The sequence below is a fragment of the Streptomyces sp. DS1-CR2 genome (assembly GCF_055760475.1).
On the sequence record NZ_CM147085.1, the window covers coordinates 8,415,379 to 8,473,049 of the forward strand.

Annotated in this window: 48 protein-coding genes and 2 pseudogenes (2 of these 50 only partly in view); 29 read left to right on the forward strand and 21 right to left on the reverse strand. The window is 70.8% G+C overall.

Annotated features, from left to right (window positions below):
* The 19 genes in view from ACY0PA_RS39325 to ACY0PA_RS39415 are tightly spaced (at most 28 nt apart) and all read left to right on the forward strand, a layout consistent with a single transcriptional unit that may run on beyond the window.
* Positions 1-94 carry the final stretch of a glycosyltransferase family 4 protein gene (locus tag ACY0PA_RS39325; protein ID WP_473082126.1) on the forward strand. 1,172 nt of this gene lie to the left of the window's left edge, so 94 of the gene's 1,266 nt are visible here — the last part of the coding sequence; its start codon lies beyond the left edge, outside the window; the stop codon is at positions 92-94.
* Entirely contained in the window at positions 91-1,461 is a 1,371-nt protein-coding gene (locus tag ACY0PA_RS39330) for a Wzz/FepE/Etk N-terminal domain-containing protein (RefSeq protein WP_473082127.1), read from the forward strand. The genes ACY0PA_RS39325 and ACY0PA_RS39330 overlap by 4 nt, the downstream gene beginning before the upstream one ends.
* Positions 1,458-2,984: a Wzz/FepE/Etk N-terminal domain-containing protein gene (locus ACY0PA_RS39335; RefSeq protein ID WP_473082128.1), complete on the forward strand. Its 1,527-nt coding sequence runs from the start codon at positions 1,458-1,460 to the stop codon at positions 2,982-2,984. Before ACY0PA_RS39330 ends, ACY0PA_RS39335 begins: the two co-directional genes overlap by 4 nt.
* Before the next feature lie 4 nt (positions 2,985-2,988).
* Positions 2,989-4,923 carry an asparagine synthase (glutamine-hydrolyzing) gene (gene asnB / locus ACY0PA_RS39340; protein WP_473082129.1) on the forward strand — a complete coding sequence of 645 codons (1,935 nt, stop codon included), beginning with the start codon at positions 2,989-2,991 and terminating at the stop codon, positions 4,921-4,923.
* Between the two features lie 28 nt (positions 4,924-4,951).
* Positions 4,952-7,156, forward strand: coding sequence for a bi-domain-containing oxidoreductase (locus ACY0PA_RS39345; protein ID WP_473082130.1), 2,205 nt, complete (start codon positions 4,952-4,954; stop codon positions 7,154-7,156).
* Complete coding sequence (locus ACY0PA_RS39350) at positions 7,153-9,129, forward strand: heparinase II/III family protein (protein ID WP_473082131.1); 1,977 nt, start codon at positions 7,153-7,155, stop codon at positions 9,127-9,129. Before ACY0PA_RS39345 ends, ACY0PA_RS39350 begins: the two co-directional genes overlap by 4 nt.
* 8 nt (positions 9,130-9,137) lie before the next feature.
* On the forward strand, positions 9,138-10,700 hold the full coding sequence (locus ACY0PA_RS39355) for a right-handed parallel beta-helix repeat-containing protein (RefSeq protein ID WP_473082132.1): 1,563 nt from the start codon (positions 9,138-9,140) through the stop codon (positions 10,698-10,700).
* Position 10,701: 1 nt separating this feature from the next.
* Complete coding sequence (locus ACY0PA_RS39360; RefSeq protein ID WP_473082133.1) at positions 10,702-12,006, forward strand: O-antigen ligase domain-containing protein; 1,305 nt, start codon at positions 10,702-10,704, stop codon at positions 12,004-12,006.
* A gap of 2 nt (positions 12,007-12,008) precedes the next feature.
* Entirely contained in the window at positions 12,009-13,250 is a 1,242-nt protein-coding gene (locus tag ACY0PA_RS39365) for a glycosyltransferase (protein ID WP_473082134.1), read from the forward strand.
* A complete protein-coding gene (locus tag ACY0PA_RS39370; RefSeq protein WP_473082135.1) occupies positions 13,247-14,482 on the forward strand; it encodes a class I SAM-dependent methyltransferase in 1,236 nt (411 codons plus the stop codon). Before ACY0PA_RS39365 ends, ACY0PA_RS39370 begins: the two co-directional genes overlap by 4 nt.
* A complete protein-coding gene (locus ACY0PA_RS39375) occupies positions 14,479-15,279 on the forward strand; it encodes a glycosyltransferase family protein (RefSeq protein ID WP_473082136.1) in 801 nt (266 codons plus the stop codon). The genes ACY0PA_RS39370 and ACY0PA_RS39375 overlap by 4 nt, the downstream gene beginning before the upstream one ends.
* Entirely contained in the window at positions 15,276-15,923 is a 648-nt protein-coding gene (locus ACY0PA_RS39380; protein WP_473082137.1) for a PIG-L deacetylase family protein, read from the forward strand. The genes ACY0PA_RS39375 and ACY0PA_RS39380 overlap by 4 nt, the downstream gene beginning before the upstream one ends.
* A gap of 3 nt (positions 15,924-15,926) precedes the next feature.
* Complete coding sequence (locus tag ACY0PA_RS39385; RefSeq protein ID WP_473082138.1) at positions 15,927-16,952, forward strand: NAD-dependent epimerase/dehydratase family protein; 1,026 nt, start codon at positions 15,927-15,929, stop codon at positions 16,950-16,952.
* On the forward strand, positions 16,949-18,223 hold the full coding sequence (locus ACY0PA_RS39390; RefSeq protein ID WP_473082139.1) for a DUF4910 domain-containing protein: 1,275 nt from the start codon (positions 16,949-16,951) through the stop codon (positions 18,221-18,223). Before ACY0PA_RS39385 ends, ACY0PA_RS39390 begins: the two co-directional genes overlap by 4 nt.
* 5 nt (positions 18,224-18,228) lie before the next feature.
* On the forward strand, positions 18,229-19,527 hold the full coding sequence (locus tag ACY0PA_RS39395; RefSeq protein WP_473082140.1) for a hypothetical protein: 1,299 nt from the start codon (positions 18,229-18,231) through the stop codon (positions 19,525-19,527).
* Entirely contained in the window at positions 19,524-20,471 is a 948-nt protein-coding gene (locus tag ACY0PA_RS39400; RefSeq protein ID WP_473082141.1) for a glycosyltransferase family 2 protein, read from the forward strand. The genes ACY0PA_RS39395 and ACY0PA_RS39400 overlap by 4 nt, the downstream gene beginning before the upstream one ends.
* Positions 20,468-21,706 (forward strand): polysaccharide pyruvyl transferase family protein, encoded by a 1,239-nt coding sequence (locus tag ACY0PA_RS39405; protein WP_473082142.1) that lies wholly within the window; start codon positions 20,468-20,470, stop codon positions 21,704-21,706. Before ACY0PA_RS39400 ends, ACY0PA_RS39405 begins: the two co-directional genes overlap by 4 nt.
* Positions 21,703-22,254 carry a dTDP-4-dehydrorhamnose 3,5-epimerase family protein gene (locus ACY0PA_RS39410; protein WP_473082143.1) on the forward strand — a complete coding sequence of 184 codons (552 nt, stop codon included), beginning with the start codon at positions 21,703-21,705 and terminating at the stop codon, positions 22,252-22,254. The genes ACY0PA_RS39405 and ACY0PA_RS39410 overlap by 4 nt, the downstream gene beginning before the upstream one ends.
* Positions 22,255-22,261: 7 nt before the next feature.
* Complete coding sequence (locus tag ACY0PA_RS39415) at positions 22,262-23,626, forward strand: glutamate-1-semialdehyde 2,1-aminomutase (RefSeq protein WP_473082144.1); 1,365 nt, start codon at positions 22,262-22,264, stop codon at positions 23,624-23,626.
* Between the two features lie 26 nt (positions 23,627-23,652).
* Here ACY0PA_RS39415 and ACY0PA_RS39420 read toward each other — a convergent pair whose 3' ends face one another.
* Both ACY0PA_RS39420 and ACY0PA_RS39425 read right to left on the reverse strand, forming a co-directional pair.
* Positions 23,653-24,336 carry a phosphatase PAP2 family protein gene (locus ACY0PA_RS39420; RefSeq protein ID WP_473082145.1) on the reverse strand — a complete coding sequence of 228 codons (684 nt, stop codon included), beginning with the start codon at positions 24,334-24,336 and terminating at the stop codon, positions 23,653-23,655.
* Positions 24,337-25,395: 1,059 nt separating this feature from the next.
* Positions 25,396-25,869: a winged helix-turn-helix transcriptional regulator gene (locus tag ACY0PA_RS39425; protein ID WP_473082146.1), complete on the reverse strand. Its 474-nt coding sequence runs from the start codon at positions 25,867-25,869 to the stop codon at positions 25,396-25,398.
* 101 nt (positions 25,870-25,970) lie between these two features.
* On the opposite strand from ACY0PA_RS39425, the gene ACY0PA_RS39430 reads away from it, so the two are divergent.
* Entirely contained in the window at positions 25,971-26,462 is a 492-nt protein-coding gene (locus ACY0PA_RS39430; RefSeq protein ID WP_331750379.1) for a PaaI family thioesterase, read from the forward strand.
* 108 nt (positions 26,463-26,570) lie between these two features.
* Here the strand turns inward: ACY0PA_RS39430 and ACY0PA_RS39435 are convergent, their stop codons facing one another.
* The 3 genes from ACY0PA_RS39435 to ACY0PA_RS39445 all read right to left on the reverse strand — a co-directional run bounded on the left by ACY0PA_RS39435 (position 26,571) and on the right by ACY0PA_RS39445 (position 30,145).
* Positions 26,571-27,482, reverse strand: coding sequence for an alpha/beta hydrolase fold domain-containing protein (locus ACY0PA_RS39435; protein ID WP_473082147.1), 912 nt, complete (start codon positions 27,480-27,482; stop codon positions 26,571-26,573).
* A gap of 56 nt (positions 27,483-27,538) precedes the next feature.
* Complete coding sequence (gene lpdA, locus ACY0PA_RS39440) at positions 27,539-28,942, reverse strand: dihydrolipoyl dehydrogenase (RefSeq protein ID WP_473082148.1); 1,404 nt, start codon at positions 28,940-28,942, stop codon at positions 27,539-27,541.
* Between the two features lie 123 nt (positions 28,943-29,065).
* On the reverse strand, positions 29,066-30,145 hold the full coding sequence (locus ACY0PA_RS39445) for an alkene reductase (protein WP_473082149.1): 1,080 nt from the start codon (positions 30,143-30,145) through the stop codon (positions 29,066-29,068).
* A 184-nt stretch (positions 30,146-30,329) separates the two neighbouring features.
* Here ACY0PA_RS39445 and ACY0PA_RS39450 point away from each other — a divergent pair, with 184 nt between their 5' ends.
* Entirely contained in the window at positions 30,330-30,932 is a 603-nt protein-coding gene (locus ACY0PA_RS39450; RefSeq protein ID WP_473082150.1) for a TetR/AcrR family transcriptional regulator, read from the forward strand.
* A gap of 167 nt (positions 30,933-31,099) precedes the next feature.
* On the opposite strand, the gene ACY0PA_RS39455 is transcribed toward ACY0PA_RS39450, so the two are convergent.
* Entirely contained in the window at positions 31,100-31,660 is a 561-nt protein-coding gene (locus ACY0PA_RS39455) for a TetR/AcrR family transcriptional regulator (protein WP_473082151.1), read from the reverse strand.
* A 114-nt stretch (positions 31,661-31,774) separates the two neighbouring features.
* On the opposite strand from ACY0PA_RS39455, the gene ACY0PA_RS39460 reads away from it, so the two are divergent.
* From ACY0PA_RS39460 to ACY0PA_RS39475, 4 genes are all read left to right on the forward strand, one after another.
* Positions 31,775-32,467, forward strand: a complete 693-nt coding sequence (locus tag ACY0PA_RS39460) for an SDR family oxidoreductase (RefSeq protein ID WP_473082152.1) — start codon at positions 31,775-31,777, stop codon at positions 32,465-32,467.
* A gap of 57 nt (positions 32,468-32,524) precedes the next feature.
* A complete protein-coding gene (locus ACY0PA_RS39465; protein WP_473082153.1) occupies positions 32,525-33,580 on the forward strand; it encodes an aldo/keto reductase in 1,056 nt (351 codons plus the stop codon).
* Positions 33,581-33,714: 134 nt separating this feature from the next.
* Positions 33,715-34,740 carry an NADP-dependent oxidoreductase gene (locus ACY0PA_RS39470; protein WP_473082154.1) on the forward strand — a complete coding sequence of 342 codons (1,026 nt, stop codon included), beginning with the start codon at positions 33,715-33,717 and terminating at the stop codon, positions 34,738-34,740.
* The gene (locus ACY0PA_RS39475) at positions 34,733-35,275 is read left to right on the forward strand and encodes a hypothetical protein (protein ID WP_473082155.1); all 543 of its coding nucleotides are present in this window, start codon (positions 34,733-34,735) and stop codon (positions 35,273-35,275) included. Before ACY0PA_RS39470 ends, ACY0PA_RS39475 begins: the two co-directional genes overlap by 8 nt.
* A gap of 89 nt (positions 35,276-35,364) precedes the next feature.
* Here the strand turns inward: ACY0PA_RS39475 and ACY0PA_RS39480 are convergent, their stop codons facing one another.
* Positions 35,365-39,027, reverse strand: coding sequence for a LamG-like jellyroll fold domain-containing protein (locus ACY0PA_RS39480; RefSeq protein WP_473082156.1), 3,663 nt, complete (start codon positions 39,025-39,027; stop codon positions 35,365-35,367).
* 405 nt (positions 39,028-39,432) lie between these two features.
* Between ACY0PA_RS39480 and ACY0PA_RS39485 the strand changes: the two are divergent.
* Positions 39,433-39,621, forward strand: a pseudogene (locus tag ACY0PA_RS39485) (LacI family DNA-binding transcriptional regulator); the annotation flags it as partial.
* A 116-nt stretch (positions 39,622-39,737) separates the two neighbouring features.
* On the opposite strand, the gene ACY0PA_RS39490 reads toward ACY0PA_RS39485, so the two are convergent.
* The 5 genes and pseudogenes from ACY0PA_RS39490 to ACY0PA_RS39510 form a co-directional block, all read right to left on the reverse strand.
* Positions 39,738-41,390, reverse strand: coding sequence for an amidohydrolase (locus ACY0PA_RS39490; RefSeq protein ID WP_473082157.1), 1,653 nt, complete (start codon positions 41,388-41,390; stop codon positions 39,738-39,740).
* Between the two features lie 8 nt (positions 41,391-41,398).
* On the reverse strand, positions 41,399-42,670 hold the full coding sequence (locus tag ACY0PA_RS39495; protein ID WP_473082158.1) for an amidohydrolase: 1,272 nt from the start codon (positions 42,668-42,670) through the stop codon (positions 41,399-41,401).
* On the reverse strand, positions 42,667-43,728 hold the full coding sequence (locus ACY0PA_RS39500) for an MFS transporter (RefSeq protein WP_473086576.1): 1,062 nt from the start codon (positions 43,726-43,728) through the stop codon (positions 42,667-42,669). The genes ACY0PA_RS39495 and ACY0PA_RS39500 overlap by 4 nt, the downstream gene beginning before the upstream one ends.
* 3 nt (positions 43,729-43,731) lie before the next feature.
* Positions 43,732-43,947: a hypothetical protein gene (locus tag ACY0PA_RS39505; protein WP_473082159.1), complete on the reverse strand. Its 216-nt coding sequence runs from the start codon at positions 43,945-43,947 to the stop codon at positions 43,732-43,734.
* Positions 43,948-44,007: 60 nt separating this feature from the next.
* Positions 44,008-44,814, reverse strand: a pseudogene (locus ACY0PA_RS39510) (class II aldolase/adducin family protein).
* A 120-nt stretch (positions 44,815-44,934) separates the two neighbouring features.
* Here ACY0PA_RS39510 and ACY0PA_RS39515 point away from each other — a divergent pair.
* The gene (locus tag ACY0PA_RS39515) at positions 44,935-45,555 is read left to right on the forward strand and encodes a TetR/AcrR family transcriptional regulator (RefSeq protein WP_473082160.1); all 621 of its coding nucleotides are present in this window, start codon (positions 44,935-44,937) and stop codon (positions 45,553-45,555) included.
* A gap of 105 nt (positions 45,556-45,660) precedes the next feature.
* On the opposite strand, the gene ACY0PA_RS39520 is transcribed toward ACY0PA_RS39515, so the two are convergent.
* Complete coding sequence (locus tag ACY0PA_RS39520; protein ID WP_473082161.1) at positions 45,661-45,789, reverse strand: hypothetical protein; 129 nt, start codon at positions 45,787-45,789, stop codon at positions 45,661-45,663.
* Between ACY0PA_RS39520 and ACY0PA_RS39525 the strand changes: the two genes are divergently transcribed.
* The gene (locus ACY0PA_RS39525; protein WP_473082162.1) at positions 45,788-46,045 is read left to right on the forward strand and encodes a hypothetical protein; all 258 of its coding nucleotides are present in this window, start codon (positions 45,788-45,790) and stop codon (positions 46,043-46,045) included. The genes ACY0PA_RS39520 and ACY0PA_RS39525 overlap by 2 nt on opposite strands.
* 172 nt (positions 46,046-46,217) lie before the next feature.
* Here the strand turns inward: ACY0PA_RS39525 and exaC are convergent, their stop codons facing one another.
* The 8 genes from exaC to xylB form a co-directional block, all read right to left on the reverse strand.
* Complete coding sequence (gene exaC / locus ACY0PA_RS39530; protein WP_473082163.1) at positions 46,218-47,741, reverse strand: acetaldehyde dehydrogenase ExaC; 1,524 nt, start codon at positions 47,739-47,741, stop codon at positions 46,218-46,220.
* 54 nt (positions 47,742-47,795) lie between these two features.
* The gene (locus ACY0PA_RS39535; protein WP_473082164.1) at positions 47,796-49,094 is read right to left on the reverse strand and encodes a GAF domain-containing protein; all 1,299 of its coding nucleotides are present in this window, start codon (positions 49,092-49,094) and stop codon (positions 47,796-47,798) included.
* 157 nt (positions 49,095-49,251) lie between these two features.
* The gene (locus ACY0PA_RS39540) at positions 49,252-49,848 is read right to left on the reverse strand and encodes an N-acetylmuramoyl-L-alanine amidase (protein ID WP_473082165.1); all 597 of its coding nucleotides are present in this window, start codon (positions 49,846-49,848) and stop codon (positions 49,252-49,254) included.
* A gap of 68 nt (positions 49,849-49,916) precedes the next feature.
* On the reverse strand, positions 49,917-50,948 hold the full coding sequence (locus ACY0PA_RS39545; protein ID WP_473082166.1) for an acetamidase/formamidase family protein: 1,032 nt from the start codon (positions 50,946-50,948) through the stop codon (positions 49,917-49,919).
* A complete protein-coding gene (locus ACY0PA_RS39550) occupies positions 50,945-52,456 on the reverse strand; it encodes an APC family permease (protein WP_473082167.1) in 1,512 nt (503 codons plus the stop codon). The genes ACY0PA_RS39545 and ACY0PA_RS39550 overlap by 4 nt, the downstream gene beginning before the upstream one ends.
* A gap of 256 nt (positions 52,457-52,712) precedes the next feature.
* Positions 52,713-53,873, reverse strand: coding sequence for an RNA-guided endonuclease InsQ/TnpB family protein (locus ACY0PA_RS39555; RefSeq protein ID WP_473082168.1), 1,161 nt, complete (start codon positions 53,871-53,873; stop codon positions 52,713-52,715).
* A gap of 306 nt (positions 53,874-54,179) precedes the next feature.
* Positions 54,180-55,385 (reverse strand): ROK family protein, encoded by a 1,206-nt coding sequence (locus ACY0PA_RS39560; protein WP_473082169.1) that lies wholly within the window; start codon positions 55,383-55,385, stop codon positions 54,180-54,182.
* Positions 55,386-55,461: 76 nt separating this feature from the next.
* Complete coding sequence (gene xylB, locus ACY0PA_RS39565; protein WP_473082170.1) at positions 55,462-56,901, reverse strand: xylulokinase; 1,440 nt, start codon at positions 56,899-56,901, stop codon at positions 55,462-55,464.
* Between the two features lie 165 nt (positions 56,902-57,066).
* Between xylB and xylA the strand changes: the two genes are divergently transcribed.
* A protein-coding gene (gene xylA / locus ACY0PA_RS39570) for a xylose isomerase (protein WP_473082171.1) crosses the window boundary here: on the forward strand, positions 57,067-57,671 show its 5' portion. Its footprint extends 562 nt past the window's final position; only the first 605 of its 1,167 coding nucleotides appear in the window; its start codon is at positions 57,067-57,069; the stop codon falls past the right edge of the window.

A 57,671-nucleotide genomic window follows, 5' to 3' on the forward strand; every position in this document is an offset into this window, starting at 1 on the left:
GTCGCTGCTCGCCGCCTACGCCGCCGCGTGCCGTGACCGATCTCCGGTGCCGGCGGGCGACCCGGTCCGGGCACGGGGGAGGCAGCACCCTTGAGCGAAGACACGATACGTCTGGTCACGATCGGACGGATTCTCCGACGGCGCTGGCGGCTTCTCGCCGTCCTCACCGTGGTGGGCGCGCTCGTCGGCTACGGCACCTCGGTGGTGCTGTTTCCGCCGCGCTACACGGCGTCGTCATCGGTACTGCTGCCGGGGCAGTGGGAAGAGCGCGAACTACTGACCCAGGTGGACATCGCGATCAGTTCGTCGGTGGTCGACCCCGTGGCCGTCCAGCTCGGCTGGCGGGGCGTCAGCGCCGCCGAGCTGCGGGACCGAGTGAGCGCCAAGGCCGCCGACGGGAACATCATCAAGATCTCGGGAACGGCCGACACACCGAAGCGCGCGCAGCAGCTCTCCGGCCGGGTGGCCCAGGAATTCGTCGGATTCGCCGCGCGGCTCGCAGGCGGCAGCGCCGACTCCGACGCGGCTACCGGGCCCGAGGCGCTGCGGCAGCAGGTGGTGGAGACCAACCGTCGCATCACCGACCTGGCCAATGCGGCCGATCCGGGCAAGACCGTGGAGAGCGTGCAGGCCCGCACCGAGCTCGAGAAGCTGCGCACCTCGCTGGAGGAGGCCATGACGAAGCTGGACCAGGCCGACCCGGCGTCCGACAAGGCCGGCCCGGTCGTCATGGGGCCGGCGGCCCGGCCGACCGGCGAGGCGCCGCCGACAAGAATGCAACTCATCGTCGCTGGGGCGCTGCTGTTCTTCCTGCTCGCGGTCATCGGCCATCTCGCCGCCGCACGGGTGAACCGCCGACTGCGTACCGAACCGGAGATCGCCGCCGCGCTGGGCGCGGCGCTTATCGGCACCGTCGACGTGCCTGGTGAACGGCCCGCGGACCGGCCCCAAGGCCGTGGCACGCGAGCCAGGATCCGCCGACTCCTCGGCGTCGACACCCGGTGGGACATACCGACCCCGCAGAGGTCCGGCGACGAGGCCGGCAGGCGGATCCGCTACCGGCGGGTGTGCGCTCGCCTCCGGGACCAACTACCAGCCCCCCGGCGGCTGCTGGTTGTCGTACCGAACGGCGACGAGACCGCCCGCCGGGCCGCCGGGCAGCTCGTGGCCGAGGCCAAGGGCGATCCGCTGCTGCGGGTGGTCGAAGTTTCGGTGGACCGGCCGATGGTGCCGGACCGCGCCACCGAGTCCGGCGCCCTGGTCGTACTCAGCGCGGGCAACTGGACCGCAGGGCAGCTCGCCGGCATCGCCGAGGCCTGCGCGGACGGCAGACATGAAGTCGTCGGCATCGTCGTCGCCGGCACGGTCCTGGACCGTCCGACGCGATCCGCCGGCCATCCTCCGCACGACGCCACTTTGGCGCTCGCGGTTCCCGGCCACTCGACGGGAGGTTCCGCGTGACCACGAGCACGACTTCCCAGTCGTCGGCACCAACTCACCTGCTGGACCTGCAGGCACTGGTGGTGGCGGTGCGCAGGCGCCGTCGCCTCTGGTGCTCCCTGGCGCTACTGGGACTGCTGGTCGGCGCCGCGCTGGCGGTCCTGCGGCCGCCGCCTCCGGCCGCGGTGACCAAGGTGCTGGTCGCGCATCAGGCGGACCAGCCGAACGACCCCGGAACGCTGATCCGCACCGACGTGGAGCTGCTGCGGACCACGCGGATCGCCGACAAGGCCCTGCAGTCCCTCAACTCCTCGGAACGCACGGAAGACTTCATGCGGGACTACCGGGGCACCGGCTTGACCAACAACCTGCTGCAGATCGAGGTGACAGGTGACAGCGACGCGGACGCGGTGGCCCGGGCCAAGGCGTTGGCGGATGCGTTCGTCGCGGACCATGTGAGGCGGATGCAGGCAGCCGCGAAGGCCGAGACCAAGGCCCTGCGCGACCAGGGTGACCGCATGCGGGGCGAACTCGCCCAGGTCAACAAGGCGATCGGGGACAGAACGCCGGAGAGCGACCCGAAGGCGTCGGCGAGCATCGAGTCACTCTTCGCCCGCCGGGCGGAACTCAACTCGCGGATCGCCGATTTCGACCAGCGCGCCGAGGAGGCGCGCATGGGAACGCCCCAGATCGTCGCCGGCACTCAGATCGTGGACGCCCCGCGAGCGGTGCGGCACTCCCTGCCCAGGACCGCTGCCACCAACGCCGCGATCGGGCTCGTCCTCGGGCTCGTCCTCGGGCTCGCGGTGGCCGCGGTCGGCACCGTGGTGGCCGACCGCCCCGTGCTGCGCCGGGAGATCGCGGCGAACCTGGGCGCCTCGGTCATCGCGGAACTGCGCCGCGCGCCCCGCCGGCCGGCCAGGCCGTGGCAGCGCCGACGGACCCGGGCGGCACGCGAACGGCTCACCGCGACCCTGGCCCGCACCGTGCGTGGCTCCGCGGAACCGGTGTCACTGCTGGAACTGGGCTGTGCGCGCAGCACGAGCGTGATCGCCCTGGACCTCGCCAGGGCGCTGGCGGCGGAGGGGCCGACGGTCATCATCGACGATCTGCCGGCCCTGCGGCGCGCCCACCGCGGCCAGAAGCCAGGAGGCCCGGACGTGGTCGGCGTCGAGGGTGCCGCGGCCGTGCCGCATGAGGTGCGCCGGCTCGGCGTCGGCTCGGTCGCGCCCGGCACGGCGTGGACCGGCCTCCCGGACCTCGGTACCCGGACCGTGCTCGTCGTGCGTGCCGGGCACGGCAGCGCCGCATGGCTGCACACCGTGGCGCGGCAGCTCGCCGACCTGCTCATTCCGGTGATCGGCGTGGTGCTGATCGACCCCGATCCGCGGGACCGGACCGACGGCACCCTGTGGGACGGGCTGCACACCGCGCTGCGCGGCCACAACGAGCGGCTGGCACGGGAGAACGTGACGGGCCGGGTGCGGACGGACCGGCCGTCATGGGCAGTACGAGTCCCGGACAGCGACCAGGAGGCGCGGTAAGCACATGTGTGGCATCGCAGGCACCTATCGATGGCCGGACGGGAAGGCCGTGACCGACCGGCTCACCGACACCCTCGCCCACCGCGGCCCGGACGGGGCGGGCCGGTACAGCCACCCCGTCAGTGACGGCGAGGTGCACCTCGGGCACCGCCGGCTGGCCATCATCGACCTGTCCGAGACCGGCGCCCAGCCGATGGTCTCGGGCGGCCTCGTCCTGACGTACAACGGCGAGCTGTACAACGCGCCCGAGCTCCGTACCGAACTGGCAGCCGTCGGGGTGCGCTTTCGCGGTACCTCCGACACCGAGGTGCTCCTTGAGGCCTGGCGGCGCTGGGGCACCGACTGCCTGCCCCGGCTGCGCGGCATGTTCGCGTTCGGGATCTTCGACGAGCGCACCGGTGAACTGGTCCTCGCCCGCGACCAGTTGGGCATCAAGCCGCTGTTCCTGCTCCGGCGCGGTGCGGGCCTGGTGTTCGCCTCCGAGCTCAAGGCGCTCGCCGCCGTGACCGACGGGTCGCTGCAGGTGGACCATGCGGCGCTGGTGGCCTCGCTGCTGTACTACTGGGTGCCGGACTCGCGCTGTGCGTTCCGCGAAGCGGAGAAACTGCCGCCGGGGAGCTGGCTGCGGTGCCGGCCCGACGGCCGGGTGGAGCGCGGCCGGTACTGGAACCTGAAGGACGTCGCCGCCGAGGGCCGGGAGCGGGCCCGCGGCGGTGACCTGCCGGACCTGGCCGCCATCGTCGAGGAGTCGACCCGGCAGCACCTGCTCTCCGACGTCCCCGTGGCGACCTTCCTCTCCGGCGGTCTCGACTCCAGCTACCTGACCGCCCTTGCGGCCCGTCACCAGCCCGGGATCTCCGCCTACACGATCGGATTCCGCGCCGAGGACGCCAAGTTCGAGGCGATGCCGGACGACCTTCGCTACGCCCGGAAGGTGGCCGAGCAGTTCGGCGTCGAGCTGCACGAGATCGAGATCGCCCCGAACGTGCTCGACCTGCTGCCGCAGATGACGTACCACCTGGACGAGCCGATCGGCGACCCCGCCGCGATCAACACGTTCCTGATCTGCTCGGCCGCCCGAGAGGCCGGGGTCAAGGTGATGCTCTCGGGGATGGGTGCCGACGAGCTGTTCGCCGGATATCGCAAACACCTGGCCAACCTGCTCGCACTGCGCTACCAGCGCGTCCCGCGGCCCCTGCGGCGCGGGGTGTTCAAGGCCGTGGACCGGCTGCCGGTCGCCACGGCCCGCAGGGGGTACCGGTCGGTGCGCTTCGCGAAGCGGTTCCTCTCCTTCGCCGACCTGCCCGAGGAGACCGCGTTCCGGCGCAGCTACACCATGTACGACCAGGACGAGCTGCTCGCCCTGGTCAATCCGGACCTGGCCGGGACGGTCGACGACGTGCTGACCGAGCATGCGGACATCTACCAGGACAACGAGCTCGACGACTTCGTCAACCGCATGTGCCTGGGCGACACCCGGATGTTCCTGCCGGGCCTGAACCTCGCCTACACAGACCGGTCGAGCATGGCCGCCTCGACCGAGGTGCGGGTGCCGTACGTGGACGTCGAGGTGGTCAAGGCCGCGTTCGCCGTGCCCGGCGACCGCAAGATCGTCGGACGTCAGGGCAAGGCCGTCCTCAAGGAGGCGGCCACCTCGATCCTGCCCCGGGAGATCGTGTACCGGCCCAAGGGCCTGTTCAGCGCCCCGCTGCGGGCCTGGATGAGCCGGGATCTGGCACCGCTGGTGCGCGAGGTGGTCAACGACGGCGTGCTCGTCAGCTCCGGGCTCCTGCGCCGCGACGCGCTGGCGCGCATGGTCGCCGAGGACGCCTCCGGGCAGCGGGACTTCTCCAAGCATCTGTGGCATGTGCTGACCCTCGAGTACTGGTACCGCGACGCGACCTCCGGGTCCGCCCGGAGCACTCGCTCGGCAGCGTAGAAGACGGCTAGGAACAAGGGGACTTCGGGTGAAGCAGGTTGTTCAGAACTACAAGAGCGGCGAGCTCGCGGTGCTCGACGTGCCGGTGCCGGGATGCAAGCCGGGCGGTGTGCTGGTCCGCACCGCCTACTCGCTGATATCCACCGGGACCGAGCTCATGAAGGTGTCCGAGGCCGGCATGTCGATGCTGGGCAAGGCCCGCTCCCGTCCTGACCAGGTGGCCAAGGTCATGCAGAGCGTGGCCACCAACGGGGTGCCCGCCACGTACCGCAAGGTGATGGGCAAGCTGGACTCCTACACGCCGCTGGGCTACTCCCTGTGCGGGGTGGTCGAGCAGGTCGGCCCTGGGATCGACGACGTGAAGGTCGGCGACCTCGTGGCCTGCGCCGGCAACGAGCACGCGCTGCACGCCGAGTTGAACTGGGTGCCGAAGAACCTCTACGCCCCGGTGCCGGACGGCCTCGCGCCGCGGCACGCGGCCTTCGGCACCGTCGGGTCGATCGCGATGCAGGGCGTGCGCCGAGGCGAGTCCCGGCTCGGCGAGGTGGCACTGGTCATCGGCCTCGGGCTGATCGGGCAGCTGGTGGTGCAGCTCCTCGCCGCCTCGGGTGTCCGCGTCGTCGGGGTCGACCCCGACCCGTCACGCTGCGAGCTCGCCGAACGCATCGGCGCCGCGGCCTGCGGCGATCCCGAGTCCGCGGCCGTGGAGGCCGCCGTCGCCGAACTCACCGACGGGCACGGCGTGGACCAGGTGTATCTGGCCGCCGGCGGCGGCAGCAACCAGCCCGTCGAGCTGGCCGCCCGGCTCTGCCGGGACCGCGGCCGGGTCGTCGACATCGGCAAGTGCCGCCTGGACCTGCCGTGGAACTCGTACTACGAGAAGGAGCTCGACGTCCGGTTCTCGCGCAGTTACGGCCCCGGGCGTTACGACCCGGAGTACGAGCTCGAGGGGCGGGACTACCCGGTCGGCTACGTGCGCTGGACCGAGCGCCGAAACCTGGCGTGCTTCCTCGATCTCCTCGCCCGCGGCAGCGTCGACGTGGAGCCGTTGGTCTCCCACATCGCCGAGTTCGACGACGCCGTCGAGACGTACCAGCGTTTGAAGGACGGCGACCTCAAGGCCGTGGCTGTGCTGTTCCGCTACCCCGGCCGCCCCGAGCAAGCCGCGGAAGCGGAGGCCCCGGCGGTGGCAGTGCCCGCGGTGCGACGCAGGGGCGGAGCGTCCACTCCGGCCCGGTCCGCCAAGGCGCCGGTGCGCCTCGCGTTCGTCGGCGCGGGCAACTACGCGACGTCGATGCTGCTGCCGCACCTGGCACAGCGCGACGGCGTCGAGTTGTCCACGGTCGTCACCACGACGGCGCTGTCCGCCGCCAACGCGAAGCGGAAGTTCGGCTTCGCCGAGGCGACCACCGACCTCGACGCCGTGCTCGGCGATAAGTCCATCGACGCGGTGTTCGTGGTCACCCGGCACAGCTCGCACGCCGAACTGACCCGAAGCGCGCTGCTTGCCGGCAAGGCGGTGTTCGTGGAGAAGCCCCTGGCCCTCACGGAGGACGAGCTGGCCGGCGTGCTCGCGGCGGTGGAGGAGTCCGGCAACGACCGGCTGCAGGTGGGCTTCAACCGCCGGTTCGCGCCCCTGTTGCAGGAGGCCAGGAAGCGGTTCGGCGCCCGCACCGGTCCGGCGAGCCTGCGCTACCTGGTCAACGCGGGCCGCCTCGGACACGGCAGCTGGTACCTCCGACAGGGCACCGAGGGCTCGCGGTTCGCCGGCGAGGGCGGACACTTCATCGACACGGCGAGCTGGCTGCTCGAGGCCGACCCGGTCTCGGTGTACGCGGTCGCCACGTCCGGCAACGAGGACCTGCAAGTCGTACTGCGCTACCCGGACGGGTCCACCGCCACCATCAGCTACGTCACCACCGGCGCGGCCGGCTTCCCCAAGGAGACGCTGGACCTTGTCGCGGACGGCAAGGTGCTGCGGCTCGACGACTTCGTCCGTGCCTCGGTGTTTTCAGATGGCACAGCCGGCCCCAAGAAGTGGGTCAGTTCGCGACTGCCCAAGGCCCGCGACAAGGGACAGAACGCCGAACTGGCCGCGTTCGTCAAGGCCGTGCGGACCGGCGGGCCGATGCCGGTGCCGCTGGAGTCGCTGGTCGCCACCACGTCGGCCACCCTCGCCGTACAGGCAGGCCTGGTCGGCGGCGCGCCGGTGACGCTGGCGAGGGCGCGATGACTGTGAGCTCGGGGAGCGCGGGCTGGTACTTGCGACGCCTTTCCCGGATGGGACCGCGGGAGGTCGGCGGCCGGGTGGGCGACGCGGCGCGCAGGCGGCGGTGGCGGTCGGCGCCGCCCGACTGCCCGAGCGTGACCGGCGCCCGGTTCACCGCGGTCCTGCCCGCCGGGACGATCGCGGCGATACCTCCGGACGCCGCGAAACGTCTCATCGCCGAGGCGGATCGGCTGATGTACGGGCACGTCGAGCATTTCGGGGTGGTCCGAGACGACCTCGAGGACCCGGACTGGTGGTGCGACCCGAAGACGGGGCGCCGGGCTCCCTGGGGCTACGCCTTCGACGTGCCGTACCGGAACGAGGACGCGGTCGGGGACATCAAGCAGATCTGGGAGCTGTCCCGGCATCAGTACCTCACCGTGCTCGCCGCCGCCTACGCGATCACCGGGAACGAGCGCTACGCCGAGAGAGTCGCCGAGCACCTGCGGTCGTGGTGGAAGGCCAACCCACCGCTGCGCGGCGTGCACTGGATCAGCGGCATCGAGCTGGGGATCCGGCTCCTCTCCTGGGTGTGGATCCGCCGGCTGCTCGACGGCTGGCCGGGCGCGCCGGAGCTGTTCGAGGGCAACCCGGTGGCGCTGAACCAGATCTGGCACCACCAGCGCTGGCTGGCAGCCTTCCCCAGCCGGGGGTCCTCGGCGAACAACCACGTCATCGCCGAGGCCGGCGGGCAGTTGGCTGCAGCCTGCGCGTTCGGGTGGTTCCCCTCTTCGGCGCGTTGGCGGGCCAGTGCGCTGCGGTCCCTCGAGCGGCATCTGCGCGGCAACACCTTCGGCTCCGGCCTCAACCGCGAGCTGGCCACCGAATATCACGGACTTGTCCTTGAGCTCGGCCTGGCCGCGGTGGCCGAGGCGGATGCCGCAGGCGTGCCGGTCCCCGCGTCGATCCGGCTGGTACTGCTGCGGATGACCGACGCGCTCGCGGCCATCGTGGACAACCGGCTGCGTCCGCCCCGCCAGGGGGACGCGGACGACGGGCACGGTCTGGTCGTGGACGGCGCGGGCACCGACCGCTGGGCCTCGCTCCTTGCCACCGGAGAGGCCGTGTTCGGCCGGCTCGGCTGGTGGCCGGCGGTGACCGGCACCGATGTGCGCACCCCGCTCCTTGCCGCGCTGATCCGGCCGTACTCGAAAGACGAAACCGCACCGGCCGTGATCCGCCCGGCAAGCCGACCGGCCCACTTCGCCGACGCGGGGCTCACCATCCTGCGCGGTCCGCAGGAGATCTGGGTCCGCTGCGACGGCGGTCCGCACGGCTTCCTGTCCATCGCCGCGCATGCCCACGCGGACGCGCTGTCCGTGGAGGTCCGGCACGACGGGGTCGACGTGCTCGCCGACCCGGGAACGTTCTGCTACCACGGGCAACCCGAGTGGCGGCAGTACTTCCGCTCGACCCTCGGCCACAACACCCTGCAACTGGACGGCGGTGACCAGTCCGTCTCCGGCGGCCCGTTCCTGTGGACCCGGCATGCCCGCAGTCGCGTCCTGGCCACGGACACATCGGGCGCCTCCGACGGGGGGACGGCCCGCTGGTGCGCCGAACATGACGGTTACCAGCGCTCCGTGCACCGCCGCCGGGTGGAACTGACCGCCGCGAGCCAGGAGTTGCGGGTGGTCGACGAGGTGCTCGGCCCGCGCCGGGACATGCGCCTGGCATTCCACCTTGGCCCGGCGATCGCCGCGGACCTGGCGGGCAACCGGGCAGCGCTCACCTGGACCCGGGACGGCGAGGCCCGCTCCGCGGTGCTCGACCTGCCCGGGCAGCTGAGCTGGCGGGCGCATCGCGGAGAGAGCGACCCGCCGCTGGGCTGGTACTCCGCCGGCTTCGGCCGCAAGGAACCCACCACAACGCTGGTCGGCACCGGCTTCGCCGACAGCGCTGAGGGGTTCACCACCGTACTCAGGTTCCGCGGTTAGGGGGGCGTGTGGGGATCAAGGGGCGGCACTGGGCGTTGGCGGCGGCACCGCTGGCGCTGGCCCTGCTGGCGGCGACCGGCTGTGAGAGCACGTCGGGCGCCGAGGCAAACAAGCCGGGCGCACAGGCAAACAAGCCGGGCGACCGGGCAAAACCGACCGCCGCGCCGTCCACGCCTGTGGCGCGGGTGTGCGCCAAGCCCGCGGCCGGGCCGGCGAAGGCGCCCGCGGGCGCGGTGACGGTCGACCCCGCGGTGGTCGGTGACCTGGCAGCGAAGACCAAGAGCAGCCCCCCGAACACCACGTTCTGGCTTCGCCCGGGCAAGCACAGGCTCGACCCGGACCGCTACGCCCAGGTCATCCCCAAGGAGGGGAACCGCTACCTCGGTGCGCCGGGCGCGGTGCTCGACGGCGGGAAGAAGAACCAGTACGCGTTCGGCGGGAGTGCCCGCAATGTCACCATCCGCTATCTGACCGTGCAGCGTTTCGTTGCGCCGCGGGACGAGGGTGTGGTCAACCATGACTCGGCCGACGGGTGGGTGATCGAGCACGCGACGATCCAGCACAACTCCGGTGCCGGACTGATGGCCGGTGCCCGCCAGAAGGTCCGCGCCAACTGCTTGCGCGAAAACGGTCAGTACGGAATGAACGCGTACAAGGCCACCGGCCGTATCAGTGGCCTGGTGGTCGAGGGCAACGAGATCGTGGGCAACAACACCGGCGACTGGGAGCGGCGGCGGAAGGGCTGCGGCTGCACCGGAGGCATCAAGTTCTGGGCCGTCAACGGCGCCGACGTACGCGGCAACTGGGTGCACGACAACCGCGGAACCGGGCTGTGGGCCGACACCAACAACAACGACTTCCGCATCGAGAAGAACGTGCTCGAGGACAACGACGGTGCCGCGCTGATCTACGAGACCAGCTACAACGCGGTCGTCCGGAACAACACGATCCGGCGGAACAACTGGGTCGAGGGCCGCGGGGAAGCCGAACGCGGCGACACCTTCCCGTTCGCGACCGTCTACCTGTCCGAGTCCGGCGGCGAACCACGGATCCGGGCCCGCACCAACAAGATCGAGATCTACCGGAACGTGCTGGAGAACAACTGGTCCGGGATCACCCTGTGGGAAAACGCCGACCGGTTCTGCAACAGCCCGGCCAACACCTCGTCCGGTGACTGCACCTTGCTGGTGAAGAACACCGGCCGCTGCGCGAAGCCGGCGATCGCCACCGCACCGCTCTACGCCGACTGCCGGTGGAAGACGCAGCGGGTGGACATCCACGACAACCGCTTCGTCCTCGACAAGTCCGTCGTCAAATGCACGGTGAAGTGCGACCGGATGGCGGTGCTTGCCAACTACGGCACCTATCCGGACTGGTCGCCGTACAAGGGCGAGCGGGTGGCTGAGGCAATCACCCATAAGCAACACAACGGCTGGCACGACAACGTCTACCTCGGGCCATGGAAATTCGTCGCCCAGGACCAGAGCCGGGTGCTCGACTTCGGCCAGTGGCAGGGCGCGCCGTACCAGCAGGACGCGGGCAGCACCCTCGACTCACGGGCGGGTGGTTGAGATGGGCGGGGCCTTGCGAAGCGGTGGGCTGCCGGGCGGACCGGCTACGGCGGGCACGCAGCCCAGCGCGGAATCGCGCCCTGCCGGCACAGCGAAGATCGTCGGGATCGTCTGGGGGTTGCTGGTCCTCAACACGCTCGGCTCCGCCGGGGCGAAGACGATCATCCCGCTGCCCCGTTCCCTCATCCAGATGGTCACCATGGGCGCGCTGGTCGCCGCGTTCGCGCTGGCGCTCGCGGTCAATCTCCGCCTGCGTATCCGAGCCGGCGCCTTCGTCTTCCTGCTCACCCTGCTCCTTGTGCCGAGCGTGATCTCCAGCGCGAACCTGGAGGCCGGGTTCGGCGCACTGTTCCGCTGCGCCAGGCTGGCTCTCTTCATCGGCACGCTGTGGCTGCTCAGCCGCTGGTGGGACGGCGGCCTGACGTTCGTCCGGCACCACATCCGGATGTACTTCGCGGTGCTCGGGTCGGTGGCGGCGGGCCTGGTCATCTCACCGGGCGCGGCCCTGCCCGATCTCTACGGCGGACGCCTTGTCGGCGCGTTGTGGCCGCTCACCCCGCCACAGATCGGACAGTACGCCGCGGTGATCATCGGGCTCACCGTGCTGCTCGTACTGGGGCGCCGGACCGACAGGGCAAGCGCGGCGGTCATCATCGTGCCGTCACTCGTCCTGCTCGCGCTGACCCATACCCGGACGGCCACGCTCGGCCTGTTCATCGGCCTTGTGCTGGCGATCGGCTCACTCATCCTGACCAGCGCCGCCGCCCGCCGGTTCTTCACCTGGGCAGTGCTGTGCGCCGCCGTGGCCGCGGTGGGGTTCGGCTCCGCGCTGCAGGCCTGGTTCCTGCGCGGACAGAGCCAGGAGAACTTCGCCAGCCTCACGGGTCGGGCCAAGGTCTGGGACGCCCTGCTGGCAGCGCCCCGGACGACCTCGGAGCAGCTGTTCGGCATGGGCCTGGGCGACAAGTCGTTCGGCGGGCTGCCGATCGACAACAGCTGGCTGGCCGTTTACCAGGAGCAGGGTCTGACCGGCGTCACCCTGGTGGCGGTGATCATCATCGTCCTTGGCGGCGTCGCGTTGCTGCGGCCACCGTCGCTGTCGAGGGCCTGCGCGATCTTCCTGATCAGCTACTGCGCGATCGCGTCGTACACCGAGGCAGGCCTTGGCGACGCCTCGCCGTATCTGCTGCATCTGGCCGTGGCCGCCTCGCTGTTGGCGGCACCCGCCGCGGCCACGCCCCTCCCGGCGCCCGCAGCCCCTCGACGGCACATCCCGCGCTGGGCCCGGAGATCGGAGATGACCTGAGCATGCACGTCCTCGTAGTGCACAACCGCTACGCCTCGGCGCAGCCGAGCGGGGAGAACAAGGTCGTCGACCAGGAGGTGGAGCTGCTGCGCGCGGCCGGCCACCGGGTCGAGGTGTTCGAGCGGCGCAGCGACACCATCGCCGCGCGGTCCCTGCCGGGCAAGGTCGCGGTGCCGCTCCTTGTGCCGTGGAACCCGGCGGTCCGCGCGGAACTCGCCGCCCGGCTGCGCACCGAGCGGCCGGACGTGGTCCACGTCCACAACGTCTTCCCGCTCCTGTCGCCCGCGGTCCTTGCCGCCTGCGCCGACGCGGGCGTCCCCGCCGTCGCCACGCTGCACAACTACACCCAGGTCTGCCTGCCCGGCACGCTCCAGCGGGACGGCCGACCGTGCACCGAGTGCGTCGGGTCGGCGCCGCTGCCCGCCGTCCGGCACGGCTGCTACCGGAACTCCCGGCTTGCGACGGTGCCGCTCGCGGTCAGCCTGTCGGTCAACCGGAGGCGGTGGCGGTCCGGCGTGGAGCGGTTCTTCTGCATCTCCGCGGCGCAGCGCGACGTTCTGGTGCGGGCCGGCATGCCACCGGAGCGGCTGGCGGTGAAGCACAACTTCGTGCCGGAGCCGGGCACTTGCCGAACGGGCACGGGCGAGCATCTGCTCTATCTCGGCCGCCTCGCGGAGGCCAAGGGCGTGCCGCTGCTCATGGCCGCGTGGGACCGGATCGCCGCGGACGGGGGTGTGGGCGTACCACTCGTGATCGCCGGCACGGGACCGCTGGAGCGCGAGGTCACCGCCTGGGCGGCGGGCCGGGACGACGTCCGGTACGTCGGCCTGTACGACACCGCCCAGTGCCGGGAGGCCATCGCGCGGTCGGTCGCCGTGGTGGCCCCCTCCACGTGGCTGGAGGCGTTCGGCCTGGTGGTCGTGGAGGCGATGGCGGCCGGGGTCCCGACCGTCGCCGCCGGTCACGGCGCCTTCGTCGAACTCGTCGAGGACGGGGTGACCGGGCTGCTGCACCGGCCGGGCGAGGTTGCCTCGCTCGCGGACTGCATGCGCCGGATCACGGCCGGGACGGCACGCAACCAGGAGATGGGCCAGGCGGCCCGGCGCCGTTACGAGCAGGGTTTCAGCCCGGCCGTCGGCCTTGAGCGCCTGGTGGAGGAGTACCGCACCGCGATCGCGGGTCGGTCAGCACTGGCTCGCGGCGGGGACACCCGCGCGAGCAAGGGGGATGGGGACAGTAGATGACACGATGCCGACTCTGCGGCTCGGCGACGCTGGCGAGCGTCGTCGATCTGGGGGCGACCCCGCCGTGTGAGAGCTTTCTCGCCGCGGACCAACTGGACAAGCCGGAGCCGGCGTACCCGCTGCACCTGCGGGTCTGCACCGACTGCTGGCTCGCGCAGATCCCGCCCCTGATCACGCCGGAGGAGACGTTCAGCGAGTATGCGTACTTCTCCTCCTTCTCGACCTCCTGGGTGGAGCACGCGCGCAAGTTCACCGCCGACGCCGTACAGCGCCTTGATCTCGGAGCCGACGCCTTCGTGGTCGAGGTCGCGAGCAACGACGGCTATCTGCTCCGGCACATGGTGGACCAGGGGATCCGCTGCCTCGGCATCGAGCCCTCGGTGAACGTCGGCGCCGCGGCGCGGGACGCGGGTGTGCCCACGCTCACGGAGTTCCTGGACCCGGCCACCGGCTCGGCCGTCCGCGCCGAGCACGGCCCGGCCGACCTGGTCGTGGCCAACAACGTGTACGCGCACATCCCCGACGTGGTCGGGTTCACCCAGGGGCTGCGCGCCCTGGTCGCCGACGATGGCTGGGTCTCCATCGAGGTGCAGCACCTGCTGACCCTGATCGAGGAGAACCAGTACGACACGATCTACCACGAGCACTTCCAGTACTACACGGTCGCGTCCGCGATGCGGGCCCTTGCGAGCGGCGGACTCGCGCTCGTGGACATCGAGTTGCTGCCCACGCACGGCGGATCCATCCGGATGTGGGCCCGGCCGGCCGACGTGGCCGGCGAGCCGACCCGGCAGGTGGCCGATGTGCTCGACCGGGAGAAGGCCGCCGGTCTGCAGGAGCTGTCCGGGTACACCGAGTTCTCCGCTCGGGTGGCCAAGGTGCGCCGGGACCTCCTGAAGTTCCTCATCGAGGCGGCCGAGCGCGGCGAGACGGTCGTCGGCTACGGCGCCCCTGGCAAGGGCAACACCCTGCTCAACCACTGCGGCATCCGGCCCGACCTGCTCCCGTACACGGTCGACCGCAACCCCTACAAGCACGGCAGGTACACCCCGGGCACCCGCATCCCGATCCTGCCGCCCGAGCAGATAGCCGCCGACAAGCCCGACTACGTCCTCGTCCTCCCGTGGAACCTGCGGGACGAGCTGGTCGGGCAACTGTCCTTCATCCACGACTGGGGCGGCCGCATCGTCTTCCCCATACCGGAACTGAGCATTGTCGAGGTCAAGGCATGAAGGTCGTACTGTTCTGCGGCGGTTACGGGATGCGGATGCGCAGCGGAGCCGGCGTTTACGACGAAGCGCCCAAGCCGATGGCGATGGTCGGCCCGCGACCGCTGATCTGGCACGTCATGCGCTACTACGCGCACTTCGGCCACACGGAGTTCATCCTGTGCCTCGGGTACGGGGCCCACCACATCAAGGACTTCTTCCTCAACTACGAGGAGACGACGTCCAACGACTTCGTGCTGCGGGGCGGGCGGACCGAACTCCTTTCCACCGACATCGCCGACTGGACGATCACCTTCGCGCAGACCGGCATCGAGTCGCCGATCGGGGAGCGGCTGCGCCGGGTGCGGCACCACCTGGACGGCGACGAGATGTTCCTCGCCAACTACGCCGACGTGCTCACTGATGCCCCGCTGCCTCAGATGATCGACCGGTTCGCCCGGCGCGACGCCGGTGCGTCGATGATGGTGGTGCCGCCGCAGTCCTCGTTCCACTGCGTGGACCTGGGCGAGGACGGCCTGGTGGGGGGCATCACCGCGGTGAGCGACATGCCGCTGTGGGAGAACGGCGGCTACTTCGTGCTCCGCCAGGAGGTCTTCGACCACATACCGGAGAACGGGGACCTGGTCGCCGACGGATGTGCCCAACTGGCCAAACAGGGCCGCCTTGTGGCACATCAGCACCGCGGCTTCTGGAAGCCGACCGACACGGTGAAGGAGCGGGCCGCGCTCGACGAGGCCTACGCCCGCGGCGACCGCCCGTGGGCCGTATGGGAACGGGACGGCGCGGGGGTGAGCGCGTGATCCGGCTCGGGGCGGGGCGCCTGGACCGGATCGTCGCGGTGGGCGCGCACTGCGACGACATCGCCATCGGCGCGGGCGGCACACTCCTGACACTGTGCCGCGCGCACCCGGGCATCCGCGTCGACGCTCTGGTGCTCTCCGGCGGTGGCAGCGAGCGCGAGCAGGAGGAGCAGGCCGCGCTCGCCGCGTTCTGCCCGGGCGCCGAACTGCACCTGACCGTCCTCAAGTTGCCCGACGGCCGGATGCCCGCGCACTGGGAGGAAGCCAAAGCCGCGGTCGAGGAGCTGCGCGGGCAGACCGAGCCGGACCTGGTCCTTGCCCCGCGTACCGACGACGCGCACCAGGATCACCGCGGCCTTGCGAAGCTGATGACCACCGCATTCCGCGACCACCTCGTGCTCGGCTACGAGATCGTCAAGTGGGACGGCGATCTCGGCCGTCCGGCGGCGTACCAGCCGCTGGCGCCCGAGATCGCCGAACAGAAGGTGCGGCTGCTGCAGGAGCACTACCCCTCGCAACGGCACCGGCCCTGGTACGACCGGGAGGCCTTCCTCGGTCTCGCACGGATCCGCGGCATCGAATGCCACGCGCGCTACGCCGAGGCGTTCGCCGTCACCAAACTCACGCTCGACCTGGGGGAATGAACCTTGCGCGTACTACTGACCGGACACCAGGGCTACTTGGGCACCGTGATGGCCCCCGTCCTCGCGGCCGCCGGGCACGAGGTCGTCGGCCTCGACGCCGGCCTGTTCGCCGATTGCGTCCTCGGCCCGCCGCCCGCGGACCCTGCGGGGCATCGGGTGGACCTGCGCGACGTCACGGCCGACCACGTGGCCGGAGTGGACGCCGTGATCCACCTGGCCGCGCTGTCCAACGACCCGCTGGGATCGCTGGCGCCGGACCTCACCTACGACATCAATCACCACGCGTCCGTACGCCTTGCCCGGCTGGCCCGCGACGCCGGAGTGCGGCGCTTCCTGTACGCGTCCACCTGCTCGGTCTACGGCGCCGCCGGCGGAGACGACCTGGTGGCCGAGGACGCCCCGCTGCGCCCGGTGACGCCGTACGCGGAGTCCAAGGTGCGGGTCGAGGACGACCTGCACGCGCTCGCCGACGGCGACTTCAGCCCCGTGTACATGCGCAACGCCACCGCCTTCGGCTACTCACCCCGGCTGCGCGCCGACATCGTGCTGAACAACCTGGTGGGCCACGCGCTCCTGTCCGGCGAGGTACTTGTACTGTCCGACGGCACTCCGTGGCGCCCGCTCGTGCACGCCGCCGACATCGCACATGCCTTCACGGCCGCGCTGAGCGCGCCACGCGAAGCGGTCCACGACCGGGCGTTCAACATCGGCAGCGAGATCAACAACGTCACGGTCGCCGAGATCGCCGAGCAGGTCGCCGAGGCGGTGTCCGGCTCGAAGGTGGTGATCACCGGGGAGACCGGTGCCGATCCACGGTCCTACAGGGTGGACTTCTCCCGGGTGCGCGCCGCGATCCCCGGCTTCGACTGCGAGTGGACGGTGAAGCGGGGAGCGCTCGAACTCGCCGACGCCTACCGGAAGTTCGGGCTGACCCGGGAGGACTTCGAGCGACGCTTCACCCGCCTTGCCGTGCTGCGCGCGGCGTCCGAAGCCGGCGCGGTCGACGACACCCTGCGGTGGCGCCGATGACAGCGGTCGGCGAAGAGATGCATGCACTGGTGGAGCGGTTGTACCCGCTCTGCCGGAGCATCACCGGCGACGGTGTGCGTGCCACCCTGGACATCGTCGGCGAGTACGTCCCGCTCCAGGTGCACGAGGTGCCGACCGGGACGCGAGTGCTCGACTGGACTGTGCCGCAGGAGTGGAACATCCGGGACGCGTACATCGCCGACACCGCCGGCAACCGGGTCGTCGACTTCGCCGCGTCCAGCCTGCACGTGCTCGGCTACAGCGTGCCGGTGTCGGCGACCATGCCGCTGGCCGAGCTGCGGGAACACCTGCACACTCTGCCGGACCACCCGGCCTGGGTCCCGTACCGCACCAGTTACTACCAGTCGGCATGGGGGTTCTGCCTGGCCCAGGAGACCTTGGACGCGCTACCGGACGGCGAGTACGAGGTGCGCATCGACTCCACGCTCGCGGACGGCCACCTCACCTACGCCGAGCATGTGATTCCCGGACAGGTCCCCGACGAGGTGATCGTCTCCTGCCACGTGTGCCACCCGTCGCTGGCCAACGACAACCTGGCCGGCATCGCGGTGGCGACATACCTGGCCCGCGCCCTTGCACAGGAGACGCCGCACTACACGTACCGGTTCATCTACGCGCCCGGCACCATCGGGGCGATCACGTGGCTGGCCCGCAACGCGGAGCGGATCGAGCGGGTCAGGCACGGGCTCGTGCTGGCCTGCGCCGGTGACTCGGGCCGGCTGACGTACAAGCAGAGCAGGCGCGGCGACGCGGAGATCGACCGGGTGATGCGGCATGTCCTTTCCGCCTCCGAACGTCCGCACCACGTCACCGAGTTCACTCCGTACGGCTACGACGAGCGGCAGTTCTGCTCGCCCGGGTTCGATCTCGGCGTGGGCTCGCTCAGCCGGACCCCGTACGCCGGGTACCCCGAGTACCACACCTCGGCCGACAACCCGGACTTCGTCTCCCCGGAGGCGATGGCGGACACGCTCGCCGTCTGCCGCGAGGCATTCGCCGTCCTCGACCACAACCGGCGGTACCTCAACCTCAGCCCCTACGGCGAACCACAGCTGGGCCGACGCGGGTTGTACGACTCGCTCGGCGGCCGCAGCGACGCGAAGCAGGCCCAGATGGCCATGCTCTGGGTGCTCAGCCTCTCCGACGGCGAGCACAGTCTGCTGGACGTCGCCGAGCGGTCCGGGCTGCCGTTCAGCGCCGTAGCCGGCGCGGCCGACGCCCTGGGCGCCGCCGGGCTGATCAAGGCATGACGCCGATGACCACCGAGGGGGAGGATCCACCGGCAACGGCGCCACCGGGCGGATCCGCCCGGCGGGCCCTCGTCGGCCGGCTGTCCTGGGGACTGGCAGACCAGGCTGCCTCCAGCCTGAGCAACTTCGTGGTGGGGATCTACGTGGCCCGCTCGCTGGGGGTGACCGCGTTCGGCGTGTTCAGCCTGGCCTGGGTGACCTACGGCGTGGTGCTCAACGTCTCCCGCGGCCTTGCCACCGACCCTCTCGTGGTGCGCTTCAGCGGTGTGCCGGACGCGTCCTGGCGCGGGGCGGTGGCCCGGTCGTCGGGTACCGCGCTCGGCGTCGGTGCCGCCATCGGCGTGGCGTGTCTGGTGGTCGGGCTCGGTCTCGGCGGCAGCGTGGGGCCCGCCTTCGCCTGCCTCGGCGTCATGCTGCCGGGGCTGCTGCTGCAGGACGCCTGGCGGTTCTCGTTCTTCGCCGCCGGCACCGGGCGGAAGGCGTTCGTCAACGACCTCGTGTGGGGCGTCGCACTCGTCCCGGCCCTGGTCGTGGCGGCCCGCGTGGGCACCGTGGCCGCATTCGTGCTCGCCTGGGGCGCGTCCGCCACGGTGGCGGCGGGGTACGGCTGCCTCCAGTCCGGTATCCGGCCCCAGTTGACCGGAGCGCGCGGGTGGCTCCGTGAGCAGCGCGATCTCGGCTACCGGTACCTGGTCGAGAACGTCAGCCTCAGCGGCGCCAGCCAGCTCCGGGCGTACGGGCTCGGCGCGATCGTCGGAGTCGGCGCGGTGGGTGCCGTCCGGGGTGCCGAGTTGCTGCTCGGCCCGTTCCTCGCCGTACTGATGGGTCTTTCGCTGGTCACCGTCCCGGAGGCGGCACGGGTGCTGCGGCGGGCCCCGCACCGCCTCGGCCACTTCTGCCTCCTCCTTGGCGGCGGGCAGGCCGCCGCCGCGCTGCTCTGGGGCGGGGCGCTGCTGCTGATGCCGGACCGGCTCGGCGAGCTCGTGCTCGGCGGCGTCTGGCATTCCGCCGCGGAGCTCATCGTGCCGGTCACGCTCAGCGTCGCGGGCGCCGGCCTCGGCACCGGCGCGGCGGCGGGACTGCGCGCGCTCGGCGCGGCCCGGCGCAGCCTGCGCAGCCAGTTGTTCGCCTCCGCCTGCTACGTCAGCGGCGGGCTCGGCGGGGCAGCCGCCGCCGGCACGGTCGGCTCGGCCTGGGGCGTCGCCGCGGCGACCGTCAGCGGCTCGGCCGTGTGGTGGCTGCACCTGCGGTCCGCTCTGCGCGAGCGTCACCACAACCCCATCCCCGAAGTGAGGACTTCATGACCCCCCACCCCAGGCTGAGCATCGGCCTGCCCGTGTACAACGGCGAGGAGTACCTGGCCGAGTCGCTCGACGCCCTGCTCGGCCAGACCTACGAGGACTTCGAGCTGGTCATCTCCGACAACGCCTCGACCGACGCCACCCAGGACATCTGCCGACGGTACGCCGCACAGGACTCGCGCATCCGGTACCTCCGGCTGCCCCGGAACATCGGCGCCACCCCGAACCACAACCGTGTGTTCACCGAGTGCCGAGGCGAGCTGTTCAAGTGGGCCTCGCACGACGACCTGTACGGCCGGGATCTGCTGCGGCGCTGCGTTCAGACGCTGGACGAGCGGCCGGACGTGATCCTCGCGCACAGCGGCCAGGCGGTCATCGACGGCGACGGTCAGGTGAAGGTCCCGTACGAATACGGGCTCGCCACCGACTCGCCGTCCCCGCCCGAGCGCTTCCGCAGTCTGCTCTTCGAGCCCGGTGGCGACGACTTCTACGGGGTGATGCGGGCCGACGTGCTGCGCCGGGTGAAGCCGCTCGACAGCTACCACCACGCGGACCGCACATTCGTCGCCGAGATCACCCTGCACGGACCCTTCCACCAGGTGCCGGAGCTGCTGTACTTCCGCCGGGACCACCCCACCCGCGCCGAGCGGGCGAACCCGTCCAAGCGCGCCCGGTCCGTCAACCTGGACCCACGCCGGGCAGGCCCGCTGCACCCGACGCCCCGGCTGCTCGCCGAGTACGTCTGGGGCTTCGTCGCGGCGATCCGGCGGGCACCGCTGTCCCCGGCCGACCGGCGCGCGTGCTACAGCCACCTGGCCGCATGGATGTCCAGCCGGGTCCGGCCCGGCGCCGGCGAGCGGGTCGAGGACCGCGCCCCGGTCGACCCGAGCGGGCTCACTGTCTCCGTCGACGCCCTCGTCGCCGGCCGTGAGGGGAGGCAGGCATGACGCCGGAGAACGAAACCCCGGTGCGCGTCGGAGTGTTCGGACTGCTCGGCTCCGGCAACCTCGGCAACGACGGGTCGCTCGAGGCCGTGCTCGGCTACCTCCGCGCCCAGCACCCGGAGGCGGCCGTGGACGCGCTGTGCGGCGGACCCGAGGCCGTCGCGGCACGGTACGGGATCCCCGCGACGCGGCTGCACTGGTACCGCGGGGAGTACCGGACGGCATCGCGTGCGGGCGCGATCGCGGCGAAGGGTCTGGGCAAACTCGTCGACGCCGTCCGCACCGCCGCCTGGGTGCGCCGGCACGACGTGGTGATCGTGCCAGGCATGGGCGTCCTTGAGGCCACGCTGCCGCTGCGGCCGTGGGGCTTCCCGTACGCGCTGTTCCTGCTCTGCGCATCCGGCCGGCTGTTCGGCACCCGGGTCGCGCTGGTCGGCGTCGGCGCCGCCCCGATCGGCAACCGGCCCACCCGGGCCCTGGTGCGCTGGTCGGCGCGGCTGGCCGCGTACCGGTCGTACCGGGACACCCCGTCCCGCGACGCGATGCGGGCGATGGGCGTGGACACCTCCCGCGACGAGGTCTACCCAGACCTCACCTTCTCCCTGCCGACGCTGCGGGCGAGCGCGCCCTCGGGCCCGCCGGGCCCGGTCGGCGTAGGCGTCATGGCCTTCCACGGCGGCAACGACGACCGCGCCCGGGCCGAGGAGATCCACCGGCGCTACCTCGTCGGGACGATCGGGTTCGTCCGCGCCCTGGTCGAGGACGGCAGGCCGGTCCGGCTGCTGTCCGGCGACGAGGTCGACGCGCCGGTGGTCGCCGCGATCCTCGACGCGGTGGACTCGCCGCTGGTCACCAGCGCCGAGGCGGCCTCGCTGGCCGACCTGATGAAGGAGATGGCGGCGGTCGACACCGTGGTGGCGACCCGCTACCACAACCTCATCTGCGCGCTGAAGGTCGGCACGCCGACGCTCGCCCTCACCTATGCGGCGAAGAGCGACGCGCTCATGGCCCAGATGGGCCTCGGCACGTACTGTCACTCGGCTCGCGAGGTCGACGCCGACCGGCTGCTCGAGCAGTTCCGGGCGCTGGAGCAGCGATCGCCGGAGCTGCGGCGGACCCTCACCGAGCGGAACCTGGTCGCTGCTGAGCAACTTGAGTACCAGTTCAGCGCCTTGGACGCGGCCCTGTTTCCGGCGGCCGGCCACGCCCACACCCACGTCATGCGGGAGGCCCCATGAAAGCGATCGAAGTCCCGGCGATCGACGGCGCGTACTTGTTCGAGCCGACGCCGTACGCAGACGAACGCGGCTTCTTCTGCCGCACCTTCGACGCCGAGGTGGTCCGCTCGGTGGGCCTCGACCCGGACGCCTTCGTCCAGGACAGCCTGTCCCGCTCGGTCCGGGGCGTGCTGCGCGGCCTGCACCTGCGCTCCGGCGCAGGCGAGGCCAAGCTGGTGCGGTGCTCGTACGGGAGCATCTTCGACGTCGTCGTGGACCTGCGGCCCGACTCGCCGACCTACCTGGGCCGGGCCTTCTTCGAACTGTCCGGCGAGACGCAGGTGACCCTGTACATCCCGGCGGGGTGCGCGCACGGCTTCCAGGCACTGACCGAAACCGCCGACACCTCGTACCGGATCGACCGCCCGCACGATCCGGCCGAGGACGTGACGATCGCCTTCGACGACCCGGAGCTCGCCATCCCCTGGCCGCTGCCGGTCATATCGATGTCCCAGCGGGACCGGGAGGCGCCGGGACTCGCCGAGGCACTGAAGCAAAGGGAGACGTGAAGTCAGCGTGGATGCCGAAGAGTTCCTCCTGCCCCGGTCGCAGCTGGCGAACGAGCGGCTGCACGCCATGATCCCCGGGGGCGCGCACACCTACGCCAAGGGCGACGACCAGTACCCCGAGAACCTGGCCCCGGTCATCAGCCACGGCCGCGGTGCCCATGTGTGGGACATCGACGACAACCGCTACATCGAGTACGGGTCCGGCCTGCGGTCGGTCAGCCTCGGCCACGCCCACCCGCGCGTGCTCAAGGCGGTGCGACGGGAACTCGACCGCGGCAGCAACTTCGTCCGGCCGTCCATCGTGGAGGCCGACGCCGCGGAACGCTTCCTGGCCACGGTGCCGACCGCCGACATGGTCAAGTTCGCGAAGAACGGCTCCGACGTCACCACCGCCGCGGTGCGCCTGGCCCGCGCCGCCACCGGGCGCACGCGGGTGGCCATCTGCGGCGACCATCCGTTCTTCTCCGTCGACGACTGGTTCATCGGCACATCGCCGATGTCCGCCGGGGTTCCGGAGGCGACCACCGAGCTCACCGTGGCGTTCCCCTACGGCGACCTGGCCGCCACGGAGGAGCTGCTCACCCGGTACCAGGACGAGGTCGCCTGCCTGATCCTCGAACCTGTCGGTCACACCGAGTCTTCCCCCAGCTCTCAACTCCGTTCGAGCAGGGGAGACCCCACTCCCGGGTACCTCGCCGGCCTGCGCGAGCTGGCCGACCGGCACGGCTGCATACTGATCTTCGACGAGATGATCACCGGCCTGCGCTGGTCCGAGGCGGGCGCCCAGGGTCTGTACGGCGTTGTCCCCGACCTCTCCACGTTCGGCAAGGCGCTGGGCAACGGGTTCGCCGTCTCCGCGCTGGCCGGGCGCCGCGATCTGATGGAGCGGGGCGGCCTTCGTCACTCCGGCGAGCGGGTGTTCCTGCTGTCCACCACACACGGTGCGGAAACACACTCGCTGGCCGCCGCGATGGCCGTGCTCACCACGTACGTCGAGGAGGGCATCACCGCACAACTGCACGCCCTCGGCGAGCGGTTGGCCTCCGGTGTCCGCGAGGCCGCGGTCGGCATGGGCGTCGGCGACCACCTCGTCGTCCGGGGCCGGGCCAGCAACCTGGTCTTCGCCACCCTCGACGAGAACGGGCAGCCGTCGCAGCAGTACCGCACCTTGTTCCTGCGCCGGCTCCTCGCGGGCGGAGTCCTTGCCCCGTCGTTCGTGGTGAGCAGCGCGCTCGACGACGCCGACATCGACCGCACGGTCGACGTGGTGGCCCAGGCATGTGCGGTGTACCGGAAGGCACTGGACGCCGCTGACCCCACCCCATGGTTGGCCGGGCGGCCGGTGAAGCCCGTATTCCGCCGCTTGGCGTGACGTGACGTGAGTGGCGTGGCGTGACGTCAGCGACGCGCCCGCCGACCGGTGATGGCCGTCCGATCGCCCAGCCCGTCAGCCGTCCGGTCGACCAGCCACGCGGTCGCCGGTACCACCACCAGCGCGGTGCACCAGCCGCCGAAGACGTCGGTCGGGTAGTGCGCGCCCAGGACGACCTGCGCCCAGCCCATGGCGGCGCCGGCGACCAGCGCCGCGGCGAGTACGAGTGAAGTGCCGGCCGTCCTGCCGAGGCCGAACCGGCCGGTCGCGAGCAGCGCCACCACGAGGCCGAGCGCAGTGGCGAACGCGGTGTGCCCGCTCGGGTAGGACAGGTTCTCGTCGCCGTGGATGGTGCGTCCCACCAGGTGCTTGAGCAGCGTCGTCGTCCCCACCGTGATGCCGGTGCCGGCAACGACGAGCACCGCTGCACGAGGACGCCGAAGCAGCACGCAGCCCGTCACGGTGGCCGCTACCAGCATCGCCGCTCCCACGGGATCGCCCAAGAAGTCCGTGGCCAGAGCGACGTGCCGCCGCAGCGGCCCCACACCCTCCACCGCTGCCCGGATCCGCGCGTCCACCCTGCCAGGCTGGCCCACCCCGGCATACCGGACCCCGAGCACGACGACCACCAGCGCGGCGAGGGCCGCCACCAGCCCCAGCCGCACCCGCAGCGACGGGGGCAGCACCACGGGCGCCGGCCGACCGGTCACAGGCCCACCGCGTCCGGTCGACCTGCGGTGGTGACCTTCTTGTCCAACGTGCACAGCGTCGGGCGTTGCGGAATTACGTCGCCGCCCTGCCGGCGCCCCACGACGGAGGGGCGTTGCTTCCGGGCGATTCCGGTGACCGTAGGTCCGGACACGCCACGGCCCATGTGTCCCGTCAAGTCCGCGCCTCCCACGAGCAGGTCGGGAACGGCATCGTCGCGGCCACTACCGGCCGGGCCCGTGCCAAGAGCATCGCGTTTCGGACGCTGGTCGCCGACTGCTTCTCCGGCCCCGATGACAAACCCGTCAAGCACGAACTGGACTCGACCGACCTCCAGGTCCGCTCGGGCCAGACGATCCAATGCGAACCCTCCCGTCGTGTCCGACTATCCTCCAGCGTCCACAACTGCCCTGCGGACACCGGCTCCTGGCCCGTACGACTCCGCCGGAGCCGTAAGCCTGTGCAGCCTCGAACTTACCGGCCTGGCCTACGAGCAGTACCACACAACGAAGGTCGAGTACCTGAGGGTCAACGTACCCTTCAGGTACCCGACTCGAGGCACGCCGCGCCTTCGCGGCCTTGCTGGGCTTCACTCGTCCCGCCCGGCCGGTCCCTGCACACCGCCAGGCGCGGCTCGGCCCGGGGAGGAGGCCGGCCTTCGCTGCCCCGCGAGGTGCTGGGCCGCCACTGCGGTGGCACTCCACGGCGAGCACCGATGGGAGGCCGAGGCGTCGCCGGCGAGAGCCGGCCCGTCCGATCCGAGCACCTGGTCGGCCGGACGGGCCGGCTACCGCGTTTCGCACTGTCGGAGTTACGCAGTGCGACCGCCCCCCGGGTGCCCAGGACGGGCGGGGGAGAGGGCGATCAATGGCTGTGGGGCCGGGGCTGTGCCCGCCGGGGCGGGGGATGGACCGGCGGGCACAGCGGCTTCGCAGGCGTGTTCGGAAGCGCGGTCGCCCGTTCGGCGAACTTACCGTCGCGATCACCCTCTTGAAAGCGGCCGGCGTCTCCAGTACCAGGACATTCCGCCATCACCCGGCTGCCCACCCGGGGCTAACGGCTCACGAGAGACGTCGCGCACCTGACCCCAGCCGGACGGTGACGTCCTCGGGAGTCAGGGGGGTGTGCTCCGCGGAGCACTGGACGGTGACGTGGACCGGGGCGCCGCAGTCAGTGTGGGTCACGTCCAGGACGGGGCTCGGGCTCTCGGGGCCGACGGCGTACGTCTCGCCCCACTGGCTGAGCGCTACCAGGACGGGCCACAGGTCCCATCCTTTACGGGTCAGGTGGTACTCGTTACGGGAGCGGCGGCCTGGCTCCTGGTAGGCGACAGCCTTCAACACGTCGGCTGCGGTCAGCTTCCGCAGGCGGTCGCTGAGGACGGCCTCCGAGAGGCCGATGTGACGGTGGAAGCTGTCGAAGCGGCGCACCCCGTTGACGGCGTCGCGCAGGATCAGCAGCGTCCATTTCTCCCCGACTACATCCAGCGCACGCTGGACTGGGCAGTTCTCCGTGCTCACCTCAAGCCACTCCATCCGGTCATCGTAGAGCCCCTGGCTTCGTAATTGACAGTCAGATGAAGGCGCAGCTAGCTTCACTTGGGAAAGCCAGATGATCAGAAGGAAGGCGCTAGGCTGTGGGGCGAACACGTACGTACAGCTGGGACGATCCGGCGATCCCGGCGCAGGCCGCTGCGGGCATGGCCGGTCTCGACTTCCTGCGCGAGGTGCAGGCGGGGCGGCTTGCCGCGGCGCCGGTCGGCCGGACCCTCGACTTCGCCCTGGACGAGGTGGAGCACGGCAGGGCGGTCTTCTCCCTGGTGCCGGGCGAGGAGCACTACAACCCGATCGGCAGCATGCACGGCGGCGTCTTCGCCACGCTGCTCGACTCCGCGGCGGGCTGCGCCGTCCAGTCCACGCTCCCGCAGGGGATGGCGTACACCTCGCTCGATCTGACGGTGAAGTTCCTGCGGCCGGTCACCGTGGACACCGGCCGGGTGCGCGCCGTCGGCACGGTGGTCAGCGGTGGTCGCCGAACCGCGCTCGCCCAGGCCCAGTTGGTCGACGCGGCGGACCGCCTGCTCGCGCACGCCACCAGTAGCTGCCTGCTCTTCCCGGTGCCCGTGTGACGTTCTGAGACAGCGAGGCACCGCGATGCCGGCGACCGATGAACCGGTCACCGGCATCGCGGTGTCTCGCTGTCGCGGCCGTCTTTCGAGCCTGCTCTGCTGCTGGGTTCAGGCACCGAGGTGCTGGCGTAGCCACTGGCCCATCTGCTGGATGGCCTGGTCGGTCTCGGGTACGCGTCCGGCGCTGAGGATGAAGGAGTGCTGGCCTTCGGGCAGCGGGTGGACCTCGGAGGCGATCTTGAAGTCGGCGAGGCGGCGGCCGAGCGCGGCGCCGTCGTCGGCGAGGGTCTCGTACTCGCCGAAGTGAACGGTGGTGGGCGGCAGGCCGGTCAGGTCGGTGTTCACGAGGCTGATCTGCGGGTCGGCGAAGTCCACGGCGGGGTCCTGCAGCCAGGCTGACCGGAAGAGTTCGAGCGTGGCCCTGCTGAGCATTTTGTCGTTGTCTTCGTTCTCGTCGACCGAAGGGTTTTGGATGGTGAGGTCGGTCCACGGCGAGATGCTGACGATCGCGCCCGGGGTCGCCTCACCCTTCGCGAGCAGGCGCAGCGGGAGCAGCACCGCGAGGGTGCCGCCGATGGAGTGGCCGGTGCTGCCGATGTTCTTCGGCTCGTAGCCCTGGGAGAGCAGCCAGCGGTAGGCGGTCTCGGCGTCGTCGAGCTGGGCAGGGTAGGGGTGCTCGGGGGCCAGGCGGAAGTCCACGACCAGTGAGCGCACGCCGGCGGCCTTGGCGATGTGACCGGCCGCCTTGCGGTCGGAGTACATGGAGGCGGTGACGGATCCGCCGAAGTGGAAGTGGAGCAGCGCCTTGTTGGGGTCGGCGCCCTCGGGGATGGCCCACAGGGCGGGGACGCCGCCCGCGTTGACCTCGGCGTAGCTGACGCCTTCGGGTTCGGTCGAGGCCCGCTGGTAGGAGTCGATGATGTCGCGGACCACGGCCAGGTCGAGGCCGGGTACGCCCGACTTCGCGCTCGTACGGGCCTGGAACTCCGCGAACTCGTGCTGCTGCTGGCTGATTCCCATGGTGGTGCTCCTTGCATGGATTGGGTGGCGCTCGGCTGACCGGCCGCCGCCCGGAGTCAGAGGTTGATCATGTGGCCGGTGAGGCCGTGGAACGTTTCCTGGAGTGCTTCGCCGAGGGTGGGGTGGGTGTGAACGTTGCGGGCGAGTTCGGTGGCGGTCAGGTCCCACTTCTGCGCGAGGGTGAGCTCGGGGAGGAGTTCGGCGACGTCGGCGCCGATCATGTGCCCGCCGAGGAGCTCGCCGTGCTTCGCGTCGGCGACGAGCTTGACGAAGCCGCCTGGTTCGCCAAGGCCATGGGCCTTGCCGTTGGCGGTGAAGGGGAACTTGGCGACCAGTACGTCGTGGCCTTCGTCGCGGGCTTGCTGCTCGGTCAGCCCGAACGAGGCGACCTGCGGCTGGCTGAAGGTCGCGCGCGGCATCATCCGGTAGTCCCCGAGCGGCATGGTCTCGGCCCCGGCGAGGGTCTCGGCGGCGACGACGCCCTGCGCTTCGGCGACGTGGGCGAGTTGGAGTTTGGCGGTGACGTCGCCGATCGCGTACAGGTGCGGTACCGAGGTCCGCATGTGCTCGTCGATCGCGATGGCGCCCCGGTCGGTGAGGGCGACGCCGGTGTTCTCCAAACCGTAGCCGGTGGTGCGCGGTGCGAAACCGACGGACATGAGGACCTTGTCGGTACGAATCTCCGACCGCTTACCGTCGGCCGTGGTGTAGGTAACCGTGACGGACGTTCCCTCGTCCTTGACGGTCTCGACCTTGGTGGAGGTCAGGAGGGTGACGCCGAGCTTCTTGTACTGGCGCGTGATCTCCTTCGACACCTCGGCGTCCTCGTTGGGCAGCGCGCGGTCGAGAAATTCGAGGATCGTGACCTCGACACCGTAGTTGCGCAGTACATAGGCGAACTCCATGCCGATCGCTCCGGCGCCGACGATGACGATCGAGGTGGGCAGCTCGCGCTGCAGGATCTGGGTCTCGTAGGTGACGACGTTCTCGCTGAGCTCGACGCCGGGCAGCAGCTTCACGGTGGAGCCGGTGGCGATGATGGCGTCGTCGAAGGTAACGCTCTGCGTGCCGCCGGCGGTGAGGGCGACGTCGAGGCTGCGGGCGTCGGTGAAGGTGCCGTGGCCGTCGATCTCGGTGATGGCGTTCTTCTTCATGAGGAAGTGCACGCCTTTGACCCGGCCGTCGGCGACCTGGCGGCTGCGGTCGTAGGCGGCGCCGAAGTCGAAGCTCACTTCGCCCGAGATGCCGAACTGCTTGGCCTGGTGATGGAAGGTGTGGGCGAGTTCGGCGTTACGCAACAGCGCCTTGGAGGGGATGCAGCCGACGTTCAGGCAGATGCCTCCCCAGTACTGCTCTTCGATGACGGCGACACTCTTGCCCAGCTGGGCGGCGCGGATCGCGGCGACGTAGCCGCCGGGCCCGGCACCGAGGACAGCGACGTCGAAGTGTGTGCTGTTCATGGAGGTTCCCTTTCTTGCTTCTGCCCTGGTCATCGTCATGTCGGGAGCAGGCTGTCGCACGGCTGGACGACGAGCTGCCCACCCGCCGCGGTCTGGTGGATGGGCGGCTCGTGGATGCTGGTGTCAGGCGTGGGCCAGGGTCGGGTAGTCGGTGTATCCGGCCTCGCCGCCGCCGTAGAGGGTGGCCGGGTCGATCTCGTTGAGCGGGGCATCGGTGCGCAGACGCTTGACGATGTCGGGGTTGGCCAGTGCGAAGCGGCCCAGCGGGGCGATGTCGGCCAGGCCCGCGTCGATGTCGTCGGCGATCTGCTCACGGGTTCGGCCGTAGCGGACCACGAGCAGGGCGGTCGGCCACACCTCGCGGAAGGAGCGCAGCAGGTCGTCGTCGCCAACGTGATGGACGTGCAAATAGGCGAGGTTCAGTACCGCCAGCTCGCCCACCAGGTGGCGGTACTGGGCGCGCACGGCGTCGGTGTCGCCCTCGTTGATCCCGCCCAGCGGCATGGAGGGGGACAGGCGGATGCCGACCCGGTCCGCGCCGATCTCCTCGGCCACCGCCCGGGCGACCTCGACGACGAGGCGGGAGCGGTTGTCGACCGAGCCGCCGTAGGTGTCGGTGCGATGGTTGGCGTTCGGGGAGAGGAACTGGTGGAGCAGGTAGCCGTTCGCTCCGTGGATCTCCACCCCGTCCGCGCCGGCGGCTATCGCGGAGGCGGCGGCATGCCGGAAGTCCGCGATGGTGGCCTGGATGTCCTGAATGCTCAGCTCACGCGGGACCGGGGTCTTCTTCGGGCCGGTGGCGGTGAATATGTCCTGGTCGGCGGAGATCGCGGAGGGGGCGACCGGCTGGCGGTGGTGCGGGGTGTTGTCCGGGTGGGACATGCGCCCGACGTGCATCAGCTGGATGAACAGCGCACCGCCGCCCGCGTGTACCGCGTCGGCGACCTCGCGCCAGCCCGCGATCTGCTCGGGAGTGTGGATGCCCGGCGTGTTCGGGTAGCCCTGTCCGTCGGCCGAGGGCTGCGTGCCCTCGGTGATGATCAGCCCGAGGGAGGCGCGCTGACCGTAGTACGTGGCCGCCAGCGGGCCGGGCGTGCCGTCGGCGTTCGCCCGGCTGCGGGTCAGCGGCGCCATGGCGAGGCGGTGCGGGAGCTCGACGCGGCCGAGCTTGAAGGGCTCCCAGAGGGAGGAAGGCGAAGTCATGGGATGCGTGGTCCTTGATGTCGATGTCGAGCGTGGATCGGTCGCCGGTGTCCGCTGTGGATCAAGGGGGACCGGGCGGGCGTCGTCGTGGAACGATGACGGAAGACCGCCTCTGATTCTCATCAGTAACGACTATACTCATAACTGAGTGCAGTCAGAATAAATTCCCCGAAAGGTGCCCCGCATGCCAGGCGCTTCCCAGCCGGTTGGTCGGCGCGAGCGGAACAAGCAGCTCAAACTCGACCGCATCACCGCCGCAGCCCGCGAACTGTTCGCCGAACGCGGTATCGACGAGGTCACCACCCAGCAGATCGCCGACAAGGCCGACATCGGCACCGGCACGCTCTTCCTCTACGCCAAGACCAAGGGTGAGCTCCTCCTGCTCGTCCAGAACTCCCTCTACGCCGAAGCCCTCGAACGAGGCAGGGCGGACGCCGAGAACACCCCGGACGCCCTGGACGCCGTGATGGCGATCGTCCGGCCGGTCGTCGAATGCAACCGGACCCAGGTCGACAACGGGCGCGTCTACCTGCGCGAGATGGTCTTCGGCGACCCCGCCGAGCCCCACCACCACGAGGCCCTCGCCATCACCGGGCAGACCGAGGGGGTAGTGGCCGCCGTGCTATGCCGGGACGCCCAGGTCAGCGAGGCGGACGCGGCGACAACGGCGCGCGTCGTGTCAGCCGTGATGTTCCTCGCGATGGCGGCCAGCGTGAACGTCGCCGCGAGCGTCGACGAGATCGTGCGCGACATCCGGGAGCAGATCGCAGTCCTGCTGACACGTTGACGTCGGCTGCGCAACTTCCACTTCCCGGGCATGCGGCCCGGAACTGACTCGCGCACGGTGGGGTCGGTGCGCCAGGCGCCGGCGGCCTTCTCTCACCGCCTCCGCCTGGCCGTGGACGCCTCGTCGCCCACGAGCGCGGTCGATGTGCGCCCGCACCGTGCCCTTGATCAGCCTGCTTCCGTCAAGGCTGCGTGCGCGGCGGCGAGGATCTCCCCGGAGAGCGGGGAGCCCTTGGTGGCCCGGGACAGGACCAGCGCGCCGAACAGGGTGCAGAGGCGGGCGATGCCGTCCTGGTCGTCACTGGCGAGGAAATCGGCGAAGTCGGCCACCCCCTCGGCGTAGACGCGACGGGCCTCGCTCCCCCCGCCGTCGCGCGCGATGTCGGCAGCGAGCGCCGCGACCGGGCATCCGTCCGCCGGGTCGTCACGGTGCTCGACGGAGAGGTAGGTGTCGATCAGCGCCTGCTGGGCGACGTCGCGCTGCCCGTCGTGCCGCTCCAGCCCGGCGCTGTAGCGCTGGGTGAGCTCGGCGAAGGCGTGGGCGGTGGCCTCGTCGACCAGCGCCTCCTTGGAGGCGAACTGCTTGTAGAACGCGCCGTGGGTCAGACCGGCCGCCTTCATCAGGTCGGTGACGCTGACCTGCGTGCCCTGCTCCCGAAACAGCCGAGATGCGGTGTCCACCACCCGCCTGCGATTTTCCTCCGCCTGTGCCTGCGATACGCGGCCCATGACCACCTCCCACTTGGATGTCGACTGGCATCTATCGTAGACCCATGTTTAGATTGAATACATAATCTAATTCGTTGCGGGTGGCCGACGGCGCCCGCCAGGACAGGAGCGAGCATGGAACTGAAGAACACGGTCGCGGTCGTCACCGGCGCCAACCGAGGGCTCGGGCGACACCTGGCCGCCCAGCTCGTCGAGCGCGGCGCGAAGGTGTACGGCGCGGCCCGACGCCCCGAGACGGTCGACGTGCCGGGCGTCATCCCGCTGCGGCTGGACGTCACGGACGAGGCGTCGATACAGGAGGCCACCCACGTGGCGTGCGACGCGACACTGCTGATCAACAACGCGGGCATCTCCACCGGCGCGTCGCTGATCGGAGGCGACGTGGCTGAGGTGCGCAGGGAGATGGAGACCAACTTCTTCGGCCCGCTCGCCGTGACCCGGTCCTTCGCCCCGGTCATCGAGGGCAACGGTGGCGGGGCCGTACTGAACGTCCTGTCCGCCCTGTCCTGGTTCCACCCGGCCGGCCTCGGCTCCTACGCGGCCTCCAAGGCCGCCGCTTGGGCGCTGAGCGACGCGACCCGTGAGGAGCTGGCACCGCGCGGGATCACCGTCTCGGCGCTGCACGTCGGTTACATGGACACCGACATGGCCGCCGGCGTGCCTGCCGATCAGAAGGTCGCCGCCGCCGACGTCGCGGCCCAGGCCCTGTACGGCATCGAGACCGGCCTGCCGGAGATCCTCGCCGACGAGACCAGCCGGTATGTCAAGCAGAACCTGTCCGCAGCACCCCAGCCGAACGCGGACTGACGCTCACCCCTCCACCCCGCCGCGGCCCCCTTCTCACCCCTCAGGCAAGGACATCTCATGCGTTACACGACCTTCGGACACCGGACCGGACTGCGCGTGTCCGAGTACGCGCTCGGCACCGCGAACTTCGGCACGGGCTGGGGTGCCGGCGCCGAGCCGGACGAGGCACGCCGGATATTCGACCGGTTCGCCGAGGCCGGCGGCACCTTTCTCGACAGCGCGGACGGCTACCAGTTCGGCGAGTCGGAGGAACTGACCGGAAAGCTGATCTCCGCCGACCGCGACCACTTCGTCCTGGCCACGAAGTTCACCCTCGGCGCCGCCCCGCAGCCGGACATCTCCAAGACCGGCAACAGCCGTAAGAACATGGTCGCCTCGGTGGAGGCCAGCCTGAAGCGCCTGGGCACCGACTACATCGACCTGCTGTGGGTGCACTTCCCCGACGAGCTCACTCCGATGGAGGAACTCCTGCGCGGACTCGACGACCTGGTGAGCGCCGGCAAGATCCACCATGCCGCGCTGTCCAACTTCCCCGCCTGGCGTGTCTCGCGCGCGGTAACCCTCGCCGACCTGAAGAACTGGGCCCCGATCGTGGGCATCCAGCACGAGTACAGCCTCGTCGAGCGCACCGCCGACCGTGAGCTCCTGCCCATGGCCGAGAGCCTCGGGCTCGGCGCCGCCCTGTGGTCCCCGCTCGGCGGCGGACTACTCACCGGCAAGTACCGCAGCTCCGCCGAAGGGCGCCTGAGCGACCTGGGCATGGTCATCCACACCGAGAGCACCGGCCAGAAGACCGCAGTCGTCGACACCGTCCTGGCGATCGCCGAGGAGACCGGCGTGACGCCCGCCCAGGTGGCGGTGGCCTGGGTGCGCGAGCGCGCCGCCCGCTCCGTGGCCACGCTCGTCCCGATCATCGGCCCGCGCAACCTCTCCCAGCTCGACAGCTACCTCGGCGCCCTCGACGTCCACCTGACCGATGATCAGTACACCCGCCTGACCGAGGTCAGCGCGGTGCCGCTCGGCGTGCCCCACGAGGGGATCGCCGCCTCCCTGGACCGCCTCCAGGGAGGCGCCGCCGACCGCGTCATCGCCCCGGTCGTGCCGGTGGCCTGATGGGTGAACGCGACTGAGGACACCGTGCGCCCGCGCCGCAGCCAACACAGACCAGTTCGAGAAGTACGGCGGCCATCCGGGATGCGCGCCGCCGAGATACCCGACCCCCAGAAACGCTTTGCTAGGAGTGGTCCGTGAAGGCCTTCGTCCTCGAGAAGTACGGCTCCCCCTTGGGGCAGGTCGAGATGCCCGTACCGGTCACCGCCCCCCATGAGGTGCTCGTGCGCATGGTCGCGTCGGGCGTCAACCATGCCGACGAGCGGGTCCGTTCCGGCGAGTTCAAGGCAATCTTCCCGTTCCGGCTACCCAAGGTCATGGGCGGTGAGCTCTCCGGCGAGGTCGTCGAGGCCGGCTCCGCGGTACGCGACGTCGCCGTGGGTGACCACGTGTACGGCTATGTCGACTTGGCGGCCACGGGCACCTTCTCCGAGTTCGTCGCGGTCGACGCCGCCACGATGGCACCCGTGCCCCGGTCGGTGAGTCTGGTCGAGGCCGCGGGGCTTCCAGTCGTCGCGCTCACGGCCTGGCAGGCCCTCGTCGAGATGGGCAAGGTGAAGAAGGGCCAGACCGTCCTCATCCATGGCGGGACCGGTGGCGTGGGATCGGTCGCGATCCAGCTCGCCCGGCACCTGGGCTGCACCGTCGCCACCACTGTCTCGACGGCGAACATCGCAGCCGCCCGAGAGCTTGGTGCCGACATTGTCATCGACTACCGCCACGACGACCTCGCGCAGAGCCTCGCCGGCAAGCCCGTCGACCTCGTCCTCGACACCCAGGGCGGAGCCACGCTGCAGGCTTCCCTCGGTGTGTTGCGCCCCGGCGGCACCGTCATCGGCATCACGGGCCCGCCCGACCCGGTCTTCGCGCGGCGCGCCGGCGTCAACCCAGTCGTCCGGCTCGCCATCCGGGCCCTGAGTGCCCGTACCCGCCGCCGGGCACGCGCGCTCGGGGTCACCTACCGCTTCCTGTTCATCACACCCGATAGCGCCGCGCTGCGCCAGGTCGCCGGGCTGGTCGACGACGGGGTGCTGCGCCCGGTCATCGACCGGGTGCTCCCATTCGACCAGACCCCGCGGGCTCTCGACGAGGCGCTCGCCGGCGGCACACGCGGCAAGGTCCTGGTCACCACCGACCCGAAGGCGGTGACCAACCGTGGCTGAGTCCAACGTCCGTCCCCGCCCGACCACGTGGGCCACGGCGCCCAACCGCCGCATCGTTGTAGGTTCGAACACGCTCGTATACCGCGACCTCGGCCCCGAGAACGGCGTCCCGCTGGTCCTGCTCACTCACCTGGGCGCCTACACCGCCGAGCCGGGGACGGCTCCCCACGACAACCTGTGCCTCCTCGCGTCCTGGGCAACGAGCCAAGAAGGCGAACCCGGCCGCGACCTGTTCGGAGGCGTCGAGGCGCAGCGCGCGGGCGATGGCGTTCAGGACACTGTCGGAGGCGTTGGTGAGCGCGCCACGCTCCAGGCGGATGTAGTAGTCGATGCTGGGCCCGGCCAGGGCGGCCACCTCTTCGCGGCGCAGCCCCGTTACCCGTCGCTTGCGTCCGGCCAGGGGCATCCCGACCGACTCGGGGCTGATCCGGTCCCGGCGGGAGGCCAGGAACTCCTGGGTTTCGCGGCGTGCGCTTCCTCGAGTACAGCGACGGCGTCGCGTCGTTCCGGCTGCCGTCCGGCCAGTACAGGCTGAGCGCCGGACTGCGCTGACGGCCACCCCGCCACTCCGCTTGTGGCCCGGCGCAGGATGCGTGTCCTGGGCCGGTCCACAAGCGGAGCACCCTAGTGCACCTCGCGCGCGTACGGCGCGACGGTGATCCGGTCGATCAGCGGCGCGTAGCGGGAGCGGAGCAGCACTCCTGGGAAGGTGTCCGAGGCGTACGTGCTGCCGTCGAAGTTGGGCAGTTCCTCGGAGCGGAAGGCGATCGTGTTCTGTCCCTTCTTCAGGTGGACCGGGACGGTCAGCTCCCAGAAGTTGTTCTGGTGGAAGGTGTGCGGGAACCCGACCCGCTGTACCTCGTCGTTGTTGACGCTGATGTCGGCGTGGCGGGCGAGCGGGTCCGGGTTGTAGTGGGTGGCTTCGGACTGCTCGGGGTTGGAGTAGCGGATGCGCAGCGCGTACGGGCCTGCTCGGTCCGCGGCGACAGTGAAGGTCGCGGTGTTGTCGTTGCCCGGGGCGCCTCCGATACCGGTGATCGCCGTGCCGTCGGTGGCCAGGGAGAGCGGGGTGAGTGTGGCCGAGCCCGCGAGCTTGGCGACCTGAGCCTCGTACGAACGCGCCGTGAGTGTGCCCTCGGTGGGTGTGACCGTGAGGCGGTCGACGAGGGTGGCCGACGAACTTCCGGTCAGCGTCACCTTGTTGACGCCGCCGGAGAGGGAGACCGCGACGCTGCTTCGGCCCTTGGCCAGGCGCAGGACGTCGTGTCCGTTGACGGCGAGCCCGGCTCCCGAGCCGCCGAGGGTGTCGACCTTGAGGGTGGCCTCGCGGTCGGTCGGCGAGTAGACCCAGAACGTGGCGGTCTGGTTCTTCGCGAGCTTGGCCGCGCCCGAGCCGGTGGCGGGAGTTCCGGTCTGCTTCGGCAGGGTGTACACGGGCTGTGCTCCGCCGCCCAGCCAGGCCAGTTCACCCTCGTACACCTGAGTACCGGCCGATGCCTCGGGGAGGGAGAGGGCGAGGCGGTCGACAATGGCGTCGCCCTTCGTGACGCGCTTGCCGTCGAGGCTCTTCGCGGCGAGCGTCAGGGTGTGTCTGCCCTTGGTGAGGTGGACCCTGGTGTCGGTGTGGTCCCAGACCACCCACTTGTAGCCGAGCGGCAGGTGCAGTTCCTGCTCGCTGTCCGCCTTGCCGTCCACATTCAGGAAGACGTTGGTGGGGCCCTGTTCCTTCACCTTGTCGAAGGTGTTGAGGGAGTTGGCGAAGACGCTCAGGTCGTACGTGCCGTCCTCGGGCACGTCCACGGTGGTGGCGAGTGTGACGTCCGAACCGGTGCGCAGGCCGCCCACGTCGTAGCCGCCGGAGGTGTAGAACTTCGACACGTCGCTGGTCGAGCCCTCGGGACCGTTCTTCGTGTAGCCGGATCCGGTGTGGGCGGCGTCCTCCGCTTCGTACGACGCCCTCCAGCGCACGGGCGGGGACTGTGTGCTCTTCGCTTGACCGGCCGGGCTGAGGACGATTTCGTAGGCCGAGGAGTCCTTCAGCTTGGCCAGGTCGCCGTCGCCGAAGTCGACCACGACCGTACCGTCGTCGCCGACCTTCAGGTCCTTCTCGGTGAGCAGCTTCGGTCCGGAGGAGTCGCCCACCTGCCCGCTCCACTCGATCTCGCGCACCCAGGCGTGCACCCGGTTCCCGAAGATGTCCTTCGGGACGCCCGCGAAGGTGATGTTGCCCTTGCCGGTGGATCCGCCGAAGAGCAGTCGGGCCTGCTTCTTCTTCTCGTCGAGCGTGGCGACACCCTGCATCGTGTAGTTCCCGCCGGGGAACGGCGGGGTCACCTCCACGGTGTGCCCGCTCATCGAGGCGTACGAGTTCAGGAGCCACCACTGGCCGTTGCCGCGGTTGGACTGCACCGCGGAGTCGGAGAGGTTGCCGTCGATGTTCCAGTACGCGATGTCCGCGTCGACCTTCGATTCCTCGATCGCGGACACCCACTGGATCATCTGGCCGGGGACCGAGGTGTGGTAGTTGAAGGCGTATTCGTTGATGTTGACCGGGAGTTGGGTGCCTTCACGGTCGGTGCCCTTGAACAGATCCTTCTCCCAGGACCTGTATGTGGCGACGCTCTCGCGTACCGCCTCCGGGTGGCTCAGCTCGTGCCAGGTGATCACGTCCGGGAGGGTGCCGGCGGCCAGGGCGTGCGTGAGGAAGCCCTTGACCTGGGAGTACAGGACGCTGGTGTTGGGGCCGGCGATCCGGGCGCCGGGCATCTTGTCCTTGATGAGTTTGTAGGCGTCGTCCCAAGCGGCGAAGTAGTCAGCCGGGTCGGTGAGCCAGCTGACCTTGTTGTAGCTCCACTGGCCGGTGCCGAACATGTTGCCCTCGGGCTCGTTGAACGGCACGAAGACGATGTTGTCCTGGTACTGCTCGGGCAGTTGAAGGACCTGGTCGACCTGCTTGGCGATCTTCTCCTTGTAGAGCTTGAGCTTCTCCGCGGGCGTGTCGCCCGGCCACTCGTACGGGAAACCGCGGTGGATGTCGGTCATGTAGATATAGACGTCACCGTCGGTGGTATCGGCCAGCGGCCCGACCACGTCCAGTGCGTCGGCACCGGGGTGCTGTGGGCCGTCCTGAGCCTTCGTGGAGACCGTGCGCAGGCCCATGCCCTCGATGAGGTTGTTGGTGGGGACGTCCGGTCCGTACACGCCGTAGAGGGTGCCGGAGGCGCCGCCGTGGAACGCCCCGGTGTCCGAGCCGAGGTCGACGGTGAGCTGTCCCTCGCGGACCACGGTCACGGTCGCCTTCACGGCGCGCCCGGCCGCTGTTCCGGAGGCGGTGAACGTCCCCGGCCGGGCGTACTGCTCGGGCGGTACGGCGTCCCAGGTGACCGGTGTGTCGCGGTCGTAGCCGTCGGAGAAGGAGGAGCGGACGTCGGCGGGCAGGGACGGGGCTGTCCCCGCCGTCGTACGGACCTCGAAGGACGTCTTCGAGAGCTCCTGGAGCGTGGGCACGTCCCCGACCGTGCCGGCCACCTGCTCGGGGCTGAGAGCCGCGTGCCACACGGTGAAGTCGTCGATCGTGCCCTTGAGTAGCGGATCCGGGTAGAGGGACTTGCCGATGTAGCCGGCGGCCGTGGCCGAACTGTCCAGCAGGTCCTTGGCCTTGACGCTGGTCGGGGCCGAGGAGACCGCCGCGCCGTCGAGGTAGGTGGTCAGCCGGCCGGCCCTGGCGTCGAGCGTGACCGTGACCGTCTGCCACGCATCAGCGGGAAGCATCGCGTAGCCGCGGACCTGTGCCTCCGCTCCACCCCCGCCGGTGGTCACGGATGTCTGCAGCAGTCCGTTGCTGTTGGCCGGGGTGGCGAAGAGGTACTTGGTGGTGTCGGTGCCCAGGTCGAAGATCCGTTGCCAGGGCGATGTGTCGCCGCTCCACTTCACCCGGGCGGAGACCGTCAAGTCGCTTGTGTCGCCGATTACTTCACGGGGCAGGCGGACGTAGGCGCCGTCGGAGGTGGCCGCCCCGCCGGGCAGGGCCAGCGCATTGCCTCCGTCCGTGCCCGCCACGGACTGGGCGGTGGAGCCGTTCACCAGGCTCGCGTCGAGGCCGTTGCCGGAACTGTCGGTGATTCGGCCGGAGGTGAGATCGTCCTGGTCGAAGGTGTAGCGGGCGGCGGGCCGGGGTGTCTCGGCCGCCTGCGCGGGGCCGGCGGGCGCGGCCAGCATCCCCGCGCCGAGGGCCAGCGCCACGGCGGCCGGGGCCCGGCGCCGGGCGGATCTGTCAGCGTATGGCATGGATTGCGTCCTCAATCCTTGAGTAAGGGGATCCGGTCGAACCGGTTCGGCCACACGCGCCACAACGGCTGGAGGCTCTTTGGGGGGCGTGAGGGTGGAGGGCTCCGCTCAAGGGTGGGTTCACGGCCGTCGGAGGGATCACTTCATCGAACCGGTTCGGGGAAGCTAGCACCGGGGAGCCGGGCCAACAATCCCTCCGGCGCGGGGAATTGTAGGTTTCCTGCCGGATCGCAGAAGTGTGGTCAGGGGTGTTGACAGGCGTTCCGGCGCTTCCTACCTTCTTCACGCGAACCGGTTCGACGACGACCCGCGCCCCTTCTCACATCCCCACCCTCACAACCGGCGGACCGGACGCCTCCTCCCTGGCGGTACGGAACCGGTTCGAGCTTCGAGCAACGAGTCGCCGTGAACATCGGTGAGATCGCCCGGCGGGCCGGTGTTTCGCGGAGCACGGTCTCCTACGCGCTGAGCGGCAAGCGCCCCGTCTCCGACGACACGCGGCGGAAGATCCAGGAGGTGGTCGACGAGTTGGGCTACCGGCCCAGCGCCAGTGCCCGCGCCCTGGCCAATGGGCGGACCCGCACCCTCGGCATGGGGTGTTCCGGGACGACGCCGGACAGTCCGTCGAGGTAGATCTCGTTCTGGTAGGCGGCGTAGGGCTCTTGTGGCGGTGAGGGGTGGGACACCGCGGGGGCCGTCCTTTCTTGCGGTCAGGACCAGGTCGGGCGTCCGCCGAGGTAAGTCGCCGTCACGGCTACCTCCTCCTGGAAGCGGTCGGGGTTCGCGGTGCGCGGGTCCGTGGTGAGGACGACGAGGTCGGCGCGCATGCCGGGGCGGAGCATGCCGATGTCGTTCTCCAGGTGGAGCTGCCAGGCGGGGTCTGCGGTGACGGCACGCAGGGCCTCCTCGACGGTGAGGCGTTCCTCGGGCCCGTGGACACGACCGCTCGGGTGGCAGCGGCGCGTGATCGCCGTGGCAACGCTGGAGAGCGGGTCGGTGGGCGAGCAGATGCCGTCGTTGTGAAGCGAGACGCGGTGGCCGGCGTCCACGGCGGACCGTGCGGCCATCCAGCGGCCTGCGACGTCCGGGCCGAACAGGTCGTCCGCCAGCACGTCCCCCCACCAGCGCACGTGGTCCATGAACAGGCTGACGGTCGCGCCGAGTCGTGCGGCGCGGCGGTACTGGTCGGCGGTGACGGCGCCGCAGTGTTCCAGCCGCGGCCGGTGTGCGCGCAGTTGCCCGGGGTCGTCGGCGGCCGCCTTCTCGTAGGCGCGCAGGACCACCTCGAAGGTGATGTCCCCGTGTACGTGGCAGGCCAGCGGGAAGCCCTGGGCGGTGAAGGCGACGGCGAGGGAGGCGAGTTCGTCGGCGCCGTAGTTCATGCTGCCGTGGGCGCAGTGGTCGAGACCGATGCGCGCGGTGGCGTCGCCCGCCCGGAAGGGGAAGCTGGTGGCGATGCTGCCCTGCCAGGGAGTGCCGTCGGCCCACAGCTTCATGCCGGAGACGCCGAACATGTCGCCTGCGGGGGCGTGGCCGGCGAACCGCCGGTCGGGGTCCGCGGCCAGCTCGGGGGTGCCCATGACGTAGGCACGTACGCGTACCTCGGCGTCCGGGTGTTCGGCGGCGGCCCGGAGGGCGGGCAGCAGCCGGGGTTCGGCGGCCATCTCGGTGACGGTGGTGATGCCGACGCGCGCGTGCCGGCCGAAGGACCAGCGCAGGGCCGCCTGGACGTGGTCGTCGTCCAGGAGGTCGTCGGCGACGGTGTTCATCAGCGCGATGACGGCCGCGCTCTCGTGCGCCTCGCCGGTGGGCTCGCCGTTCGCGTCGCGTACGAAGCGGGCGCCGGGCGGGTCGGGTGTGGCGGCCGTGATGCCTGCGGCGCGCAGGGCGGGGGTGTTGCCGTAGGCCGCGTGACCGCTGTTGGACACCACGACGAGCGGGGCGTCCGGGCTGATCCCGTCGAGCCGCGCTCGGGTGGGCGGGGCGAGATCGCGCTGGAGCAGCAGGTCGATGCCGTACGCGCCGACCGGCCGGCCGGGGGCCGCGGCCACGGTCGCGCGGATGGTGTCGTAGACCCCCCGCCCGGTCGACACGGTGAAGGGGCGGACGTCGACCGCAGGCGGCGCGATGGCGAGGCCCATGGTGGTCGGGTGGCCATGGGCCTCGACGAACCCGGGCAGGAGTGCCCGTCCTTCGAGGTTCACGACGTCGGTGCCGGGACCGCGCAGGGCGAGTACGTCGCGGGCGGCGCCCACGGCGGTGATGACACCGTCGCGTACTGCGAGGGCCTCGGCGTCGGGGGCGGCGGGGTCCATGGTGAGGACCGGGCCGCCGGTGAAGATGCGTTCGGGCGCGTCGGACATGGGCGCTCTCACTTCCCGGCGGGGTTCAGCCACGCTGCGGCCGCCAGCAACAGATGACGTACGCCCAGTTCGACGGTCGGTTCGGGGACCGGTGCGAACAGCGGCGAGTGGTTGTGCGGGATTTCCGCCGGGATTCCGTCCCCGAGGAGGTCGACGTCGTGGAAGGCGGACGGGTCGAGCCCGCCGAATATCCAGTACACCGAGGGGGCTCCGAGGCCGGCGCCGAAGGCACCGAAGTCCTCGCTGCCCGTGAGGGGTTGTTCGAGGTCCATGACGCGTTCCGGCCCGAGTCCGGCCCGGAAGGCATCCTGGACGGTGGCCGTCGCCTCGGCGTCGTTGAAGGTCAGCGGCATGCCGTTGATGACGCTGATCTCCGGTTCCTTCGGCGCCGCCGAGGCGGCGGCCTCGGCGCGCACGATCCGCTCGACGGCGTCGAGGAGCTGCCTGCGCATTACGGCCGTCGTGCTGCGGATGTTGACCGTGAGCTCGGCGGTGTCCGGAATGACGTTCTCGCGCGTTCCGGCGTGCAGCGAGGCGACGGTGACGACGGCCGACTTGTCCGCGGCCACCTCGCGGGCGACCACCGTCTGCAGGCGCATCACGGTCGCGGCGGCCATCACCACCGGATCGACGGTGGCCTCCGGGGTCGACGCGTGCCCGCCCGTGCCGTGCAGGCGTACGGCGAGGCTGTCCGCGGCGGCCATGATCGCCCCGGGGCGGATGCCGACCAGACCCGTGGGGCCTGGGGCCACGTGCTGGGCCAGGCAGACATCGGGGCGGGGGAAGCGCTCGGCGAACCGGTCCGCGACCATGGCCGGGGCCCCGCCGACCTCCTCCGCGGGCTGGAACACCGCGACGACCGTGCCGCGCCAGGCGTGCCGGTTCGCGGCAAGCAGCGCGGTCGCGCCGAGCAGACAGGTGACGTGCATGTCATGGCCGCAGGCGTGCATCACCGGCACCTCGTGGCCGGAGGCGTCCGTCGCGGTCCGGGTCGAGGCGTACGGCAGACCGGTCGCCTCCTGTACCGGCAGCGCGTCCATGTCGGCCCGGAGCAGGACTACCGGTCCGGACTCCGAGGTGAGGACGCCGACGACCCCCGTGCCTCCGACGCCCTCGGTCACGTTCCAGCCCTGCTCCCGCAGTCGGGCCGCGGCGATCCCGGCGGTGCGGAACTCCTGGTGCGACAGCTCGGGATGGGCGTGCAGGTCACGGTAGAGGTCGAGGAGCGCGGGCAGTTCGCGGTCCAGACCGTCAAGGAGAGCGGTGGGTACGGCGGTCATGATGGCTCCTTTGCGGTGGGCACGCCGACGGGCGGGGCGGGCCGGTGGAAGGCGGCGGTGAAGGACTCCGTGTCCTGCGGGGTGAATATCGCGAGTACGGCCGCGATGACCGGGCCGATGGCGAGGAGGGCGAAGGCGACTTCGAAGGAGACGGCGTCCGCGACCACGCCGAGCGCCGGGGGCACGACCATGCCGGCGACCTGCCCGCCGAAGACGATGACGGCACTGCCGACGCCGACCAGTTCGGGGGCGAGGCTGCGCAGCGGCACGGCGAAGATCGGCATGTAGCACAGGCTGGCGGCGAAGATGGCGACCGTGCCGCAGACGACGGCGCCCGCGAGGCTGGGCGAGAGCGCCATCAGGCACAGGGCGGGTGCCGCGACCGACATGGCGGGCACGATCACCTTGCGGTGGTGTCCCTCGAACCGGTCGGACAGCCGCCCGCCCAGCAGGGTGCCCACCGCGCCGGCGAGGGAGGGCACCGCCACCAGGGCGCCGGCGGAGGTGAGGGAGAGCCCGCGTTCGGTGCTGAGGTAGGTCGGGATCCAGGTGCTCAGCCCCCACATGAGAGCGGAGTAGCCGAAGAGCATCAGGGAGAACCGCCACAGCACGCGCATGCGCAGGATCTCCCCCAGCCGGACGCCGCTCGCGGCGGCCGGCGTGTCCTTGGGCCGCTCGAGCGGGGCGGGCAGCCACAGCCTTACCGCGAGATAGACGAGGACGCCCACCCCGGCGGAGAGGAGGAAGGCCCAGCGCCAGCCGACCACCGCCGCCAGCGGCGGAACGGCCAGCGGTGCGGCGACGGAGGCGAGAGCGTTGGAGCTCATGACCAGCCCGTGCGCGCCCATCCGCTCGGCGACCGATGTCCGCTCCACCAGAGCTTTCATGGAGGCGGAGGGGAAGATGCCCTCGGCGGCCCCGAAGGCGAAGCGCACCAGCAGCAGGGCGGTGAAGGACCAGGCGAGGCCGGTGAGAGCGGTGAAGAGCGACCAGGCGAGCAGCGCCCAGCAGGTGACCCGCTTGGCCCCGAACCGGTCGGCCAGCATGCCGCCGGGTATCTGTCAGGCGGCGTAGGCGACGAAGAAGACGGACACGATCAGGCCTTGACGGCCGAGATCGAGGTCGAACTCCTCACCGATGGTCGGGAGGATCACGGAGATGGCGAGCCGGTCGACGTAGTCGACGAACCAGGCCGCGAAGAGCAGGATGACGGTGGTCCTGACCGGCTTGCTCATCTTCGGCCGCGACACGGCCGAGGGGGAACGGAGGAGGGGCACGGTGTTCCTCTCTGGGACGGCCACGACGGTGCGGGGCCACGACGATCCCTGGTCCGTCGGTCAGTCGAAGAGGTCCGGCTGCTCCTCGGTGATCTGGTCCCACAGCGGCCGGAGCTGGAACCAGCCGGACAGCGGGCTGCCGATCTGCTCACGCACCTGGAGCGCGGTCTCCCGGTCGATGTGGAACGGCGTGCCGGCCGCCATGGCCAGCAGTTGCGCCTGGCAGGAGCGCTCCATGGTGATGAACTACCAGGCGGCCTCGGCCACGCTCTGACCGACCGTCAGCAGGCCGTGGTTGGCGAGGACGACCGCCTTGTGCGGGCCCAGCGCCTCGCCGATCCGCCGGCCCTCCTCCGTGTCGTTGACGACGCCGCGGAAGTCCTCGTAGAGCCCGTGGTCCTCGAAGAAGGCGCAGGCGTCCTGCGTGAGGGGGTCCAGGCGGCGGCGCAGTGCCGAGAACGCCTTGCCGTGCACGGAGTGCGCGTGCGCCGCGGCGACCACGTCTGTGCGGGCCTTGTGGACCTCGGAGTGGATACAGAAGGCGGCGCGGTTGACGGGGAGGCGGCCTTCGACGACGTTGCCGGCGTGGTCGACCAGGACGAGGTCGGAGACCCGGATCCGGCTGAAGCTCATCCCGAAGGGGTTGACCCAGAACCACTCGGGGTTCTCCGGGTCCCGGGCGGTGATGTGGCCCGCGACCCCCTCGGAGAACCCGAACCTTCCGAACAGCCGGAAGGCGGCGGCCAGTTCCTGCTTGCGGTGCAGCCGTTCCTGCTCCACCGAGTCGAAGTCGGGCGGGAGCATCGCCTGGAATCCCGGCGGCACGGGCCCGAGACCCATGTGCGGTGCGTCAGCGGACGTGGTCATCGTGGTCTCCTCAAGAGGGCCGCGGATACGAGAACGCATCGGATACGAAGGTGTATCGGATACGGTGCTGTATCGTGAGGCGGGTCACGCCGGGGTGTCAATGGCCTGGAAGGAACGGATGTGCCGAAGGGACCCACAAAGCGCCGCCCGCAGACGACAGCCCGCCTGCTTCATGCGGCTCAGGAGACGTTCGCCGAGCGCGGCTTCTACGGCTCCTCGATCGAGGTGATCTGCGAGCGGGCGGGCCTGACCCGCGGGGCCTTCTACTCCAACTACCGCAACAAGGAAGACCTGTTCTTCGCCCTGTTCGACCTGCACGCCCAGCGCGTGATCGACCGTCTGACGCGTGCGGTCGACGAACTCGACACGGCCGACGACCCCTTGCGGGCGGTCCTCACGCGCATGAGCACCGTCGACGAGACCGAGCGTCGCTGGTACCTGCTGTCCACCGAGTTCACCCTGCACGCCATCCGGCACCCCGGCACGGCCCGTTTGCTGGCTGACCATGACCGCCGCCTGCGCGAGGAGATCACCCGCCTCCTCGCCCACCTCTTCGACCGCCTCGGCCGCAGGCCCGTAGTCGACCTGGACCTGCTGGCCCGCCTCACCGCGGCCGTCCACGAAGGCTCCCTGGCCCAGAGCCTCGTCGAACCCGACCACCTGGCCCCCGAGAAACTGGCGGTCACCTTCCTGCCGGCGCTGCTGAACACGGTCTCGGAGCCGGTGACCGCGGAAAGCTGAAGAGGACATGCGGCGACCGCCACGTGGTCGCCCGGCGGACTGAGGCGCTGCGGCCCGTGCTCCCGGTGACGCCGCCTCGGAGAACGGTCACTGACAGCTCCGGCGTCAGTCGTCGGCGTGCAGGATCGCCGGCGGGTACCGGCGCTGCGGCTCCCCCGGTGGCAGTTGCTCCGCTTCGATGAGGGTCTGCATCATCGCGCCTTCGTGGAGGGCGATGATCAGCCGGGCGAGCATGTCGATGTCAGCGTCCGCGGGCCGTCCGATGCGTGCGAAGAAAACACCGTCAGGAGTTCGGCGACACGGACGCGGTGACGTCGGCCGGGCCACTTTCTACGCCCATTACCGTGACAAGGAGGTCCTGCTCGTCGGCATCGTCCAGGTCCTCGCCGAGGACCGCATCCGCTACGAGCGACGCGCCGACCTCCACCGAGGTCTCCTCGAACTCGCCTGCAGCATCATCTGCCTCCGACGACTCCGGGCGGCATTCTGAAACGATCAATAAGTCGGGGTCTTGGTCCGCGACTGGTCCGGAACAGCTGGTCAGGAGTGGGATTGCTGTGAGGGACTGGGAGTTACCACGCAAGTCAGGCTCAGGTCTGAGTTGATCGAGCGAAAGGCGCCTGACGGGCAAAAGCCCAGGTCAGGCGCCCTTTCTTGTGCCCCTAGAAGAACCCGAGCTTCTGCGCCGAGTACGACACCAGAAGGTTCTTGGTCTGCTGGTAGTGCTCCAGCATCATCTTGTGGTTCTCGCGGCCGATGCCCGACTGCTTGTAGCCGCCGAAGGCGGCGTGGGCCGGGTACGCGTGGTAGCAGTTCGTCCAGACACGGCCCGCCTGGATCGAACGGCCCGCGCGGTACGCCGTGTTGATGTCGCGGGTCCACACGCCCGCGCCGAGGCCGTACAGCGTGTCGTTGGCGATTTTGATGGCGTCGTCGTAGTCGGCGAACGGGGCGACCGAGACGACCGGGCCGAAGATCTCCTCCTGGAAGATCCGCATGCGGTTGTTGCCCTCGAAGATGGTGGGCTGGACGTAGTAGCCGCCTGCCAACTCGCCGTCGTATTCGATGCGCTGACCGCCCGTCAGAACCTTCGCGCCCTCCTGCTGGCCGATGTCCAGGTAGGAGAGGATCTTCTGGAGCTGGTCGTTGGACGCCTGGGCGCCGATCATCGTGTCGGTGTCGAGCGGGTTGCCCGGCCTGATGGCCTCCGTGCGCGCGATCGCCGCGTCGAGGAACTCGCTGTAGTGGCCCTGCTGGATCAGCGCCCGGGAGGGACACGTGCAGACCTCGCCCTGGTTGAGGGCGAACATGGTGAAGCCCTCGAGGGCCTTGTCGCGGAAGTCGTCGTCCTTCGCCCACACGTCGTCGAAGAAGATGTTCGGCGACTTGCCGCCGAGTTCGAGGGTGACCGGCTTGATGTTCTCGGACGCGTACTGCATGATCAGCCGGCCCGTCGTCGTCTCGCCGGTGAACGCGACCTTCGCCACGCGGGCGCTGGACGCGAGCGGCTTGCCCGCCTCCACGCCGAAGCCGTTGACGACGTTCACGACGCCCGCCGGCAACAGGTCGGCGACCAGGCTCAGCCAGTAGTGGATGGACGCCGGGGTCTGCTCTGCGGGCTTGAGGACCACCGCGTTGCCCGCGGCGAGGGCCGGAGCCAGCTTCCAAGTGGCCATCAGGATCGGGAAGTTCCACGGAATGATCTGCGCCACCACGCCGAGCGGCTCGTGGAAGTGGTACGCGATCGTGTCGTCGTCGATCTCGCTGAGCGAGCCCTCCTGGGCGCGCAGGGCGCCTGCGAAGTAGCGGAAGTGGTCGATGGCGAGCGGGATGTCGGCGGCGAGCGTCTCGCGGACCGGCTTGCCGTTCTCCCAGCTCTCGGCGACCGCCAGCTTCTCCAGATTCGCCTCCATCCGGTCGGCGATCTTGAGGAGGATGTCGGCGCGGGCGGTGGGCGACGTACGGCCCCAGGCGGGCGCGGCGGCGTGCGCCGCGTCGAGGGCGCGCTCGACGTCCGCCTCGGTGCCCCTGGCGATCTCCGTGAACGGCTTCCCGTTGACCGGGCTCGGGTTCTCGAAGTACTGGCCGAGGGCCGGCGGCACGTACTCGCCGCCGATGAAGTGGTCGTAGCGGGCCTGGTAGGAGACGACTGAGCCGTTGGTACCGGGCGCTGCGTAAAGGGTCATCTTGGCTGGCCTCCCGTGCGAGCCGCCCGCCGTTGGGCAGCTTTCGCACGGAGGCTAGGCGCGCGGACGTTGCAGATACGTTGCGTACGACGTCGGGGGGCGGGGCGCGGCCTGGTCCGCGTCGAGTTCCCTGAGGCGGGCAAGGACGGGCGGCGCGGGACGCACCGAGGCCAGCGCCCGCCACACGTCGAGGTCCTCCTCGCCCCACGGTGCGTGCGCCCAGTCCGCCAGCAGGTCGGGGTCGCCCCGCGCGATGAGCGCGGCCCGTATCTCGTCGGTGAGCCTGCGCCGTATACGAACGACGGCAGGGGCCTGTGAGCCGGGCAGCAGCGGTCCGCCGAACGCGGCGGCGGCCGCCGTCACCGCGCCCGTCCCCAGGCGCCGCTCGACCGTCCCGAAGTCGGACTCGACGGGCGCCGCCAGGCGGTAGGGGCGCGAGCCGAGGATGTCCGGGCCGAGAACCCGGCGCAGGCGCGCCAGTTCGGCCCGCAGCGTCACAGGTGTGACCGACTCGTCCTCGTACAGGGCGCACAGCAGCTCGTCGCCGGTCAGGCCCTCCGGGTGGCGGGCCAGCAGGACGAGGATCTCGCTGTGCCGGCGGCTGAGGCGGATCTTGCGTCCGCCGCTCGTGATGAGGAGCGCCTCGTTCCGGCCGAGCGCGGTGAGCCGGAGGCTGTCCGCGTCCGAAGGCGGCGGCGCGAGCAGCGCCAGCTGGGACTCCGCCGCACGGGCCACCGCCTGCACGAACGCCAGGCTGTGCGGATGAGCAAGCCCGTCCCCGCCCGTGATGTCGACGGCGCCGAGCAGCCGCCCCGAACGCGGATCGTGCACGGGGGCCGCCGCGCAGGTCCACGGCTGGACGCGCCGGATGAAGTGCTCGGCGGCGAACACCTGGACGGGCCGGTCGACCGCCACGGCCGTGCCCGGCGCGTTCGTCCCCATCGCCGTCTCCGACCAGCGCGCGCCCGGCACGAAGTTCATCTTCCCCGCCCGCTGCCGCGTCATCCTGTCGCCCTCGACCCACAGGAGCCTGCCGTGCGCGTCACACACGGCGAGCAGATGCTCGCCGTCCTGGGCGAACGTACCCATGAGTTCACGGAACAGCGGCATGACCCGGGCCAGCGGATGCTCGGCGCGGTACGCCCCGAGGTCGCCGTCGTTCAGCTCCACCGACGCCGAGGCGTCCGGGCTGACGTGTGCTCCGGCGGAGCGCCGCCAGGAATCGGCCACCACGGAGCGCACCGGGCGGGACACGGTCCCCGCGGCGGTGAACGTCTCGTGCGCGCGGCGCAGGACCCGTACCCGCTCGGACGGATCGGTGCCCGGCTCCAGGGCCACCCATGGATCGGTCAAGTCGGCCTCCCCGGCGGGCGATGCGGCGGTGCATCGCTGTGGGGACATCGTCGCGCCGGGGACGCATACGGACAAGCGTCCCGACACTGATCCGCACGGATGCGTCACAGCGCGTGCGCGCCGGGCAGGCCGACCCCGCTGCGCTCCTGGCCACTGCTCAGGCGAAGTTGACCATCCTGATGTAGCGGGACCAGTGCCAGTACGGGCCCGGGTCGGTGTGGTCCGTGCCGGGGACCTCGTAGTGCCCGAGGATGTGCTGGCGGTCCCTGGGTATGCCGTACTTGGCGCAGATCGCGGCGGTCAGATCGGCCGACGACTGGTAGAGCGCGTCGGTGAAGTACTCCGGCTGGTCGACCCAGCCTTCGTGCTCGATGCCGATGCTTCGGGTGTTGTAGTCCCAATTCCCCGCGTGCCAGGCGATGTTGCGCTCGCGGACGCACTGGGCGATGTGGCCGTCGGACGAGCGGACCGCGTAGTGCGCGGAGACCTTCTTGGCCGGGTTCTGGAAGATGGCCAGGGCGTCGGCGTACGTCTCCTGGGTCACGTGAATGATCACGTAGTTCAGGGGATAGCTGGTGGGGCGGCTGGACGCCGTGTAGTTGGAGGTGCTGGCAGGGACGGACTCGGCGCCCGGATAGTCGACGGCCTGCGCCCCGGCGGAGGCGCGGGCGGCGGGGAGCAGTGCTGCGGGCACGGCGGCGAGCGCGCCGGCCTGCAGTAACCGGCGCCGGCTCGGAAGTGGCCTTCGGTCCATGACTGGTCTGCCTCTCTGGTGGGGACGGTGGGGCAGGGTTCTGTCTGCGAACAGCGAACGGTGGGTCGTCAGAAGGTGCGGTGGTCCGGGCGGGGGAGCATCGCGGCGACGTCCCTCAAGTGCGCGTGCAGCCCGCGATGCGTCTCCCGCGCCGGCAGCCACTCCTTGCGGAGCTTCGCCACGCACGTGTAGTTCGTGTCGCAGACGTTGGCGAGCGGCGACTCGACGGTCTGCGAGGCGAACTGGTAGGCGTCCAGCTCACTGAAGCCGTAGTCGCGCTCCAGCCAGCGCACCAGGTCGAGTTGGGATATCCGGAACGCGTCCTCGAGGGGCCGCGCCGACCCGGTCGAGATGATGTGCGTGTCCGACTCGATGCGCGGCCACGGCGTGGCGACGCCCTTGAGGAGCTCGACGATCACGACGGTCCGCATGGCGCACTCGACGGCGACACCGCACGTCTCGCCCTCGCCCTGCCGCGCGTGCCCGTCGCCGAGGCTGAGCAGCGCGCCCTCGACGTTCACCCCGAGGTAGCAGGTGACGCCCGCCCGCATTTCCGGCGAGTCCATGTTGCCGCCGTGCGCGTCCGGGACGAGGGCCGAGCGGACCTCGAGGTTCGCCGGTGCCACGCCGACCGTTCCGTGCATCGGGTCCATCGGCAGCTCGACCTGGAGGTCGCTGTCGTGCGCGGTGAACCGGGCGGTGCGTCGTTCCCGGTCGAGGTGCCACATCCATACGACCTCGGGCAGCGGCGGCTGGAGCGTGGCGGTGGTGTGGGTGGACGTGAGGGCGCCGAAGAGCGGGACTGTCGTGGACGCCGCCCAGTCGCGGGCCGGCTCGACGGAGACGAAGTGCACCGCGACCGTGTCGCCGGGTTCGGCGCCCTCGATGTGGAAGGGCCCGGTCTGCGGATTGAGGAACGGGAACTCGCACACCTGCGACACCAGGTCCTTCTCGGACCGCACCCGCCCGTCGAAACAGTCCTCCGTGTACAGGTCCAGGACCGTGCCCGGCGCGATCCGGGCGACGGGCGGCGCGCCGCCGAACGTGTAGGAGTACTCGCCCGGTTCGGGCCGCACGGTCAGGATCCTGGGGTCGTTCATCGCTGTGCTGCTCCGCTCTGTGAGGTGGGTGCGTCAGGGCCCGGGTCCGGTTCTCCGTCCGGTGCGTCGTCGTCGAGATGGACGCGTCCGGTCTGCGCTATACGTTCCGGATGGCGCCGCAGGAGCACTGCGAGCACCACGACCCCCGCGAGCATCCACACGGCGACGACCGGGCCCGCGTAGGAAACCGGCGCCGTCAGCTCCGACACGAAGTCGAAGACCGGCAGGCCCGCGGCCGTCAGCAGCGCGGGCACGAAGGCGACGATGCCGAGGAGCGGGAGAACGAGATGGCGCACCGGGCGCAGCGCGGAGCGACCGCGGCGCAGGAAGTACCCGGAACAGGCGAGGTTCGCCACGATGTACACACCGATGATGACCGTGACGATCACCGTCGCCAGGAGCAGGAACGCCGTCACCGGGTCGTAGGCGAAACCGAGCCCGAGCATCGCCGCGACCGCGACGACGAACTGGACGGCGACGCCGGTGACGGGGGAGCGGCGCACCGGGTGCAGACCCGCGAAGCCGCTAGGGAAGACGCCGATCCGTCCGAGGGCGAACGCCGTGCGTGTCGAGACGTTGGCGCACGCGTTGGCGTTCGCGATCGTCGAGTTCACCACCGCCAGGAACACCAGGACCCAGAAGAGGCCGAACGAGGCGCGGGCCACGCCCTCCCACGACGCGGCGCCCTCCGCTCCGAACGTCGCGAACCTGCCGGGCCCGAAGTACACCGACATCGCGTACGTCGTCAGTACGTAGAAGACCCCGATCGCCAGAGCGGCCCCGAGGACCGCCCGGTGCATGGTGCGCCGCGGGTCGCGGGCCTCCTCGGCGAGGGGCGCCGCCGCCTCGAACCCGGCGAACGCCAGCACCGTGTACACCGAACCGGCGAAGACGCCGCTCAGACCCCCGTATCCCGGTGCCGTGTGAGAAGTGCCGAACACCGAAAGGGTGTTGTCGTTGCCCGCCTTCGAGATCAGCAGGATCGCGAAGGCCAGGAAGACGACGACTTCGAAGGCGCCGAGCACCGTCCCGAAGCGGGCCGACGCGCGCACTCCGAAGTAGCCCGCCACGGCGATGATCACGGCTCCGGCGAGCGACCACGGCCACCACAGATCCGCCGGGTACGACGACCACTCGCTGTGCAGCGTCCCGGCCGTGGTGAAGCCCAGTTGCAGCAGAAGCAGAGGCGGCACGAGGGCCTCGACGAACACATAGCCCCAGCCGACGAGGAACCCCACGCTCGGATGGAGGCCGCGCGCGGCGTACGTCGATACGGAGCCGGCCGCGGGCAGTTCGCGTGCCAGCTCCGCCACGCACGACGCGGTGAACAGGCAGGCCACCAGCGCGATCAGCACGGACAGCGGCAGACTGCCGCCCGCGAACGCCGTACCCGCCGGGATCGACGCGGCGACCGCAGCCGCCGGCGCCATCGCCGTGATGCTCTGGAACAGGACCTCACGCAGCCCGATCGCCCCGCGCCGCAGTCCCGTTCCGTTCTGAACGCCCACCCCCGACACCTGAATCCCCCGATCCACGTGACCGCGCCACCGCGCCGAGGCGGTGGCGTCCCGCGTGAATTACGTTAAGGGCCTTGGCGGTTGGGGCGGAAGAGGGCGCGGCGCGCCTGCGGATAACTCGCCGGTTGTCACCTTCTCGGCCGTAAGCGACCGAGCTTGTTCGCTCTGAGTCGTTTACGCGTTGTCGCGCTCCCGACTGTCCCCTACGACGGGACGGTCACGGGTCGCATCTCCCCTTCGGCTCCGGCTATGCCGGGGCGGCGGGGACGGGCATGGTGACGAATGCCCACGCCGAGCGTGCGCGATCTCGCACGTTGACCCCGGCGACGGCGTCGGCGGGTCCAGCGAGACCGCACCGACGACAACGAAAGTGCTCCCGGGTGGGCCGGTTGGCCTTCCCGGTGTGGCCGCAGCGCGGGCAGCGCTGCGAGGTATAGGCCGGATCCACCTCGAGGAAAGCCACCCCGGCCTGTCGGGCTTTGTAGGCGAGGTGCTGACCGAGCTGGTGGAAGGGCCAGGAGGAGAGCGTGCCGCGCTGGTCGCGTCGAAGCCGTACCCGGTCCCGGATCCCGTCGAGTTCCTCGACGGCGATGCCGCGGCCGGTGCGTTGCGCGACCGACACGATCTCCTTGCTGATGCGGTGGTTCAGGTGGGTGGCATGCCGCTGCTCTCTTGTCGATCGCCGGGCCAGGCGGCGGGTGGCCGAGCGGGTCTGCTTCATCTGTAGCTCGGCCCGTTTGCGGGCGCACCAGTTCCGGTACCGGCGCAGGCCGCGGCCCTGGTAGTTGACGCCGTCGGAGGTCGTGGCGAGGTTGACGATCCCGCGGTCGACACCGATCCAGTCCACCGGCTCCCTCACGTCGGGTTCGGGCAGGTCGCAGGTGGCGATCAGGAACCACTTCCCGCCGCGCTGCACAAGATCGGACTCACCCTTGCGGTGCTCCTGCAGGACCTTCAGCTGACCGGCGGAGCCGGTGTAGCGCAGGGCCTTCATCCGGCCCTCGACCGTCCAGATCGACACGGTGCGTGCATCCTGCTGCCAGGACAGGCAGCGGTCATCGAACGGCTGCGCCGCCCCGGGCCAGAAGCTGACCGGGCTGCTCACCGCCCTGCGGTAGCGCTTCGAGTTGGCCTTCCCGAGGAGTCCGGCCCTGGCCTGCGCGGTCAGCGTGGTGTAGGCGTCGACGACCTTCTTCACCACCCGCACCGCGGGCTGCGCCGACAGCCCAAAAGCCGCCTTGATGTGCGTGTAGAGGAGTTTCTGCAGCCCGTTGCGGTCCTTCACACCCGTGTCGAACGCCACGGATGCGACGTGGGTGGCGGCCCGGTTACAGGCATGCAGGGTCGCTTCCAGAGCCGCCGCCTGCTCGGGCGTCGGCAGCAGCTTGACCTGCACCACCAGCTTCATGACATCCGACGCTAGAGCCAACACCCGTACACACAACCGGCTTTCGTATTCTTGTGCGCGATCTGGTGACGTCCCGGACGGGTGTTCGCCTTTCCGGCGCCGCAGAACCGATCGCGGGCGCTCCGCGCCCTTTGCGAAACGACGGGATACGGCGACGCTCCGCGTCGCGAGCACAGGAGTCGATTCCTCCCTGGCGTGAACGCCGGGGCCTCCTCGACAGAACCAGGTGAACAACCGCACGTCAGAGGTCCGAACCTCTGGCACTTCCGCGCCGCGGCACGAGGGTGTCCCACGGCCACCGGCGTCCTACGAGGCCACCGCCACCGGATCGTCGAGCACCGCCCGCACCACCGAGTGCGCCGCGCCCAGCAGAGGGCCGTCGGACCCCAGGCGCGACACCGTCACCCCGTCGGCCGGTGTCGCCGTTCGGCGCGTCAACTCCCGCTCCAGCGCGGGCAGTAGCCATGGCGCGAGCCGCGACAGCGCCCCGCCGAGCACGACCGCCCGAGGGTCGAGGAGGTTCACCGCCCCGGTCAGCGCGATGCCCAGGGCGGCCCCGGCCCCGCGCAGCGCGCGCCGCGCACCCGTGTCCCCTGCCGCGGCGCGCTCGGCGAGCAGGCCCACCCGGTCCTCGCCGGGACCGAGGCCCGCCGCGCGCAGCACGGCCTCCTCGCCCGCGTACTGCTCCAGGCAGCCGCGCCCGCCGCACGGGCACGCCGGGCCCTCCGGGCGGACCGGAACGTGCCCCAACTCGCCCGCGAATCCACGGGTTCCGCGCAGCAGCTTGCTGTCGACGACGAGCGCCGCGCCGATGCCGATCTCGGCCGAGACGTGCAGGAAGTCGGCGGGGGTCTCCTCGCCGAGCCAGAGCTCGGCGAGGGCCCCGAAATTCGCCTCGTTGTCGACGCTCAGCGGCAGAACGGACCGTAGCTCGGTCGGTGTCGGCAGCAGCGCGGAGACGTCCGTGTCGTGCCAGTCCAGGTTGGGCGCCCGGACCACCGTGTGCGTGCCGCGCGCGACCAGGCCCGGCACCGCGACCGCGAGGCCCGCCGGGCGCAGCCCCTCCCGTTCGGCACGGGCCGTCACCTCCCGGATCAGCACGGACAGTTCCTTGAGGACGGGGCCGGGCGCGCGCCCGCGGTTGGCGACGCGGCGCACGGCACGCGCGCGTACCTCGCCGCTCAGATCGACCGCGCACACCGCGAGATGGTCGACACCGACCTCGGCCCCGATCCCGGCGGGACCGCTGCGGCTGACGACGAGCGCCGAGCCGGGACGCCCCACCCTGCCGGGCCGCTGCGGGCCGAGCTCCTCGATCAGACCCGACCGGATCAGTTCGTCGACGAGCGTCGAAACCGCGGCCCTGGTCAGCCCGATGTGCTGGGCGACCGTGGCCCGCGACAGCGGTCCGTCCGTGGCGACGGCGTGCATGACCCGCGAGAGGTTGCGCCGGCGCATGCCCTGCTGGGTGTCGGGCGTGCCGGGCCGGGGCTCGTGCAGTGGTGCGGTCATGCCTCCGGACGCTCCCATGGGGTCGGGCCGGCGCACGCGGCCGTCGGCTTTCCTGGATCCTCGGTCGGCAAGGTGGTCAGCGCGGACCCCTGTCCAGGAGCGGGGCCGCGTCGGAGAGTACCCCGGAGATCCGCGCCAGCGCCGCCGCGTCCTGCTCCACAGGATCCAGAACAGGCCCCTGCGCCGTTCCCCAGCGCCGCGCCACCGCCGCCGGGTCCTCCCCGGTCAACAGCCCGGCGGCCTGTGCCGCGGCGCCAAGCGCGACCAGCTCGCGGGCCTCGGGCACCTGCACGGCACGGCCCGAGAGCCGTCGCACGGTCTGCTGCCAGGCCGTTCCCCGGGCGCCGCCCCCGATGAGCAGCAGCGGCACGGACAGGTCGGCGTCAGCGTCGAGGACGAGGTTCAGCGCGCCCAGGAGCGCGTGGACGGCGCCGTCGTAGGCGGCCTGCAGGAGCTGGCCTCCCGTGGTGTCGTGCCGCAGTCCGTGCAACAGCCCGGAGGCGTTCGGCAGATCGGGGGTGCGCTCGCCGTCCAGGTACGGCAGCAGCGTGATGTCGCCGCCGGGTTCCACGGCCTCGCGGTCCAGGCCGAGCAGCGCGGCGACCCGGTCGACGGCCAGCGTGCAGTTCAGGGTGCACGCGAGCGGCAGCCAGTCGCCGCGCGCGTCGGCGAAGCCGGCGACGGTGCCGGTCGGGTCCGCGGGACGGTGCCGCGACACCGCGTACACCGTGCCGGACGTGCCGAGGCTGAGGACCGGGGTGCCGGGCCGGAGTCCGAGGCCGAGGGCGGCCGCCGCGTTGTCGCCCGTGCCTGCGGCTACCAGCGTCCCCTTGGAGAAGGGCAGTTCACCCGAGCCGTGGACCGTACCGGCCACCTCTCCGGGGCGCACGACCCGGGGGAGCAGCGCCGGATCGAGCCCCACGCGCGCGAGGATGTCGTCGTCGTACGACTCCGTGGCCGAGGCCCACCAGCCCGTGCCCGAGGCGTCGCCCCGGTCCGTCGTGCCGTCGCCGGTCAGCCGCTGTGTGAGGTAGTCGTGCGGCAGCCGCACAGCGGCCGTAGCGCGTACGGCGTCCGGCTCGTGCTCGGCCAGCCATGCCCACTTGGTGACGGTGAACGAGGCCCCGGGCACACTGCCCACCCGCTCGGCCCACGCCTTGGGCCCGCCCATCTCGTCGATGAGGCGGCGGGCCTGGGGAGCCGAGCGCACATCGTTCCAGAGCAGCGCGGGACGCACCGGCCGGCCGGCGGCGTCGAGCGTGACGAGGCCGTGCTGCTGACCGCCGACCGACACCGCGGAGGCCCGGTGCGCCGCCTCACCGCACTGCCGCAGCGCCTCGCACAGGGCGGTCCACCACTGCTCGGGGTCGCTTTCGCGGCCCTGCCCCGCGCTCACCGTGTGCGGCGCCTGGCCGCTGGCCACGACCGCGCCCGTGGCGGCGTCGACGACCAGGGCCTTCGTGGACTGCGTGGAGCTGTCCACCCCGACGACGAGTGGTCCATCGGCTGATGACATCTGGTTCTCCCGTTCCCGACAAGACGATTCCGTGGCTGTCCGAGGTACATGTGCGACAGAGCGTTCACCCATGCTCTCCCGAGATGCCTCTTCCCAGCGACGTGTGTGCATACTAATTTGTAAAGTGCCATGACGAAATAGGCATGACTGACGAGGAGCCGCGACATGACGTACCGACCCACCCCCGACGACAAGTTCAGCTTCGGCCTGTGGACGGTCGGCTGGCAGGGACGCGACCCGTTCGGCGACGCCACGCGCGCCGCCCTCGACCCGGCCGAATCCGTGCGGCGCCTGGCCGACCTCGGCGCCTACGGGGTGACGTTCCACGATGACGACCTGATCCCCTTCGGGGCCTCGGACACCGAGCGCGAGTCCCACGTCAAGCGCTTCCGCCAGGCCCTCGACGCCACCGGCCTGATCGTCCCGATGGCCACCACGAACCTCTTCACGCACCCCGTCTTCAAGGACGGCGCGTTCACCGCGAACGACCGTGACGTACGCCGGTACGCCCTGCGCAAGACCATCCGCAACATCGATCTCGCCGTCGAACTCGGCGCGAAGACGTACGTGGCCTGGGGCGGCCGCGAGGGAGCCGAATCCGGCGCGGCCAAGGACGTACGGGCCGCGCTCGACCGGATGAAGGAGGCGTTCGACCTGCTCGGCGAGTACGTCGTTGAGCAGGGCTACGACCTGAAGTTCGCGATCGAGCCGAAGCCGAACGAGCCGCGCGGCGACATCCTCCTGCCCACTGTCGGCCACGCCCTCGCCTT

What these genes read in the sequence shown, in the direction of transcription:
- ACY0PA_RS39455 (WP_473082151.1), bottom strand. Translation starts at nt 31,660, where the DNA reads ATGGGCCGCGTATCGCAGGCACAGGCGGAGGAAAATCGCAGGCGGGTG.
- ACY0PA_RS39400 (WP_473082141.1), top strand. Translation starts at nt 19,524, where the DNA reads ATGACCCCCCACCCCAGGCTGAGCATCGGCCTGCCCGTGTACAACGGC.
- ACY0PA_RS39465 (WP_473082153.1), top strand. Translation starts at nt 32,525, where the DNA reads ATGCGTTACACGACCTTCGGACACCGGACCGGACTGCGCGTGTCCGAG.
- ACY0PA_RS39495 (WP_473082158.1), bottom strand. Translation starts at nt 42,670, where the DNA reads ATGACCGCCGTACCCACCGCTCTCCTTGACGGTCTGGACCGCGAACTG.
- ACY0PA_RS39555 (WP_473082168.1), bottom strand. Translation starts at nt 53,873, where the DNA reads ATGAAGCTGGTGGTGCAGGTCAAGCTGCTGCCGACGCCCGAGCAGGCG.
- ACY0PA_RS39365 (WP_473082134.1), top strand. Translation starts at nt 12,009, where the DNA reads ATGCACGTCCTCGTAGTGCACAACCGCTACGCCTCGGCGCAGCCGAGC.
- ACY0PA_RS39360 (WP_473082133.1), top strand. Translation starts at nt 10,702, where the DNA reads ATGGGCGGGGCCTTGCGAAGCGGTGGGCTGCCGGGCGGACCGGCTACG.
- ACY0PA_RS39350 (WP_473082131.1), top strand. Translation starts at nt 7,153, where the DNA reads ATGACTGTGAGCTCGGGGAGCGCGGGCTGGTACTTGCGACGCCTTTCC.
- asnB (WP_473082129.1), top strand. Translation starts at nt 2,989, where the DNA reads ATGTGTGGCATCGCAGGCACCTATCGATGGCCGGACGGGAAGGCCGTG.
- ACY0PA_RS39450 (WP_473082150.1), top strand. Translation starts at nt 30,330, where the DNA reads ATGCCAGGCGCTTCCCAGCCGGTTGGTCGGCGCGAGCGGAACAAGCAG.
- exaC (WP_473082163.1), bottom strand. Translation starts at nt 47,741, where the DNA reads ATGACCCTTTACGCAGCGCCCGGTACCAACGGCTCAGTCGTCTCCTAC.
- ACY0PA_RS39545 (WP_473082166.1), bottom strand. Translation starts at nt 50,948, where the DNA reads ATGAACGACCCCAGGATCCTGACCGTGCGGCCCGAACCGGGCGAGTAC.
- ACY0PA_RS39460 (WP_473082152.1), top strand. Translation starts at nt 31,775, where the DNA reads ATGGAACTGAAGAACACGGTCGCGGTCGTCACCGGCGCCAACCGAGGG.
- ACY0PA_RS39525 (WP_473082162.1), top strand. Translation starts at nt 45,788, where the DNA reads ATGTCGATGTCAGCGTCCGCGGGCCGTCCGATGCGTGCGAAGAAAACA.
- ACY0PA_RS39560 (WP_473082169.1), bottom strand. Translation starts at nt 55,385, where the DNA reads ATGACCGCACCACTGCACGAGCCCCGGCCCGGCACGCCCGACACCCAG.
- ACY0PA_RS39490 (WP_473082157.1), bottom strand. Translation starts at nt 41,390, where the DNA reads ATGTCCGACGCGCCCGAACGCATCTTCACCGGCGGCCCGGTCCTCACC.
- ACY0PA_RS39410 (WP_473082143.1), top strand. Translation starts at nt 21,703, where the DNA reads ATGAAAGCGATCGAAGTCCCGGCGATCGACGGCGCGTACTTGTTCGAG.
- xylB (WP_473082170.1), bottom strand. Translation starts at nt 56,901, where the DNA reads ATGTCATCAGCCGATGGACCACTCGTCGTCGGGGTGGACAGCTCCACG.
- ACY0PA_RS39480 (WP_473082156.1), bottom strand. Translation starts at nt 39,027, where the DNA reads ATGCCATACGCTGACAGATCCGCCCGGCGCCGGGCCCCGGCCGCCGTG.
- ACY0PA_RS39395 (WP_473082140.1), top strand. Translation starts at nt 18,229, where the DNA reads ATGACCACCGAGGGGGAGGATCCACCGGCAACGGCGCCACCGGGCGGA.
- ACY0PA_RS39520 (WP_473082161.1), bottom strand. Translation starts at nt 45,789, where the DNA reads ATGCTCGCCCGGCTGATCATCGCCCTCCACGAAGGCGCGATGATGCAG.
- ACY0PA_RS39370 (WP_473082135.1), top strand. Translation starts at nt 13,247, where the DNA reads ATGACACGATGCCGACTCTGCGGCTCGGCGACGCTGGCGAGCGTCGTC.
- ACY0PA_RS39540 (WP_473082165.1), bottom strand. Translation starts at nt 49,848, where the DNA reads ATGGACCGAAGGCCACTTCCGAGCCGGCGCCGGTTACTGCAGGCCGGC.
- ACY0PA_RS39375 (WP_473082136.1), top strand. Translation starts at nt 14,479, where the DNA reads ATGAAGGTCGTACTGTTCTGCGGCGGTTACGGGATGCGGATGCGCAGC.
- ACY0PA_RS39435 (WP_473082147.1), bottom strand. Translation starts at nt 27,482, where the DNA reads ATGGGAATCAGCCAGCAGCAGCACGAGTTCGCGGAGTTCCAGGCCCGT.
- lpdA (WP_473082148.1), bottom strand. Translation starts at nt 28,942, where the DNA reads ATGAACAGCACACACTTCGACGTCGCTGTCCTCGGTGCCGGGCCCGGC.
- ACY0PA_RS39445 (WP_473082149.1), bottom strand. Translation starts at nt 30,145, where the DNA reads ATGACTTCGCCTTCCTCCCTCTGGGAGCCCTTCAAGCTCGGCCGCGTC.
- ACY0PA_RS39425 (WP_473082146.1), bottom strand. Translation starts at nt 25,869, where the DNA reads ATGGAGTGGCTTGAGGTGAGCACGGAGAACTGCCCAGTCCAGCGTGCG.
- ACY0PA_RS39390 (WP_473082139.1), top strand. Translation starts at nt 16,949, where the DNA reads ATGACAGCGGTCGGCGAAGAGATGCATGCACTGGTGGAGCGGTTGTAC.
- ACY0PA_RS39405 (WP_473082142.1), top strand. Translation starts at nt 20,468, where the DNA reads ATGACGCCGGAGAACGAAACCCCGGTGCGCGTCGGAGTGTTCGGACTG.